Source organism: Sulfurirhabdus autotrophica (genome assembly GCF_004346685.1).
Classification (GTDB): domain Bacteria; phylum Pseudomonadota; class Gammaproteobacteria; order Burkholderiales; family SMCO01; genus Sulfurirhabdus; species Sulfurirhabdus autotrophica.
On record NZ_SMCO01000008.1, the window covers coordinates 1 to 56,282 of the forward strand.

The 56,282-nt window shown below is 47.9% G+C and carries 60 protein-coding genes, 1 tRNA gene and 1 pseudogene (1 of these 62 running past the window's edge); 32 read left to right on the forward strand and 30 right to left on the reverse strand.

The genetic code is table 11. The features are described from left to right. Window positions 1-116: 116 nt before the first annotated feature. Window positions 117-647 (reverse strand): REP-associated tyrosine transposase, encoded by a 531-nt coding sequence (locus EDC63_RS09330; RefSeq protein WP_124946519.1) that lies wholly within the window; start codon window positions 645-647, stop codon window positions 117-119. A gap of 373 nt (window positions 648-1,020) precedes the next feature. Here EDC63_RS09330 and EDC63_RS09335 point away from each other — a divergent pair, with 373 nt between their 5' ends. Next, window positions 1,021-1,587 (forward strand): TetR/AcrR family transcriptional regulator, encoded by a 567-nt coding sequence (locus tag EDC63_RS09335; protein WP_124946520.1) that lies wholly within the window; start codon window positions 1,021-1,023, stop codon window positions 1,585-1,587. Between the two features lie 70 nt (window positions 1,588-1,657). On the opposite strand, the gene EDC63_RS09340 is transcribed toward EDC63_RS09335, so the two are convergent. The 3 genes from EDC63_RS09340 to EDC63_RS09350 are packed head-to-tail and all read right to left on the reverse strand — an operon-like array spanning window position 1,658 to window position 4,355. After that, entirely contained in the window at window positions 1,658-2,551 is an 894-nt protein-coding gene (locus tag EDC63_RS09340) for an efflux RND transporter periplasmic adaptor subunit (protein WP_165922958.1), read from the reverse strand. Between the two features lie 16 nt (window positions 2,552-2,567). Beyond that, window positions 2,568-3,227 carry an ABC transporter ATP-binding protein gene (locus EDC63_RS09345; RefSeq protein WP_124946522.1) on the reverse strand — a complete coding sequence of 220 codons (660 nt, stop codon included), beginning with the start codon at window positions 3,225-3,227 and terminating at the stop codon, window positions 2,568-2,570. A 9-nt stretch (window positions 3,228-3,236) separates the two neighbouring features. Further along, complete coding sequence (locus tag EDC63_RS09350) at window positions 3,237-4,355, reverse strand: FtsX-like permease family protein (protein WP_165922959.1); 1,119 nt, start codon at window positions 4,353-4,355, stop codon at window positions 3,237-3,239. A 202-nt stretch (window positions 4,356-4,557) separates the two neighbouring features. On the opposite strand from EDC63_RS09350, the gene purB reads away from it, so the two are divergent. From purB to EDC63_RS09365, 3 genes are all read left to right on the forward strand, one after another. Beyond that, entirely contained in the window at window positions 4,558-5,928 is a 1,371-nt protein-coding gene (gene purB, locus EDC63_RS09355) for an adenylosuccinate lyase (protein ID WP_124946524.1), read from the forward strand. 105 nt (window positions 5,929-6,033) lie between these two features. Then, entirely contained in the window at window positions 6,034-6,891 is an 858-nt protein-coding gene (trxA, locus tag EDC63_RS09360) for a thioredoxin (RefSeq protein ID WP_124946525.1), read from the forward strand. Window positions 6,892-7,016: 125 nt separating this feature from the next. Continuing rightward, window positions 7,017-7,769 (forward strand): GAF domain-containing protein, encoded by a 753-nt coding sequence (locus EDC63_RS09365; protein WP_124946526.1) that lies wholly within the window; start codon window positions 7,017-7,019, stop codon window positions 7,767-7,769. A gap of 76 nt (window positions 7,770-7,845) precedes the next feature. Here the strand turns inward: EDC63_RS09365 and EDC63_RS09370 are convergent, their stop codons facing one another. From EDC63_RS09370 to queA, 7 genes are all read right to left on the reverse strand, one after another. Beyond that, on the reverse strand, window positions 7,846-8,778 hold the full coding sequence (locus tag EDC63_RS09370) for a DHH family phosphoesterase (RefSeq protein WP_124946527.1): 933 nt from the start codon (window positions 8,776-8,778) through the stop codon (window positions 7,846-7,848). 89 nt (window positions 8,779-8,867) lie between these two features. Further along, complete coding sequence (locus EDC63_RS09375) at window positions 8,868-9,509, reverse strand: DedA family protein (RefSeq protein ID WP_124946528.1); 642 nt, start codon at window positions 9,507-9,509, stop codon at window positions 8,868-8,870. Window positions 9,510-9,544: 35 nt separating this feature from the next. Beyond that, the gene (gene secF / locus EDC63_RS09380; RefSeq protein WP_124946529.1) at window positions 9,545-10,474 is read right to left on the reverse strand and encodes a protein translocase subunit SecF; all 930 of its coding nucleotides are present in this window, start codon (window positions 10,472-10,474) and stop codon (window positions 9,545-9,547) included. A gap of 27 nt (window positions 10,475-10,501) precedes the next feature. Next, the gene (gene secD, locus EDC63_RS09385) at window positions 10,502-12,328 is read right to left on the reverse strand and encodes a protein translocase subunit SecD (RefSeq protein WP_124946530.1); all 1,827 of its coding nucleotides are present in this window, start codon (window positions 12,326-12,328) and stop codon (window positions 10,502-10,504) included. Between the two features lie 67 nt (window positions 12,329-12,395). Then, a complete protein-coding gene (gene yajC, locus EDC63_RS09390) occupies window positions 12,396-12,716 on the reverse strand; it encodes a preprotein translocase subunit YajC (protein ID WP_124946531.1) in 321 nt (106 codons plus the stop codon). A 57-nt stretch (window positions 12,717-12,773) separates the two neighbouring features. Further along, window positions 12,774-13,877, reverse strand: a complete 1,104-nt coding sequence (gene tgt, locus EDC63_RS09395; protein WP_124946532.1) for a tRNA guanosine(34) transglycosylase Tgt — start codon at window positions 13,875-13,877, stop codon at window positions 12,774-12,776. Beyond that, complete coding sequence (gene queA, locus EDC63_RS09400) at window positions 13,867-14,913, reverse strand: tRNA preQ1(34) S-adenosylmethionine ribosyltransferase-isomerase QueA (RefSeq protein WP_124946533.1); 1,047 nt, start codon at window positions 14,911-14,913, stop codon at window positions 13,867-13,869. Before queA ends, tgt begins: the two co-directional genes overlap by 11 nt. 233 nt (window positions 14,914-15,146) lie before the next feature. Between queA and EDC63_RS09405 the strand changes: the two genes are divergently transcribed. The 3 genes from EDC63_RS09405 (at window position 15,147) to EDC63_RS09415 (ending at window position 16,958) form a co-directional block, all read left to right on the forward strand. Continuing rightward, window positions 15,147-15,233, forward strand: a tRNA-Leu gene (locus EDC63_RS09405). 383 nt (window positions 15,234-15,616) lie between these two features. Beyond that, window positions 15,617-15,919: a hypothetical protein gene (locus EDC63_RS09410; protein ID WP_124946534.1), complete on the forward strand. Its 303-nt coding sequence runs from the start codon at window positions 15,617-15,619 to the stop codon at window positions 15,917-15,919. Continuing rightward, the gene (locus tag EDC63_RS09415; protein ID WP_124946535.1) at window positions 15,912-16,958 is read left to right on the forward strand and encodes a hypothetical protein; all 1,047 of its coding nucleotides are present in this window, start codon (window positions 15,912-15,914) and stop codon (window positions 16,956-16,958) included. Before EDC63_RS09410 ends, EDC63_RS09415 begins: the two co-directional genes overlap by 8 nt. Before the next feature lie 113 nt (window positions 16,959-17,071). Here the strand turns inward: EDC63_RS09415 and EDC63_RS09420 are convergent, their stop codons facing one another. The 9 genes from EDC63_RS09420 to EDC63_RS09460 form a co-directional block, all read right to left on the reverse strand. After that, window positions 17,072-18,469, reverse strand: coding sequence for a HEPN domain-containing protein (locus EDC63_RS09420; protein ID WP_223272285.1), 1,398 nt, complete (start codon window positions 18,467-18,469; stop codon window positions 17,072-17,074). Window positions 18,470-18,640: 171 nt separating this feature from the next. After that, window positions 18,641-21,616, reverse strand: a complete 2,976-nt coding sequence (locus EDC63_RS09425) for a type I restriction endonuclease subunit R (protein WP_124946536.1) — start codon at window positions 21,614-21,616, stop codon at window positions 18,641-18,643. Then, window positions 21,609-22,850: a restriction endonuclease subunit S gene (locus EDC63_RS18665; RefSeq protein WP_189836509.1), complete on the reverse strand. Its 1,242-nt coding sequence runs from the start codon at window positions 22,848-22,850 to the stop codon at window positions 21,609-21,611. The genes EDC63_RS09425 and EDC63_RS18665 overlap by 8 nt, the downstream gene beginning before the upstream one ends. Before the next feature lies 1 nt (window position 22,851). Continuing rightward, on the reverse strand, window positions 22,852-23,961 hold the full coding sequence (locus tag EDC63_RS09435) for an ImmA/IrrE family metallo-endopeptidase (RefSeq protein ID WP_132920919.1): 1,110 nt from the start codon (window positions 23,959-23,961) through the stop codon (window positions 22,852-22,854). Further along, window positions 23,954-24,283, reverse strand: coding sequence for a type II toxin-antitoxin system RelE/ParE family toxin (locus tag EDC63_RS09440; RefSeq protein WP_124946537.1), 330 nt, complete (start codon window positions 24,281-24,283; stop codon window positions 23,954-23,956). Before EDC63_RS09440 ends, EDC63_RS09435 begins: the two co-directional genes overlap by 8 nt. Window positions 24,284-24,350: 67 nt before the next feature. Continuing rightward, the gene (locus EDC63_RS09445; protein ID WP_124946538.1) at window positions 24,351-25,865 is read right to left on the reverse strand and encodes a type I restriction-modification system subunit M; all 1,515 of its coding nucleotides are present in this window, start codon (window positions 25,863-25,865) and stop codon (window positions 24,351-24,353) included. Then, complete coding sequence (locus EDC63_RS09450; protein ID WP_124946539.1) at window positions 25,862-27,358, reverse strand: type I restriction-modification system subunit M; 1,497 nt, start codon at window positions 27,356-27,358, stop codon at window positions 25,862-25,864. The genes EDC63_RS09445 and EDC63_RS09450 overlap by 4 nt, the downstream gene beginning before the upstream one ends. After that, the gene (locus tag EDC63_RS09455) at window positions 27,355-27,852 is read right to left on the reverse strand and encodes a DUF3368 domain-containing protein (protein WP_124946540.1); all 498 of its coding nucleotides are present in this window, start codon (window positions 27,850-27,852) and stop codon (window positions 27,355-27,357) included. The genes EDC63_RS09450 and EDC63_RS09455 overlap by 4 nt, the downstream gene beginning before the upstream one ends. Further along, window positions 27,833-28,900 carry an XRE family transcriptional regulator gene (locus EDC63_RS09460; RefSeq protein WP_124946541.1) on the reverse strand — a complete coding sequence of 356 codons (1,068 nt, stop codon included), beginning with the start codon at window positions 28,898-28,900 and terminating at the stop codon, window positions 27,833-27,835. Before EDC63_RS09460 ends, EDC63_RS09455 begins: the two co-directional genes overlap by 20 nt. A 146-nt stretch (window positions 28,901-29,046) precedes the next feature. Here EDC63_RS09460 and EDC63_RS09465 point away from each other — a divergent pair, with 146 nt between their 5' ends. After that, window positions 29,047-29,442 (forward strand): hypothetical protein, encoded by a 396-nt coding sequence (locus EDC63_RS09465; protein WP_124946542.1) that lies wholly within the window; start codon window positions 29,047-29,049, stop codon window positions 29,440-29,442. Here EDC63_RS09465 and EDC63_RS09470 read toward each other — a convergent pair. Then, window positions 29,439-29,624: a helix-turn-helix domain-containing protein gene (locus tag EDC63_RS09470; protein ID WP_262982227.1), complete on the reverse strand. Its 186-nt coding sequence runs from the start codon at window positions 29,622-29,624 to the stop codon at window positions 29,439-29,441. The genes EDC63_RS09465 and EDC63_RS09470 overlap by 4 nt on opposite strands. A gap of 324 nt (window positions 29,625-29,948) precedes the next feature. Here EDC63_RS09470 and EDC63_RS09475 point away from each other — a divergent pair, with 324 nt between their 5' ends. The 5 genes from EDC63_RS09475 (at window position 29,949) to EDC63_RS09495 (ending at window position 34,036) form a co-directional block, all read left to right on the forward strand. Then, window positions 29,949-30,428, forward strand: a complete 480-nt coding sequence (locus EDC63_RS09475; RefSeq protein ID WP_124946544.1) for a hypothetical protein — start codon at window positions 29,949-29,951, stop codon at window positions 30,426-30,428. A gap of 30 nt (window positions 30,429-30,458) precedes the next feature. Further along, window positions 30,459-30,737, forward strand: a complete 279-nt coding sequence (locus EDC63_RS09480; protein WP_124946545.1) for a hypothetical protein — start codon at window positions 30,459-30,461, stop codon at window positions 30,735-30,737. Window positions 30,738-31,013: 276 nt separating this feature from the next. Next, the gene (locus tag EDC63_RS09485) at window positions 31,014-31,913 is read left to right on the forward strand and encodes a hypothetical protein (protein WP_124946546.1); all 900 of its coding nucleotides are present in this window, start codon (window positions 31,014-31,016) and stop codon (window positions 31,911-31,913) included. 1,116 nt (window positions 31,914-33,029) lie between these two features. Further along, window positions 33,030-33,266: a hypothetical protein gene (locus EDC63_RS09490; RefSeq protein ID WP_124946547.1), complete on the forward strand. Its 237-nt coding sequence runs from the start codon at window positions 33,030-33,032 to the stop codon at window positions 33,264-33,266. Further along, complete coding sequence (locus EDC63_RS09495) at window positions 33,251-34,036, forward strand: hypothetical protein (protein ID WP_124946548.1); 786 nt, start codon at window positions 33,251-33,253, stop codon at window positions 34,034-34,036. The genes EDC63_RS09490 and EDC63_RS09495 overlap by 16 nt, the downstream gene beginning before the upstream one ends. 677 nt (window positions 34,037-34,713) lie before the next feature. Here EDC63_RS09495 and EDC63_RS09500 read toward each other — a convergent pair. Beyond that, a complete protein-coding gene (locus EDC63_RS09500; protein WP_124946549.1) occupies window positions 34,714-35,478 on the reverse strand; it encodes a helix-turn-helix transcriptional regulator in 765 nt (254 codons plus the stop codon). Window positions 35,479-36,062: 584 nt separating this feature from the next. On the opposite strand from EDC63_RS09500, the gene EDC63_RS09505 reads away from it, so the two are divergent. From EDC63_RS09505 to EDC63_RS09525, 6 genes are all read left to right on the forward strand, one after another. Beyond that, window positions 36,063-36,920 (forward strand): peroxiredoxin family protein, encoded by an 858-nt coding sequence (locus tag EDC63_RS09505; RefSeq protein WP_165922960.1) that lies wholly within the window; start codon window positions 36,063-36,065, stop codon window positions 36,918-36,920. 100 nt (window positions 36,921-37,020) lie between these two features. Continuing rightward, complete coding sequence (locus EDC63_RS09510) at window positions 37,021-37,731, forward strand: hypothetical protein (protein ID WP_124946551.1); 711 nt, start codon at window positions 37,021-37,023, stop codon at window positions 37,729-37,731. Between the two features lie 216 nt (window positions 37,732-37,947). Next, window positions 37,948-39,258, forward strand: a complete 1,311-nt coding sequence (locus EDC63_RS18550) for a hypothetical protein (RefSeq protein ID WP_165922961.1) — start codon at window positions 37,948-37,950, stop codon at window positions 39,256-39,258. Beyond that, window positions 39,242-40,558: a beta-ketoacyl-[acyl-carrier-protein] synthase family protein gene (locus EDC63_RS09515; protein WP_165922962.1), complete on the forward strand. Its 1,317-nt coding sequence runs from the start codon at window positions 39,242-39,244 to the stop codon at window positions 40,556-40,558. The genes EDC63_RS18550 and EDC63_RS09515 overlap by 17 nt, the downstream gene beginning before the upstream one ends. Window positions 40,559-40,566: 8 nt before the next feature. Beyond that, window positions 40,567-40,992: a hypothetical protein gene (locus EDC63_RS09520; protein ID WP_124946553.1), complete on the forward strand. Its 426-nt coding sequence runs from the start codon at window positions 40,567-40,569 to the stop codon at window positions 40,990-40,992. A 67-nt stretch (window positions 40,993-41,059) separates the two neighbouring features. Then, on the forward strand, window positions 41,060-42,514 hold the full coding sequence (locus tag EDC63_RS09525) for a vanadium-dependent haloperoxidase (RefSeq protein WP_124946554.1): 1,455 nt from the start codon (window positions 41,060-41,062) through the stop codon (window positions 42,512-42,514). A gap of 205 nt (window positions 42,515-42,719) precedes the next feature. Here the strand turns inward: EDC63_RS09525 and EDC63_RS09530 are convergent, their stop codons facing one another. Further along, on the reverse strand, window positions 42,720-43,175 hold the full coding sequence (locus tag EDC63_RS09530; RefSeq protein ID WP_165922963.1) for a class I SAM-dependent methyltransferase: 456 nt from the start codon (window positions 43,173-43,175) through the stop codon (window positions 42,720-42,722). 17 nt (window positions 43,176-43,192) lie between these two features. Beyond that, a complete protein-coding gene (locus EDC63_RS09535; RefSeq protein ID WP_124946556.1) occupies window positions 43,193-43,588 on the reverse strand; it encodes a hypothetical protein in 396 nt (131 codons plus the stop codon). Between the two features lie 106 nt (window positions 43,589-43,694). Between EDC63_RS09535 and EDC63_RS09540 the strand changes: the two genes are divergently transcribed. After that, window positions 43,695-44,015, forward strand: coding sequence for a winged helix-turn-helix transcriptional regulator (locus EDC63_RS09540; protein WP_124946557.1), 321 nt, complete (start codon window positions 43,695-43,697; stop codon window positions 44,013-44,015). A 266-nt stretch (window positions 44,016-44,281) separates the two neighbouring features. Here EDC63_RS09540 and EDC63_RS09545 read toward each other — a convergent pair whose 3' ends face one another. After that, window positions 44,282-45,199: a LysR family transcriptional regulator gene (locus EDC63_RS09545; RefSeq protein ID WP_124946558.1), complete on the reverse strand. Its 918-nt coding sequence runs from the start codon at window positions 45,197-45,199 to the stop codon at window positions 44,282-44,284. 90 nt (window positions 45,200-45,289) lie between these two features. Between EDC63_RS09545 and EDC63_RS09550 the strand changes: the two genes are divergently transcribed. Both EDC63_RS09550 and EDC63_RS09555 read left to right on the forward strand, forming a co-directional pair. Beyond that, on the forward strand, window positions 45,290-46,264 hold the full coding sequence (locus EDC63_RS09550) for an NAD(P)H-binding protein (protein ID WP_124946559.1): 975 nt from the start codon (window positions 45,290-45,292) through the stop codon (window positions 46,262-46,264). 278 nt (window positions 46,265-46,542) lie between these two features. Further along, window positions 46,543-47,313: an alpha/beta fold hydrolase gene (locus tag EDC63_RS09555; protein ID WP_165922964.1), complete on the forward strand. Its 771-nt coding sequence runs from the start codon at window positions 46,543-46,545 to the stop codon at window positions 47,311-47,313. Between the two features lie 343 nt (window positions 47,314-47,656). On the opposite strand, the pseudogene EDC63_RS18795 reads toward EDC63_RS09555, so the two are convergent. Further along, window positions 47,657-47,874: pseudogene (locus EDC63_RS18795) on the reverse strand (hypothetical protein); the annotation flags it as partial. Window positions 47,875-47,965: 91 nt separating this feature from the next. Here EDC63_RS18795 and EDC63_RS09565 point away from each other — a divergent pair. The 10 genes from EDC63_RS09565 to EDC63_RS09610 all read left to right on the forward strand — a co-directional run bounded on the left by EDC63_RS09565 (window position 47,966) and on the right by EDC63_RS09610 (window position 54,519). Then, window positions 47,966-48,604, forward strand: a complete 639-nt coding sequence (locus EDC63_RS09565) for a class I SAM-dependent methyltransferase (RefSeq protein WP_124946562.1) — start codon at window positions 47,966-47,968, stop codon at window positions 48,602-48,604. 99 nt (window positions 48,605-48,703) lie between these two features. Beyond that, a complete protein-coding gene (locus EDC63_RS09570; RefSeq protein WP_124946563.1) occupies window positions 48,704-49,096 on the forward strand; it encodes a VOC family protein in 393 nt (130 codons plus the stop codon). A 26-nt stretch (window positions 49,097-49,122) separates the two neighbouring features. Next, window positions 49,123-49,542, forward strand: coding sequence for a DUF1801 domain-containing protein (locus tag EDC63_RS09575; protein WP_124946564.1), 420 nt, complete (start codon window positions 49,123-49,125; stop codon window positions 49,540-49,542). A gap of 93 nt (window positions 49,543-49,635) precedes the next feature. After that, a complete protein-coding gene (locus EDC63_RS09580) occupies window positions 49,636-50,250 on the forward strand; it encodes a hypothetical protein (protein ID WP_124946565.1) in 615 nt (204 codons plus the stop codon). 166 nt (window positions 50,251-50,416) lie between these two features. Further along, window positions 50,417-50,812, forward strand: coding sequence for a tautomerase family protein (locus EDC63_RS09585; protein ID WP_124946566.1), 396 nt, complete (start codon window positions 50,417-50,419; stop codon window positions 50,810-50,812). Between the two features lie 523 nt (window positions 50,813-51,335). Continuing rightward, window positions 51,336-51,737 carry a VOC family protein gene (locus EDC63_RS09590; protein ID WP_124946567.1) on the forward strand — a complete coding sequence of 134 codons (402 nt, stop codon included), beginning with the start codon at window positions 51,336-51,338 and terminating at the stop codon, window positions 51,735-51,737. An 85-nt stretch (window positions 51,738-51,822) separates the two neighbouring features. Beyond that, window positions 51,823-52,509, forward strand: coding sequence for a DUF2461 domain-containing protein (locus EDC63_RS09595; protein ID WP_124946568.1), 687 nt, complete (start codon window positions 51,823-51,825; stop codon window positions 52,507-52,509). A gap of 1 nt (window position 52,510) precedes the next feature. Beyond that, window positions 52,511-53,194: a helix-turn-helix transcriptional regulator gene (locus EDC63_RS09600; RefSeq protein WP_124946569.1), complete on the forward strand. Its 684-nt coding sequence runs from the start codon at window positions 52,511-52,513 to the stop codon at window positions 53,192-53,194. A 138-nt stretch (window positions 53,195-53,332) separates the two neighbouring features. Further along, window positions 53,333-53,758: a GFA family protein gene (locus EDC63_RS09605; RefSeq protein WP_124946570.1), complete on the forward strand. Its 426-nt coding sequence runs from the start codon at window positions 53,333-53,335 to the stop codon at window positions 53,756-53,758. 155 nt (window positions 53,759-53,913) lie between these two features. Further along, entirely contained in the window at window positions 53,914-54,519 is a 606-nt protein-coding gene (locus EDC63_RS09610; RefSeq protein WP_124946571.1) for a glutathione S-transferase family protein, read from the forward strand. A gap of 49 nt (window positions 54,520-54,568) precedes the next feature. Here EDC63_RS09610 and EDC63_RS09615 read toward each other — a convergent pair whose 3' ends face one another. The 4 genes from EDC63_RS09615 to EDC63_RS09630 form a co-directional block, all read right to left on the reverse strand. Continuing rightward, complete coding sequence (locus EDC63_RS09615; protein WP_223272286.1) at window positions 54,569-54,964, reverse strand: GFA family protein; 396 nt, start codon at window positions 54,962-54,964, stop codon at window positions 54,569-54,571. A gap of 28 nt (window positions 54,965-54,992) precedes the next feature. Then, window positions 54,993-55,427 carry a carboxymuconolactone decarboxylase family protein gene (locus EDC63_RS09620; RefSeq protein ID WP_124946573.1) on the reverse strand — a complete coding sequence of 145 codons (435 nt, stop codon included), beginning with the start codon at window positions 55,425-55,427 and terminating at the stop codon, window positions 54,993-54,995. Then, a complete protein-coding gene (locus EDC63_RS09625) occupies window positions 55,424-55,834 on the reverse strand; it encodes a MerR family transcriptional regulator (RefSeq protein WP_223248287.1) in 411 nt (136 codons plus the stop codon). Before EDC63_RS09625 ends, EDC63_RS09620 begins: the two co-directional genes overlap by 4 nt. Window positions 55,835-56,008: 174 nt before the next feature. Then, on the reverse strand, window positions 56,009-56,282 hold the 3' portion of the coding sequence (locus EDC63_RS09630) for an antibiotic biosynthesis monooxygenase family protein (protein WP_124946574.1). It continues 56 nt past the right edge of the window; only the last 274 of its 330 coding nucleotides appear in the window; its start codon lies off the right edge, out of view — the gene reads right to left on this strand; its stop codon occupies window positions 56,009-56,011.

Consider the following 56,282-nt stretch of genomic DNA (forward strand, 5'->3'; position numbering starts at 1 on the left):
AGGTGCCCCTCAAGACTTACTGCACTTTTTTTGATAGTTCGTGCTTTTACACAATACCGTCAAATTTGATACAAAGGAATAATACAAGGTTGGGCTGCCAAGCCCAACATTTCCATTTATTCGCCAAACCTTCCATCTTCTTCTGATTTCTCGTGAACACCCCAATCCGCATTCAGCCATCCCATAAGGATATAACGGTGAATACTTGAATACGGCCAGTCGCTTGCGCGTTCAACATACCCGTGCTTGACCGGGTTGTAATGGATGTAATCCACATGGGCTTGCAAATCCTGCTCATCCCGAATCTGATGTTCCCAATATCGTCGTTGCCATATTCCCCGCTCACGCTTTGCAACCCGGCTTGCCCGGATGCGCTCCTCCTTCGGTAATCCACGGGAAAAATTGGCTTTGATCAAAGACCATCGTTTTGGGAAGTCCGCGTCTTCTGGCGGAAAACGCCAGATAGCGTGAAGATAATCAGGCAAAACGACCATGGCTTCAATGATAAAAGGGTGGCGTTGCCTCACTTTTGCAACGATCTCCCTCAATCGGTCCACATGCTCAATCAGCAAAGCGCTTTTGCGCTCTGCCAAGGCAAGGGTGAAGAAATAGGTTCCACCTGCACTGTTTGCTCTGCGATAACGCATATTATGATCTTTTTTTGTTGGGCTTCATTACATTCTGCCCAACCAACGCAAGCTATATGAATCACGATGCCACTTTGAATTAGGTTCTTTAAATATTTTTATGTCAATGTAATGCAACAGATTCTATGTTGCATTTAATTTAACTGCAAGTTTAAGGGGTGAAAATACCCCAATGAATATTCCAACCGAAGAGCCACCATTAAATAGCTTAGATTCGTGTAAATGCCTGCGCTCCCACGAATCTAAGCTTAACTCTTTCCAAAAAGACGGGATTTTTCAAACACAGTTCAATCAAGCACTCAAGACACATTTTGCTATCACTATCACTAAACGAGTAAAATAGATTTTTCTACGCGATTTTCTCATCACTCCCATGAAAACCAAAGGCCAGGACAACCGGCAACATATCATTGATGCGGCTAACATGCTGTTCTACCGGCAGGGGTTTAATCAGACTTCGTTTTCTGAAATTGCGGATCAGGCGCACATCCCACGCGGGAATTTTTACTATTATTTCAAATCCAAAGATGACATTCTGGCTGCGGTGATTGAAGACAGAATCCAGCGTATGCGCGCCATGCTGGCAGAATGGGATACCCAATTTCCCAACCCCAAGGACAAGCTGCATCGCTTTTTAGACATGCTGCTCAATAGTGAAGCTGATCTGGTTCGCTATGGATGCCCTATCGGATCATTGGCTGTTGAGCTCAGCAAAACACAGCAAGATATGCAATCCAAGGCAAAAGACATGTTCGATGTTTTTGTAGACTGGCTCATTCCACAATTTGAAGCCTTGGGTCACAAAACCGAAGCTCGTATGATGGCCTTACGTTTGCTGGCTAAAGGTCAAGGGGTCAGCGTGATCAGCAATGCTTATTCAGATGCAAATTTTTTACGCGCTGAGATTGCCGAACTAAATAACTGGATTGAGCAACTTTAGCGCCAGCAATCAAATCCATTATTAGAAAAAACACCAACACCCGTATTTGAAATTGAAATCAAGACTGCCCTCAACGCGCTAAAGCCTTTCCCTGCATTTCCACTTCCACTCGCTGCCCCAACTTAAGCGGCGTAGGTTCCAATAGCGCAATTTTCACCAGCAACACGCGCGTATCTGAAGGTCTTCCCGGGTCCTGGGGTTTTAAACGTCTGTCTACTACTGCATCAGGTATTTCTTCCACCTTTCCTTGCCAGGATTGATTTACGTAACCTTCTGCGGTTATCTGAACTTTAGCGCCTGTCACTATTCGGCCCACATCAAACTCATCCACTTCTGCTTCCACGCGCATTTTACTGAGATCGGCTATCATCACCAAGTGCGTACCAGGTGCGACCATTTCCCCGGGGTTGGTGTAGCGGGTAATTATCACGCCATCAATCGGCGAGAGAATACGTGATTTATCAAGTGACACTTGAATGCGCCGCGCAGCGGCCTGTGCAGTGGCAAGTCGTGCCAAGGCGGCTTTATGATCATGCACCGCGCGATCCAGATTTTGCTTGGTCCCCATCTGTTTCTGGAACAGCAATTTGTACCGCTCAACTTCTATTTTTGCCAATTGTAATGTCGCTTCTGCTTCACGTATTTTTGCTCTGGATTCCGCCAACATCGCTCGCAGTTCATCTGTTTCCAATTCTGCAATCAGATCGCCTTTTTTCACGGACATTTTTTCATCGACTGGCAACTTTACCACTACTCCACTTTGCTCAGCACTCACTACGATTTCTGCGCCGGGATAAGTAACCACCCGCCCTTCAGCAATGATTCGCACAGATTGACTCGAGTTGATCTTGACCGCAGGTGCTGTTTTCCCGGGATTTTCCTGCGGCTTGCCACATGCCCCCAATCCAGCTGCCATCATCACAAAAAGCAACAGTAAGAATAATCGTTTGAATTGTTGAGACATCGCCATCAATTCCCTGTTAAGTCAGCTTGCCATCACGAATCGTCAGAACACGGTCGGAAATTTCCCGCACTTGTGGGTCGTGTGTCACAATCAATAGCGCACGATCTTTCTGCTTCGCCAGATCACGAAAGAGGGACAGTATCTGCCCGCCAGTTTGAGAGTCCAGATTTGCAGTAGGCTCATCAGCAAGAATAATGGCAGCATTGCCTGCCAGTGCACGCGCAATCGCGACCCGCTGCTTCTGACCGCCAGACAAATCCTCCGGCAAAAAATCTTTACGTTCAGCCAGCCCAACCGCATCCAGGGCACGCGCCGCTTCATCCTGTGCTGTATGGTTTTTAACGCCCTTGATATTTAATGCGTATTCCACATTTTCAACCGCGGTAAGAGAAGGAAACAAATTAAATTGCTGGAATACAAAGCCAATGTATTTTCTGCGTATTGCTGCCAACCGCCTAGGATCAACCAGCGCATCATCTATCATGACCCGTCCATCACTGGGTGTAAGAATGCACCCTAAAATTGAGAGCAGCGTGGTTTTTCCCGAACCAGACGGCCCTTCCAGCGTTACAACTTCACCCCGTTCCAATGCCAGCGAAATACCATTGAGCACTTGCACAGCTTGATTGCCTTCCCTGTACACCTTGATAATATTTTCGGCTTTCAGCACTGGCATGGCGTGTCCTTATGTTCTGAATACCAGTGCGGGATCTATCGATGCCACTTTTCTGAAAGAAAGCATGGCAGCCGCAAGGCACAGTATCAATGTGCCAAAAAAAACCCACACTACCAGTTCCGGATAAATAATCAGTTTTAAATCCAGCTTGCTGACTAAAGGCCGCAGGGCGTAAGACAGTAATGCGCCCAGCGTAAATCCCGTTACAGCGGCAATCGTGGCCTGCTTGGCCAGGATGAGATATATATCTGCATTCGTCCCGCCAATTGCCTTAACTGTGCCGAATTCCTTCACATGCTCCATGGTCATGGTATAAAGGGTTTGCGCAACCACCACGACCCCCACCAGACACCCCAGAAAAACAGTCAGGTACATATTCAGCCCGATCCCTGTGCTGTTTATCCAGTAATCCCGGGACTGGGTAGCCCAGCCATCTTTAGTATAGACATCGTTATAAGGTAAACGCCTGCGCATTTCAGCAATGACCTTGGTTTCATCTGCTCCAGGCGCAAGTTTTGCCACAATATAGGCAGTTCGCCCGCCAAAATATTGATACATCAAAAACTGGGCCAGCTGGAAATCCATAAAGGCTATCGGTGTTGTAGTAAAAGACCGCGCTTCTTGCGTCAAACCGATAATTTTTAAACGCTGATCCAGAATTTCCCGATAGTCACCCACCTTAAATTTTCCGAAACGCTTGGTGGCGGATTCGTCCAGAAAAAAATAATGTCCTCGCCGTAAATCGGCCACATCGCCATGAATGATGCGCCAGGGCAAATTCCAGCGTGCCAGATCATCCATTGCATAAACCATAATGCCTTCACGTGCTCCGCTGGGAAGCGAAATCTGCATGAAGCCTACAAGCAAATTATCTGCACGCTGTATGCCGGGTATTGAACGTACACGCTGCACCAGAGAATCCGAAAAGGGGCTGGCGAAATCAATATTGGGTGTATTTTTTGAAGAAACCCAGATATCGGCATTCATTTTCCGAATGGTGATCGTCGCATTATCCAGCAAGCCGACAAACAGCCCGGCTTGTACCAATACCAATGTAACGGCAAATGCAACACCCGATATCGTGGTCAAAAACCGCAATTTGTCATGCAACAGTATTTTTCGCGCCAAATCGACCATATATAGTGGATTTATCCTCTATAAAAAACACAACCATCACTATAACGTTAGTTAGCAATACTGCGTTAGTCAAAGCTAAATATAAAAACACCAGATAAAACATTGCACTGCGAAAATCGTAGCCTATTGATGCAATCTCAAGGTGAATACAACTGTGATAAAATGCTGAAAGTTTTTCTGGAGCCCATATTTCATGAATTTGTCTTCCCTCACAGCCATTTCCCCTCTTGACGGCCGTTACGCCGGCAAGGTAGCCGACCTTCGTCCGTATTTCAGTGAATTTGCCCTGATCAAACATCGCGTAAAAGTAGAAATTGAATGGCTCAAGGCTTTAAGCCGTGAATCTGCCATCGCTGAAGTACCTGCATTTTCTGCCGCCACCATCGCGCAACTGGATGCATTGGCGAACAACTTTTCAGAAGCAGATGCTCAGGCAGTCAAAGACATCGAGAAAGTCACCAATCATGACGTCAAGGCTGTGGAATACTGGATGAAACAGAGCCTGGCAGATAATGCAGAAGTGATGAAAGTGAGCGAATTTATTCATTTCGCCTGCACATCTGAAGATATCAACAATCTGTCTCATGGTTTGATGCTGACATCAGCCCGTGAAGCAGTGATGTTACCAGCATTGAACAATATCATTACGGCACTCGTAAAATTGTCACATGATCTGGCAGAATTGCCGATGCTGGCCCATACACACGGCCAACCTGCCTCTCCTACCACGCTTGGCAAGGAAATGGCCAACGTCGCTTACCGTTTGCAGCATGCTCAAGAGCGTATTGCATCCGTTGCCATTTTGGGGAAAGCCAATGGTGCAGTGGGCAATTACAACGCCCACTTATCAGCGTACCCCGAATTTGACTGGGAATCGTTTGCCAGGAAATTTGTAGAAAGCCTGGGCCTGCACTTTAATCCCTATACCATTCAGATTGAGCCCCATGACTACATGGCCGAACTGTTTGATGCTTTTGGCCGTGCCAACACAATTTTTATTGATCTTAACCGCGATATCTGGGGTTATATCTCCATGGGTTACTTCAAACAGAAAGTGAAAGCCGGTGAAGTGGGCTCTTCTACCATGCCACACAAGGTCAATCCGATTGATTTTGAAAACTCTGAAGGCAACATGGGACTAGCCAATGCCCTGTTACGCCACCTCAGCGAAAAATTGCCGGTTTCCCGTTGGCAGCGTGATCTGACCGATTCAACCGTATTGCGCAACATGGGCGTTGCACTGGGTTACACTTTGCTGGGTTATGACTCCTGCCTGAAAGGATTGAATAAACTGGAAGCCAATCCAGCTCGTTTGCAAGATGATCTGGACCATAACTGGGAAGTGCTGGCAGAACCAATCCAGACTGTCATGCGCCGCTATGCAGTTGCTAACCCTTACGAGCAACTCAAGGAACTGACCCGTGGTAAAGGGGGCATCAATAAAGAAACGCTGCACAGTTTCATTCAAAACCTTGCCATACCGGAAAATGAAAAACAGCGCTTATTGCACATGACACCGTGGAACTATATAGGCAATGCGGTTGAAATGGCCAAACGTCTATAGAAACACAGGTCGTGGGCCCCAACACCCACGGCCATCCAGTTTTGTTATCCAGTTCACAATACTGCTGCTATTAAGCCAGCACTTTAATTTTAAGAGGCTAGCAACATGTCAGATTACTCACTAGACGTTACTGCAGAAAATTTTCAGAACATCGTTATTGCCGGTTCCAATAAAGTTCCGGTGATTGTGGATTTTTGGGCGCCCTGGTGCGGACCATGCAAATCTCTCAAGCCGATATTAGAAAAACTGGCAGAGGAATATCAAGGCAAATTCATACTGGCCAAGGTCAATTCAGATGATCACCAACAACTTGCCACGCAATATGGCGTCAGAGGCATTCCCAATGTCAAAGCCTTTGTGAATGGTGAAATAGTGGATGAATTTTCAGGTGCATTACCCGAAGGAACGGTGCGCGAGTTTATCGACAAACTGCTCCCTTCTCCCTGTGATGAGTTACGCAAACAGGCCATGGAAGTGTATCGACAAGGGAATGCCGCAGAAGCACTAAAAATGCTGGCCTCTGTTGCAAATCTTGATCCGAAAAACGAACAAATCCACATAGATGCGGCTGAAATCATGCTGGATATTGATCAAGTGGATGAAGCCAAGAGATTACTTTCCAATTTGCCTCCAGCCTTCCGGGGAGAGGCACGCGTCATTGCAATGCTCGCGCGCCTTGATTTTGCAGACAAAAGCAAAGGACTACCTGACTCAATCGAACTGGAAAAGCGCATTACCGCCAATGAAAATGATCTGGATGCGCGCCTGCAACTGGCCAATCAGATGGTTGCAAAACAGCAATATGAAACCGCGCTGGATCAGTTACTGGAAATTATCCAGCGGGACCCTACATATGGTAATGAAGCAGGTCGAAAAACCATGTTATCTATATTTATCCTGCTGGGTGGACATGGAGAAATAGTCAGCAAGTACCGCCGTTTGATGGCAAGTGCACTTCACTGATATATTAACTATTCCGGTTGCATAACCTATAATCCTAACAACGACCATTTGAAATTCTTGAAGTGCGTAAGTTCTTCACTGAAAGGAATACAATCAATCGGTAAATCGACGTTATTAGGATAAGTATGGGCGACGCAGAAAATCTACTCACTGGCCTTCACGTACTCACAGATTTCCTGGAGTCCCAAGGCAACCTTGACGACAATCTGCAGCAACTCGCGGCCATGTCAGCAAAAATCCTCAATGCTGAAAACTGCTCCATCATGCTGTTGAGCGAAGGTGAGTTTGATGAACTGAGTTTGCGTGTATGCGCGAACCACGGTGCCCTGCCTGCCAAAGCCTATAAAGAAACCATGAAAAAGGGCGAAGGCATTTCAGGTCATGTCATTGCTACAGGAAAGTCACTGCTTATCGAGAACATCGACAACTCGGAATTTTCGAAATGGGCCAGACACACTCAAGACCCTAATAAAAGCGTGCTTTCTTCACCCATCCTGATTAACAGTAAAATCATTGGCGTGATTAACGTGAATGGGCAAAAACAAAAGCGCCCCTTTAACCTGGACGACCTGAATCTGCTGGATATTGTGGCGCTTTTCATTGGAAAATCCATCCAGGTGAATCAACTGCAAAGCGTTTTACGTTCTCGTTTTGCACAAATGGCACTGGTGGATAATGCAGGAAAGTCTGTTGAAAATGTGATGATTAACGCTGCGCAAGACCCTGATAAAATGGCGAAAATCGTCGCAAAATCGTTCTATCGGGAAATGGCGAAATCGGGATTTGGTTCAGCGCAGATAATCAATGCTGCTTCTGAAATCATTTCTGAGTTAACGAGAAATCTGGATAAACACAGCAAGCGTGCAGCCAAGAAGTAAACTACACAAGATTTAAACGTTCATCACAAAGGCACTATTCCTGTACCATCATGATGAATATTTAATCTGCTTAAATTTAACCATCCTCATTTATCTTGGTGATCAATTCCTGCAATATTGATTCAGCTTTGTCATTTTCCACCTGACACGTACCTGCATTTAAATGGCCACCACCGCCATACTGCAGCATCAGTTCACCCACATTGGTATTTGAACCACGATCAAGAATGGATTTACCTGTGGCAAAAACGGTATTCTGCTGCTTCAATCCCCATAAAACATGGATTGAGATATTGCATTCAGGGTAAAGCGCATAAATTACGAATCGATTACCGGCATAAATGGTTTCTTCATGGCGAAGATCGAGCACAACCAGATTGCCAAAAACCTTGGAGCAGCGCTTAATCTGTTCCTTGAATTTTGCATCATGCTCGAAATACATAGCCGAACGTTCCTTCACATCCGGTAATTGCATAATCTCGGTGATATTGTGATTTCTGCAATAATCGATCAAATCCATCATCAGATTGTAATTTGAAATACGGAATTCACGGAAACGCCCCAGACCAGTGCGGGCATCCATTAGATAATTCAGCAATACCCAGCCTTCAGGATTCAAAATCTCATCGCGTGAAAACTGAGCGGCATCGCCCTTGTCCACCGCAGCCATCATATCGTCCCATTCCGCCGGAAAAGCCTTTTTCCCGCCATAATAGTCATACACCACCCGCGCGGCAGACGGCGCTTCAGGATCTATCACATGATTACTGCGTTCACCGGTATTACGTATGGTTTCGGACAAATGGTGATCAAAGACGAGGTGTGCACCCGACACATAGGGTAAATTAGTGGTGATATCATTTGGCCCGATTTCAATCTTGCCATCCTGCATATCTTTTGGGTGAACAAATTTGATATCTTCAAGCATATTGAGGTGCTTCAACAATACTGCGCAGACCAGACCATCAAAATCGCTTCGCGTAATAAGACGAAATTTTTTTCCTTCCATAGTACTTTCTCTCCGTAACCAGAAAAATGACAATGACTATTTGGGCGACAGACCACATCGCGGAATTTTGTTTCAACTTCCTCTTAACGTTACGTTCTTAAGCGACGATGTTGCACATACTTGATTATCCCCGGCAGAATGGAGACAAAAATAATACCCAGCATTACCAGCGTCAGGTTTTGTTTGACGACAGGTATATTGCCAAAATAATAGCCAATGAGAACAAAAAAGCTGATCCAGAAAATACTGCCGATAAAACTGAATAGTGCGAAGTGCGCATAGTGCATGCGGCCAATACCCGCTACAAAAGGGGCAAAGGTTCGAATAATTGGCAAAAAACGGGCAAAAATGATGGTTTTACCACCGTGCTTTTCATAGAAAGCGTGGGTTTTTTCAAGATATTCACGATTTAAAAAGCGCGACTGCTGTTTCGAAAAAACTTTGGGCCCGATGAAACGGCCAATCCAGTAATTCGTGTTATCGCCCAGGAAAGCCGCTGCCACCAGCAGGGGAAACAGCGTCTGGATTTCCATCCCGCCTGCTGCTGCAAGCGTGCCCGCAACAAACAGCAAAGAGTCACCTGGCAAAAATGGTGTGATCACCAACCCGGTTTCGCAAAAGATAATCAGAAATAAAATCAGGTAAACCCAAGAACCGTAATTCTGGATGATCACACTGAGATGTTGATCCAGATGCAGAACGATATCAATAAATAAACTTATATATTCCACAAGTCTTACCCGATATTTGTACTCTAGCGCACCTGTTATGGCAGGTTATCAACCGGCACTTTCTCCGGCTTAAGAAAATCTTCACGTGAAACGCCTAACCACAACACGATTGGGCTTGCTACCAGCACGGAAGAATAAATACCAAAGATAATACCGATAGTTAAGGCCAGTGCAAAATAGTGCAAGGCCTCGCCTCCAAAAAACAACATGGCAAGAACCATCAACTGGGTCATGGAATGGGTAATAATCGTCCGGGACATGGTGCGTGTAATGGCATTATCGATAATTTCAGGAACACCCGCTTTACGCATGTTGCGGAAGTTTTCACGAATCCGGTCAAACACCACAACTGATTCATTAACAGAATAACCCAGAATAGCCAGAACACCAGCTAAAACGGTCAGTGAAAATTCCCACTGAAAAAACGCAAAACAGCCAAGAATAATCACCACGTCGTGCATGTTGGCGACAATCGCAGCGACCGAGAAGCGCCATTCAAAACGCACTGCCAAGTAAGCCATAATACCAATGACCACTACCAGCAATGCCAGAGCGCCATTTTCGTACAACTCTTTTCCTACCTGTGGCCCCACAAACTCTACCCGCTGCAGTTTTGCCCCATTCTCAGTTTTCTGCAGCATCTCGAATATTTGCTCGCTCAATTTAGCACTGGTCACACCTGCCTTGACGGGTAAGCGCACCATCACATCATGAGAAGTCCCAAAATTTTGCACCGCCGCGTCCGGAAAACCATTTTTTGCTAACGTGTCACGAATCTGAGGAATATCAGCCGGCTGAGGGTAGTTTATTTCCATCACTGTACCGCCAGTGAAATCCACACCAAGATTCAGCCCTTTTGTGGCCAATGCCCCTACAGCAAGAATAAAGGTAACCAGCGAAATGATGGTGGTAACCCGCGCATAGCGCATGAAAGGTATATCACTTTTAATTCTAAAAAATTCCATAATTGCTTCCTAACGAGCCAGCGTTATTTAGATGGAGACTTTAGTAAGTCTTGCCTGTCTGCCATAAACCAGGTTCACAATGCCACGCGATACCATCACGGCACTGAACATGGATGTCAAAATACCCAAACACAATACAACTGCAAAGCCTTTTACCGGACCGGAACCCAGCCAGAACAAAGCGACACCAGCAATCAAGGTAGTAATATTCGAATCCAGAATAGTACCGAATGCACGCTCATATCCTGAATATATGGCCGCCTGCGGAGACATGCCTGATCGCAACTCTTCACGAATACGTTCATTAATCAGCACGTTGGCATCAATCGCCATACCCACTGTCAAGGCAATACCTGCCATACCTGGCAATGTCAGGGTGGCTTGCAGTAAGGAAAGTATGGATAGCAAGAACAACACGTTCACTGCCAGGGCAAAAGTAGAAATCACGCCAAACAGGTTGTAATACATTATCATAAATATGGCAATGGCAACAAAACCATAGATATTGGAGTTGAATCCCTTGGTGATATTATCAGCACCCAGACTTGGTCCAACCGTCCGCTCTTCAACGATTTCCATCGGTGCTGCCAGTGCACCGGCGCGTAACAGCAGCGCCACGTCATTCGCTTCTACAGCATCTTGCATCCCGGTAATCTGCACACGACCACCACCGATTTCTTCACGGATGACAGGTGCTGTAATCACTTCTGCGTGCCCTTTTTCCACCAGCAGAATGGCCATGCGTTTGCCCACATTTTCACGGGTGATGTTTTTGAATATCCGTGCGCCTCTGCCATCCAGATTGACGTGTACAGCTGCCTGACTCGTTTGAGAGTCAAAGCCTGGTGAGGCGTCGTTAATGTATTCACCGGTAAGCACCACATTCTTTTTCACCAGAACCGGACGACCGTCACGTTCTGTATACAGTTCCGAACCAAATGGCACCTGGCCCGCTATAGCCGCTTGAAGTGTGGCTGGGTCGCTATGCTCCTCATCTACTAAACGTACTTCCAGTGTCGCAGTACGACCCAGTATATCTTTGGCTTTCGCTGTATCCTGCACGCCAGGCAGTTGAACCACGACGCGGTCTATACCTTGTTGCTGGATAATCGGTTCTGCTACACCCAGTTCATTTACCCGGTTACGCAAGGTGGTGATATTTTGCTGCAATGCCAATTCCTGAAGACGCTTTTGCGCTTCAACCTTGAGGGTACCAATCAATTTAAATTCACCCTCTACATCCTGCTCTTTCAGTAGCAGATCACCGTATGCATTACTGATTTCCTTCTCTGCCTTGGCACGGCTATCCGCATCACGAAACTTTACTTCAACAGATTGTCCGGTACGACTGATCCCAGCGTAATAGATTTTTTTATCGCGTAACGTGGTTCGAATATCTCCGGTATAACGTTCCACTGCCTTATCCAAAGCGGCTTTCATATCCACTTGCAGCAGAAAGTGCACACCGCCACGCAAATCGAGTCCCAGATACATGGGCAACGCACCAATGCTCGTCAGCCATTTCGGGGAACTCGGCAGGAGGTTCAGCGCAACCACATAACCTGTGCCCAACTTTGCCTGAACAATATCTTTGGCTTTCAACTGGGTGTCGGTATCTGCGAATCGCACCTTGACACTCGCCTGATCCATGAATACACCCTGATAGCTGATTTTGCCTGCCTTGAGTGATTCTTCTACCTGCTGCATTAATCCAGTATCTGCTTTGGCTGTAGTGCGTAAGGGCGAAACCTGAATCGCGGGTGATTCACCATATAAATTGGGCAAGGTAAAAATAAAACCAAGCACCAGGGTTACGGCAATAAGGATGTATTTCCAGAGAGGATAACGGTTCATGCACAAAACTCCGAGAGGCGTGAGATTTGAAACGCAGAGAGAGCAAACAAGTCAGGCTTCGCTTTCATCAGATACTTTTAATGGTGCCCTTGGGAAGCAGGGTTTGAATTGCCTGTTTTTGAACATGCACAACCACATTGTCGGCAATTTCCAGGCTGACGTAATTATCGGTCACTTTGACTACTTTACCCAATTCGCCACCTGTCGTTACCACTTCATCCCCTTTTTGCAAGGCAGCCAGCATATTGCGCACTTCTTTGGCCCGCTTCATCTGTGGACGAATCATCATGAAGTAAAACAAGGCGAAAATAACGATAAGCGGTACAAATCCCATCAAATCCGGACTGGCAGGTGCAGCACCAGCAGCAAAGGCTTCACTAATCAACACAGGTATTCCTCCAAACGTTTCTAATATTTCTAATTAAAGCGCATAAAAAAATGCATTCTAGCACGTTGCGGCACGTGCCTGCCTAAACTCCGCCACAAAATCTGTTAACTTTCCTGCTTCGATGGCTTGCCGCAGGCCTTGCATCAATTCCTGATAATAATGCAGGTTATGAATCGTATTTAAGCGCGCACCTAAAATTTCACCCAGGCGGTAAAGATGATGCAAGTAAGCGCGGGTAAAATTTTGGCACGTGTAACAAGTGCACTTTTCATCTAGCGGCGCGGTATCTAACCGATATTGGGCATTACGGATCTTTACCGTTCCATTCCGGGTAAACAGCCAGCCATTTCGCGCATTACGGGTGGGCATGACGCAATCAAACATATCCACCCCTTGCAACACGGCATCTACCAGATCTTCTGGCGTACCCACGCCCATCAGATAACGCGGCTTTTTCTCTGGTAGCTTTGGAGCGGTATGTGCCAGTATACGCATCATATCTTCCTTAGGTTCCCCTACAGAAAGCCCACCAATAGCATAACCATCAAATCCTATATCCATCAGACCTTGCAGAGAAACATCGCGTAACGATTCATGCATGCCTCCTTGTACAATCCCGAACAACGCATTGGTATTGCCTTCATGGGCACGTTTTGAACGGGCAGCCCAACGCAGGGAAAGCTGCATGGATTCATCTGCCTGCTGCAAATCTGCCGGATGCGGTGTGCATTCATCAAACACCATGACAATATCTGAATTCAGCACGCGCTGGATGCGCATGGATTCTTCTGGCGTCAGAAAACACGGGTCACCATTCACAGGAGAACGAAATTTGACACCTTCTTCGGTAATTTTGCGCAGATCGCCAAGGCTAAAGACCTGGAACCCGCCGGAATCTGTCAGAATGGGTTTATCCCAACCCATAAATCCATGCAACCCCCCATGCGCCTCAATCACCTCCATACCAGGCCGCAGCCATAAATGAAAAGTATTACCCAACACGATGTGTGCACCGATATCATTCAATTCAACTGGGCTCATGGCTTTGACTGTGCCATAAGTACCAACTGGCATAAAGGCGGGTGTTTCCACCTTTCCATGCGCTAAATGTAGTGTGCCGCGACGGGAAAGCCCGTCTTGCGCATGAATTTCAAATTTCATTTTGCCCTTCTGTTTGTCTTTCTATAAGCATTGCATCGCCATAACTAAAAAACCGGTATCGTTGCGCGATAGCATGACGATAAGCCTGACGGATATTCTCCAGCCCCCCAAACGCAGACACGAGCATCATCAAGGTTGATTTCGGCAAATGGAAATTGGTGAGCAAACGCTCTACCACCTTGAAACGATAACCTGGAATGATGAAAATATTGGTATCACCCTGGCCTGCACTTAATTCACCGCTCGCAGCTGCAGATTCCAATGCGCGCAGACTGGTAGTCCCCACAGCCATGACTCTGCCACCAGATTGTTTTGCCCGCCGAATGGCCGCTACTGTTTCTTCTGGCACATGATATAGCTCACTATGCATTTTATGTTCGGCAACACTTTCTGCACGAACCGGCTGAAACGTACCGGCCCCCACGTGCAATGTGACATACGCAAGTGTCACACCCATCTCTTTAATACGGACCAACATAGCTTCGTCGAAATGTAGCCCAGCCGTAGGCGCAGCAACAGCGCCCGGCGCTCGCGCATACACTGTCTGATAACGCTCTTCATCAGGAAATTCAGGTACTCGGGTGATATAAGGTGGAAGTGGCAGACTTCCATGTTCATCCAATATTTCCAATACAGTTTTTTCAACGTCAAACCGCAAATGATAAAACTCGTCCTGACGCCCAATCACAGTCACTTCCACATTGCCATCCAGCAGCAGTTTAGATCCCGGTTTAGGAGAATGACCGGCGCGCATGTGTGCCAGAACATGATGCTCATCCAGTATGCGTTCCACCAGAATTTCTATTCGTCCGCCACTTTCCTTTTTACCGTACAAACGCGCCTTAATCACACGGGTATCGTTCATGACCAGCACATCGCCCGGGCGCAAAATTTGAGTAAGTTCGCTAAAATGCATATCACGTAACTCACCGCCAGCACCATTCAACCAAAGCATACGGCTTTGCGCCCGCTTCTCTGCAGGAAACTGGGCAATCAATTCTTCTGGCAAATCAAAATCAAAATCACTGGTACGCACGAAATTACAGGCCCAAACTATGAATTAGCCTCGCATTATAACGCCTAGTCCAATACCGGTGTTTCATAAATTGACTCACCCATCCGCTTAAATACTGATTTATTCTATAGGCTGTATAAACACCATGGCATTCACCATTCTAGTTAATCACATGTGGTGAGCAGGGATATAATATTGAAAACCAGCGCTTGCATGCCCGTTGCGTTTAAGGGATAATGCCACGCTTGTAGCAAGCCGGGATGGCGGAATTGGTAGACGCACGGGACTCAAAATCCCGCGATCGCAAGGTCATGGGGGTTCGATTCCCCCTCCCGGCACCAATAGAATCAACAGTTTTGTGAAATTTAATGATGTCTGTTCATCACTGCATTTCACAAAATTTCCCTCCTGAATTTTCCCAAATTGTCCCACAAAAATTCATTTCAAAGAATTTTTTGTTTTCCCTTGAATTTGCTTAATTCGGATCTGTATTATGAACTTTCACCTTGAAGAAAAGTTCAAGAGAGTGCATAAACCATTGGTGTAAAAACGAAATGGAGATACTTTTGGTGCGCGCGAGACGCCCGATGCACTTTAATTTGCGCGCTGAATTGAAGGCATGAGATAACCTATCTTAGCAGGGCACGTTCGCTGGCCATAACAACCCCAGCGACTCCAATTCTCGACAATTCGGCATCTTGACGCCGAAAAAGACGAGGCCGTTATGATTACTACGAAAGAACTTTTATATTCTAAATATAAATGTATTTTATTAAAATTTGGTGATTGCTCAAAAGAAATTAACGTCACTGAACGTTACATATACAACTTACATTCAGAAAAAAAACTACCATTTCCTGTTGTAAAATATGGGAAGCTTTGTCGGGTGCACATTGAAGATTTCGCGAATTTTTTGGATGGCTTGAGACCCGTCATTGAAAAACGGCGCGGTCGCCCCAGAAAAATTGCACCCATTCAATATCAGAATAATCAACAGTTGCACAAGGGGGAGATTTCAGATGATTAATAGCGCCCTTGCATTCAATCCAAACAAACTTCTGCTTGACGAACCTCCCATCGCCGTTTCTCCATCACTTTGCAGGTTATTTGATCTATCTGTAGCCGTTTTTTTACAGCAACTAAACTACCGATGTTTTTCAAATTTTGACCATCCCGGAAAGTGGTGCGTGATTGAAGTACAAGGACAGCGATGGGTTTCTTGGACCCCGGAAGGACTGCTAGAAGACGTCCCTCTTGGAAAAAGTCTTGCAGCCCATAAGCGAGTCATTTCTGAGTTGAAAAAAAAGAAAATCATCCAGGTGGCGCAACTTAGGAAAAAATATTATGATCGCTCCAATTTTTATTCGATCAATTTAGAAATTTTTCAGCAGTTCATTGCTGAGAATCAGGAGAACTTGTCAGATAGCACGATACCATCAATTCCTGATTCTCGAGAAAGAGGTTACTCACAACCTGATCAGACGAACAACATGTCTTCGACAACTGGCGAATCAGGTTCTCTACCTATGATAGAAGAAAATAATAAAGAGAGAGATAGCTCTCTCCCACCCCTTAAGGAAAGTCTCGAATCGCTAATCGGACATGGCCCAAATGATAATAAAGAATGGGATAAACGTAGAGTTATATCGATAATTAATATGGTTGAAGAGGGACTATTGGGTTCAAATGATCTTAAGACTATTATTGATGATCCCAGCATTCGCTACCTGTCCGAAGTTGACAAACGTGCACGCCTTAAAGTAGAGGAAAATCAGAAACTTCAGAAGAAAGTCGCTTCGGAATCATCCCAAAGAATTGAGCATGAGAAAAAGAAAGCCGAAGCATCTGAGCAAGAAATTTTCAGAAAATCTTGCTCTTCTTGGCTTGAACAGGCTGATCAAACCCAGCTTGCCGAACTTAAAAACGTAGCACAAGGCGTCGGACTAGCCTCAGTTAACAACAAAATTAGGGAGAGCGTAATATCCTCTATTGCTGGCCGTATTCTTGGGACAGGCACAACTGAAGTGACGATTCGGCAAGCTTTACGCCAACTTGGTTATGTTTAGCTTTAGTAGTCTAGCTCCCGATCTGACAGTTCCCCCTAGTTACCGGATGTAACTGTCAGGCTAAATCAAACCTGCCACAGTTATAACAGCAGCCCTATGCTATTCCCCCCGATCTACAGATCGGAGGCCTTTGTATAATTAGCTGCCTTTGCAAGCCAATCAAGCCCCTCATCGCCAATTTTTTTCATGACCATTTCAAGTGTCTCTGCATCTGGATTTTTGTACGCAGCTAACATCATTGGATAAAGATGGGTGGAACATAAGATACAGCGGCGACTAAGCTCTTCAGCCAACAAAGCTATTTCTTGCGATTTTTTATCTCTTGGTGATAAATCTCCGTGCAGTAATGCCGAGCGTGCGTTATAGACTTGCAGTGCGTCTTCATATGCCTGCCCGCCATCTTCATAGCCAAATAAATTGCATACTATTTTTATGCGGCTCGCAAATTCAGTCTTGTGGCCTCTATCAAACTTTCCAAAAAATAGCCGCTCTATTGCAGAAACATACTTAACCACACTAGCCGTGGATTCCGTGTCAGTAGCGGCATCTCCAAACCAATTGATCGCATCGACGAACCGCTCATGTAAGTGAGTAATTTCACGCGGGTCCACAAGTGGCGCTAGCGCTGATCCCAATATTTGTAGCTCATGGCCACTTCCTTGAGTCAACCCTTCGTACCAGTTCTCAAACCCGACTGGCCCGATACTGCTTAATCCGGTTTGGACATGAATCATGTCCTGTGCATCGGCCCACATACCGGCTGTCCGTAAAGCATCCCCTCGCGACCATGCCAACCTCAGTCTCCTGGTACGTTCCGCCCCAAGTAGAATACGAATAACATTAAGTGCCGTCTCTATAGCTTTTGCTGCGAGCTTTTCTGAAACCTCATGGTCGCAATTGATAATCTGCACTTTGGCTATCCAAGGGTAACCACGATACGTCTTTATTGCGCGTGCATGAAGCCCCCTCACTAGATGTCTTGACTGTTCAACGGTGGCCGCCCGTTCGCGCGAAAAACCTTGTTCAATATGCTTATCTACGTGCTCTATATGAGCAGCAATCTCAGCTTCTACACTTCTTCGATGAACCTGCTTTTTGTTTTGAAAAAATTTCTTCCTTCTGACGAAAGTAACTGGACCAATACTGAATTCATCAGGTTTTCCATGGAGAAACAGTACGCAAGGGAGGTAGTGTTCTGTGGTTTGGAGTGCTTGCGAAGACATTCCGGCAGCATCAACCAAAATTTGTTCTGCCGTTATTTGGTCAATTTCTTGATGCTCTCTCAGCACTCGTTGCACAAAAGCATCAATAACTTCTTTCATTACGCGCCCTTCGCTGACCCGCTGTGCCAGCGTTGGTTCGAATTCAAAAACACGTCCTGCAAGTTTGCCAAACTTTTCCCACGCAAGTGAACCGCATTGAAGTTGCCCTTTTCCATCTGGGTGTGGGATAGTGCAAAAAGCGTCATGACGATTCTTCTGATAATGCGCAAATAGCTCCTTGTGCGGCATTTTTAAGAATCTAAGAATCTGCTTGCAGATAAACTCTAGATCGCGCCTCGACTGCGAAATTATCCTTTTCCGAGATGGATCAATATGTGCGGCAGTGCAGTGGGTCATGTTTGGCTGACTCATTAAAATGAGTTCAATGTGTAGCTCGCTATGATTGGCATATGTACTAAATTAGTAATATTGCCGGATATAGCTATACGCCTTCTCGAACAATTCCTCGTCCGCGTGTAACTTGTATTTGAATAGTGCTTTACGCAGCGCTTTCTTGATTTCCCGCTCGCCGGCCAAGGTATCCTGCCAGCCGGGAAAGCGAACCAAGCGAACAATCTCATCGATGTCCGTCACCACACGCTCGACCATGATCGGCGTCTCGGCGGTTTTCACCTCGTTAAAGAGCTCGGTCAGCGCGGCCTTACCACGGTCCTCGTCCTCCTCAGGCGGAATTTCCTTCTCGGCCTGCAACACCTCCTTGGCGATCTGAAGCAAGGCTTTCAGAAATTCAACACTGTTGACCTGCCCTGACTCAAACCTATCCCGCAGAGCATCCAGCCGTTCCGATAGCGCCTTGAATTTTGGATTGCCGAGATGCTTGCGCAGCCGGCGTGCTACCTTGATTTCTATTTCCTTGGCCTTGCTCGGATCGGGATTGGAGAGCACCGCCTCCAGCAGATCAGCATCCAGCACCAGGGTATCAAGATCGTCGCGCACGGCATCGACATGCACGTTCTGGTGGATCAGCTCGATGGTCTTGGCCCCGAGGGAATGCCAGATCAACTTGCCGTGGCCACTGGAAGGCTGCACCGACTGGTACACCTGCGACAGCCACTTGTAGTCCTTCTCGTACTGGCCGAGGATAGTGTCAGGCGAAATCGCCTCCCAAAGCTTACCGAGCACGCTGTATTCACCAGCGAAATTATCGCGCACCGTGTTGTTAGGCAGGCATTGCTGGGCGGAGATCAGGCCCTCGTAACCTTCAACCGTGCGATCCACGCCGGTAAAGAAAGCCAGGCATTTCTGCATCGCCTCAGGCAACCGGTCCATGAGTTCCTGGATGTTGCTGACGACGGAGAGTATGGATTTATCGTCAAACTCCAGTGCCTTGGCCACGTCGTCGAAGATGCCGAGGTAGTCCACGATCAGTCCATGGGTCTTCTGTTCGGAGTAGGTGCGGTTCACACGGCAGATGGCCTGCAACAGCGTGTGATCGCGCAGTGGCTTGTCGAGATACATGGCCTGCAAGATCGGTGCGTCGAAGCCAGTGAGCAGCTTGGAGGTAACGATCAGTAGTTTCAACGGGTCGTTGGGGTCGCGGAAGCGGTCGAGCAGCCGTTCGTCTTCATCCCGACTACGTGAGAATGCCTTATATTGGGGCTCGTTCGCATTCACCGTCATCACGATATCGGATGCCTCGGGCGGCAGCAGCTTGTCGAGTTCGGTCTTGTAGAGCAGGCATGATTCCCGATCGAAGGTGACGATTTGCCCCTTGAATCCATTCGGCTCCACCTTGCTCTGGAAGTGCCGGACGATGTCCTCACACACGTACCGGATTCGCTCCGGCGTCTTGACCAGCACAGCCATCTTGGCAGCGGTCTTGCCGAGGTTGTCCTTGTCCAAGTCGGAGAGGCCGCCAGTCATCTCCTTGAAAGCCGCATCAATGGCGGCCTTGTCGATATGCAAATCCACCAGGCGCGGCTCGAAGTGCAGCTTCAATGTCGCCCCATCGCGGATGGACTCCTCAAAGCCGTAGCGGCTCATGTAGCCCTTGGTATCCTCATCGGCACCAAAGGCGTAGAAGGTATTCTTGTCGAAACGATTGATCGGCGTACCGGTCAGGCCGAAGAGGAAGGCATTCGGCAGGGCATCGCGCATCTTGCGGCCAAGGTCGCCTTCCTGGGTGCGGTGCGCCTCGTCCACCAGGGCAATGATATTGCTGCGCTCGTTTAACGCGCCATCGGCCTCGCCGAACTTGAAGATCGTCGTGATGATGATTTTCCGCACGTCCTGCGCCAGCAATTGTTGCAGCTTGTCGCGAGTCTCGGCCTTTTCCAGATTGGGGATGTCGGCCCCCGTGAAGGTGCCGGTGATCTGGGTGTCGAGGTCGATGCGATCCACCACGATCAGCACGGTCGGGTTTTTCAGGTGGGGATGCAGGCGCAGCTTCTGCGCCGCGAACACCATCAGCAGCGATTTACCCGAACCCTGGAAGTGCCAGATCAAGCCTTTCTTGGGATAACCTGCCAGCACACGCTCGACGATCTTGTTCGCTGCTTCGTATTGCTGATAACGACAAATGATCTTGATGCGGCGCTGCTTCTTGTCCGTGGCGAACAGAGTGAAACTGGAGAGGATGTCCAGCACCACATGGGGCCGCAACATGCTTTCCGCTGCGAGCTTCAGACCATGCAAAGGGTGCCGCTGCGGGTCACCACCATCCGCATCCAGATTCCACGGACCCCAGTCCTTGACTGGCAGGCCGAGCGAACCGTAGTGATATTCCTTACCCTCGGTGGCCACCGAAAATACGTTGCAGACGAACAATTCCGGCACGAACTTCTCGTAGTCGTCATGTACCTGTACCGCGCCATCCACCCAGCTCACAGCCGAGCGTGTCGGCGTCTTGGCTTCGATCAGCACCAGCGGTAGGCCGTTGACCAGCAATACCAGATCGGCCCGGCGCTCGGCGCTGCCGGCGCGGTAGACGAACTGCTGGGTGACGACATACTGGTTCTGGTCGAGGTTGTCGTAGTCAATCAGACGTATTGGCACATGCTCGTTGTTCTGGCCGAAGGGCATGGAACGCTCACCGCGCAGCCAAGCAGTCATTTCCTCGTTGGCGCGAATCAGGCCGTCTGAGCGCACCGACAGGATGATGGCGCGCAGCTTGTACAGCACTTCATCAGCGTGGTCTGGGTGGGCGGCAATCTCAGGGTTGAGGCGGATCAGCGCCTCACGCACCCATTGCTCGACTAGCACATCCTGTGGCTGGCGCGGAATGTCGGCGCTGGCGAGACGGCGCCAACCGAGACCCTTGTGGCTGCGACCATAGGTGACCTGGGGTTCCTGAGCGAGATTGGCGGGAACGGACTTCGCCGGCCCGGAGAGCAGGTCATAGAGGTATGCTTCTACGGTATTTGACTCATTAAACATTCCCACCCCCAATGAATGCTTCGGCAGTCAATTTTCTTCGGAAAGCAATTAGCCCCCTATTCCGTTGCGCCGCAAGCGTTAGCGTATTGGAAATGCCTGCGCACTCTTCTACGATTGCAGCCTGCTCCGCTAGTGAAGGAATCGGCAAGCCTATCGAGTAAAAGTTATCAAGTGAAACTCGTGTACGAGTGCCTCCCTTCATAAATTTCGAGATTGCTCGTGCGGTACGACCATTGTTGAATACAAGAGTCATATATTCCGCGAGTGCCACATCTGGATCGATTGATGCCTTAATCACGTCCGGTGTAACCATTGCAGTTGGTGACCTAGGCGGATAAATACAGGTCATGCCCGGTGGCTCCCCCATTTTTGCTATCAGTAGATCACCAGGCTTTACTGTGTATGGCACGTGAAGACGCTCATAAACTGCTTGATCCATAAATGTGGTGCTTTCGCCCCAAGCGAATCCTGACTTTGTGATGTGGCGTAGCTGGATGATCGGAATACCCGAGTCTCGGAAATCCCTGGCTTTAAAAATCGTTCCGAATGGTCCGGCAGTCAGAGCATTTGGTTGAGATAGAACGATTCCAGGAAGACGAAGAAGCCTCCACTGTTTCGGAAATCTGAAAAATTCTGTCTGAACGCATTGATCATCAGGTAAATTGGATTGCCAATACAAGGCATCCAACCTTGCAGCCATTAGCTGGTTTGTCGGTTGAAGAAGACTCGACAGAGAGTCTGAACAGTCTCGGACGGCCACCAGCAGGTCTCTGAGCGGGAATTGCTCCACCATCGGTGGCAGGAAAAACTCAAATTCAGCTAGGCTTTTCCAGTTTGTACGCGGGCTCAGACTTCCTGCCGAGGTGCCTACCGCATGGTCGAAGAAGGCTTCGGTCTGGCAGATAAAGGGCAGCAACTCGGGCAGCAGGACGTTCGCATCCAGAGTTTCCAACACGTAGATATCGCCAGAGCACACGCCGGTAAAATCGGCTACCGCCACCTTGCGCTGGTAAGCGCGGCGTTTGCCGAACAAAACCTGTCCCGGTTTGAACACGCTGGTGAAGGTGACACCGTCCGCTACGCTACCCCAACTACGAATTCGCAGATCACCCGGCTCCAGATGCTCCAGCCCGACAAAACGCTCAACGCCTTCGGCCAGCGGATCTTGACAGCGTGCCTTGGAGAGGCGCACCACTTCTCCGAATTTGACCTTACGCCAATTAGCCTTAGACATGCTACTCGGCTGCTATGAAACGGAAACTCACACGCAAATCATTCATCCAAGATGGGTCAATCAGGCCATCGTGTTGGAGACGGCCGACCACGATACCAGGATGAATGCCAATTTTTTCGGCAAAATCACATACGGCTGCCTTAGTGCGTAGCCCCGTCAATTGAGGTGCAAAGCGATCAGGGATCAAAAAACTTCCAGCCCAGTCATTGGCTTCACGTTCTTCCACAGAATCCGCTCCCGATTTAGTCGGGTCATCCAGATAAACCGATTTTTTCTCTTTTGCATGCAGCAGCACGTGAGCTGCTTCATGAAACAGAGTAAACCAGAACTTGTCGTTGGTTTTGCCATACAGGGAGAGTTGAATAAGTGGGCGATGGAGGTTAAGCCAACGCGCAACACCACTGACATGCGCTTTTGGGATGCCCGGAACCAGTACGAAAGCCACTCCTGCCTGGCGGAACAAGGTGCGCAAATGGGGCTGGAATTCTGCTGGATCAAGGTTGGTCAGTTTACGTATCTCGGTGAGGGCCGCCTCAAAGCGAGCTCGGTCATATTTCGGACCATCTTGCTTTTCAGCTTCCTGCTCGCCCATACGCAACCAGGCAGAGATAGCGCCGACATCGCTTTGCTCCTCCCTGCTACGGCGAAATGCGGCCTGCATTTCGCCATAATGGCCCTGCCACTCTTCAGGTGAGGCAACACCAAAGAAGCGCAGGCACGATTCCACCAGGCCAGGTTTAGATTTCGCGTCTACCCGGCGTTTCTCGATGGCACCAGCACTCATCAATTCTTTGATTGGCAGCTGGTCGAGCCAGTCTATCCAACCGGCAAATTTCTCTGCTGCTTCGAGACGAGCACAACGCTCACGGTACTTCGCTTCACGTGCCAGCCAGAAGCCAACGGTGCTACCCACCACACGTTCCAATCGAATAGCGGCATCTTCTGTGAGCGGAACCTTGCCCTTGATGAGCTGGTTAACGTGCTTAGTGGTATAGCCTAATCGTTGCGCCAATTCGGCCTGGGTCCAGTCACGTTCTTCGATGATGTCGAGAACGGTGTCCCCTGGTGGAGAAACCCAGTCTGGTGCGAATGGGGCTGCCAAATCATTCATGGTAGTCTCCAATAAATTCGATGCAGATGATTGTGACCTGTGACCAGTCAATGGACAGATCATCGCGAACGGGGCAAGGATCTTGATCGGAAGCAAATACGAGCCGCCAACCTCCTGCCAAATCGAGAGCAATCTGGCCCGAACGATCCCCCTTGAGTAGATGGGGATTGCCCGCAGTTAAATCAGTTACCCGGCCTGCTGCATCTAAGTCATCAAGCCGTGTTCTTAATTTACGTGCGCAAGCGGCACCGAGTTTTTTCTCAGCAACAGCCTGCTTTTCACATAACTCTCGAATCTTTTTGTCCTTGAAGTGTATCTCCAAGAGAACCTCGCCATTCTATATAACTTTACCTAATAGGTAAATAATTTAATTTCACCTGCCTCAATTTCTATTGAGGCAGGTCGGTAACTAATCCATCCAGTGTTTCTACCAGGTTATCCATCTGTAGCCAAAAATCACGCCCTGATGTTTGCCATTGCTCCCATGCTGCTTCTAGTGTTTCTGGCTGTTGAGATTGACCATTAACGCTAATGACTGAAGCTTGGCGTTTGACGTAGAGCGGGATCGACAGGTTGTCTTTGTTAGCAGAGATTTGGTCGATGGTTGCTACTTTTGCAAACCCTGACTCATCTTGGAAAGCTTGATAGGCATTAAGAACACGCTGCTGGTGCTCCGGCTTGAGGAAGCTCTGCGCCCGTTCCCGCGTGACCTCACTCAACGCGTCGATGAACAGCACCTTGCCCTTGCGAGCAGCTAGTTTGCGGCGGTTGCAGACAACGATGCAGGATTCCATCGGCGAGTTATAGAACAAGTTCGGCCCGAGGCCAATCACCGCTTCGACCCAATCCAGCTCGACCATCTTGGCGCGCATGGATTGTTCCTCGTTACGGAACAGCACGCCATGGGGCCAGAGAACGGCGCAGCGGCCTTTGTCACTAAGACTGGCCAGGATATGCTGCTGGAAGGCGTAGTCGGCTCGGCCCTGAGGTGGGGTGCCAAGGAAGTTGCGGCCCCATTTATCCTTCTCCCACGCTGTGCGATCCCATTGTTTAATGGAATACGGCGGATTGGCCAGGATCACGTCGAACTTGCGCAGGCGGTCGCCCTCAATGTGCTTGGGGTCGGCCAGGGTGTCACCCCGGATGATCTGAAAATCCTCAACGCCATGCAAAAAAAGGTTCATCCGCGCAATGCCGGAGGTGATGAGGTTGCGTTCCTGCCCATAGAGCTTGAGTGTGCGGTACTCGCCACCGCTGCGCTTGACCTCGGCCAACGCCGAAATCAGCATTCCGCCCGTACCGCAGGTAGGATCGTAGATCGACTCGCCAGCCTGAGGCGCGAGCAGTTGCGTCATCAGGTGCACGACGGTGCGGTTGGTGTAGAACTCTGCGGCAGTATGGCCTGAGTCGTCGGCGAACTTCTTGATCAGGAATTCGTAGGCATTGCCGAGTTCGTCCTCGGGCACGTTGGCGACCGAGAGCGTCTGGGTCGAGAAGTGCTCAATCAGGTTCTTGAGGGTTTCGTCGGGCAGGCGCTCGCGGTTGGTCCACGGCGCATCGCCGAAGATGCCGGCGAGCAGGTCGGGATTCGCAGCCTCCAATTGACGCAGGGCAGTCTGAATGGCCATGCCGACATTTTTCGGTGACTGGCGTACATCCTTCCAGTGCGCACCATCGGGGATCTGGAAGCGGTGGTTCTCTGCAAACTCAGCGTAGGAGAGATCGCTACCAGAATCGGCCAAAGCGGCTTGGTATTCCTCTTCCCAGATATCCGAGATGCGCTTGAAAAACAGCAGCGGGAAGATGAACTGCTTGTAGTCGCCTGCGTCGATCAGGCCGCGCAGCAAGACAGCTGCGCCCCAGAGATAACTTTCCAATTCTTGCTGGGTGATCCGGGCGCTCATTGCAGCCAGCCTCCCTCGGTCATTACTTTGGCGAGGCGATCCTCGGCTTCGCGGCAGCGGGTGAGTGCATCCTTGAATGAGGCAATGGCTTCCGGCAGTGGCGGAATATCCTCCTGCAAGGGTGGTAGCACGTAGCGAGAAATGTTGAGCGTCCAGTCCTCGGCCTTGATATCGTCGAGGCTGACGATGCGCACGGCGTCCTGCACGTCCTCGAAGTTTTCGAACCAGCGTTGGATTTCCAGCGCATGCTCAGGCTCCAGGTAGTTCTGCGCCCGTCCACGCCGAAACAGGCGGGACGCATCGGCGATCATGACTTTCTTGCGCCGTTGGGCCGGCTTCTTCTTGCGTAGCACCAGTATGCAAGCGGCAAGGCCAGTGCCGTAGAACAGGTTCGGAGCTAAACCGATGACCGCCTCGACAAGATCCATCTCCAGCAATTTCTGACGAATCGCACCCTCGGCCCCTTTGCGGAATAACGCGCCCTGCGGCAACACCACGGCCATGCGTCCTTTGACCTCGGCCATCGACTTGACCATGTGCTGCACCCAGGCAAAATCACCCGAACTTGAAGGCGGCAGGCCGGCGAAGTTGCGGCCGAATGGGTCATTGATCCACTGTTCCTCGCCCCACTTTTCCAGTGAGAACGGCGGATTGGCGATGACGCAATCGAAGTTGGCGAGGCGGTCGCCATCGAAGAAGGCCGGGTTTCGGAGAGTGTCGCCACGCACGATCTGAAAGTCCTCAATGCCGTGTAGGAACAGATTCATACGGGCGATAGACGAAGTGGTGAGGTTTTTCTCCTGACCATAGAGCTTGCCCCACAAGCGCTTCACATCACCGTGCATATCCTTCACGTGCAGGACGGCAGCGAGTAGCATGCCGCCAGTGCCGCAAGCCGGGTCGTAGATAGTCTCGCCCTCCCGGGGATCGAGCATCTCGATCATCAGCCTAACCACGCTGCGCGGCGTATAGAACTCGCCTGCCTTCTTATTGGTGGCGTCGGCGAATTTCTTGATCAGGTATTCGTAGGCATCGCCAAGCAAGTCAGAGGTGACATTGTGGTTGCCCAGGGGCAATCTGGAAAAGTGCTCGATAAGATCTTTCAGGAGTGGATCAGACAGACGGTCCTTGTTGGTCCACTGAGCATCTCCGAATACGCCATAGAGGGTATCAGGATTTGCTTTCTCGATCTCGCGCATGGCCCGTTGCAGTGCGTTGCCCACATTGGTGGCTACGGCACGCACATCATTCCAGTGACAGTCATCCGGGATCTGAAAGCGATGTGATTCCGGGAATAACGCAAGTTCGGCATCTCCAGTGTCCGCAACAATCTCAGCGTATTCATCGTCCCAGACATCGCAGATGCGCTTGAAGAATAGCAGCGGGAAGATGTAAGTCTTGAAGTCAGCCGCGTCCACCGGGCCACGCAGGATATTGGCGGACTCCCAGAGATGGGATTCAATCTGGTTGAGCGTGATTTCATTTGCGCTCAAGGCTGCAACCCTTCTTCTATTGCATGCAGCCGCTGCTCGGCAAGGTGCCAAGGCAATCTACGGCCATGCACCTGCATCTGCAGATAGGCATTTCGAGCAACCTGAACTGATATCTTCCCTGTTTTCACCATTTCCTCAACCAGCCAAAGTGTTCCGTGAACCTGAATATTTTCCTGATCAGCCACCGCTCTCAAGGCACTGTCACCTGTTAATAATGGGCACTTCTCGTGTTCCGCCAACACCAGCGCGAATAGGTCCATACGGCCTGGACGCGGGTATTTTTGAGCAAGCTGTTCAACCCGAGTCACCATATTGTCATTCAATGACCTAGACTCCAAACCCATTCCCAATAGATACCCATGTTGCTCATCGAGTTCTTCGTAAAACAATACGTCAGGGACAGCAAACTGATAACTGAGACTGAACATTGGAGCAACGAGACCACCAATCTCAATATCGATCAGAATATTGGCATCACTGATGAACAGCAGCATTACTGCCCTCCAAAGCGCGCACGGTTTGGAAGGCGGTCAGAGACATCTTCATCAGCTCTGCTGCCTTTGACTCCCCGATGTAATCCTCTGCGAGTGCATGAAAAACCAGCTGCTCAAACACATGAGCCTTCTCCGCGGGGTATGGTATACATGGTTCAGTTACATGCCACCCTTTAATTCGGAACAATCGGGCCTGATCGCCACGGTAAGCATGCGTAACAATTCCAAGGTCGCTTGCCCGATAGAGAATACCGGCCATGCTTAGGCCAAATTCCTCCTTAAGGAGGGCCAGTTCTTTGGGCTCAATATAATTTCGGTGCTGGCCAAGTTCCTGAAGCACTGACTGCCGAGGAATCAAAAATGCTCCTGCAAATCGATTGCACGCCTTCTCTTCATCGATGTCAGCCGCTAGGCGACCAGCCAACATCAGGTGCCCCAACTCATGAGCCAAGGTAAAACGTTGCCGGTCACCAGGCCAATTACTTCCCACAACGACAATCGGCATCTGGTTAACTTTAGCGGCTAAACCATCAAATTTCCGGTCGGTATTTGTATCTACAATAAAGACACGAATGCCGTGCGTCTCAAGGACATCAATCAGGTCTGGTATGGGATCAAAGCCCAGCTTCCACGCCTGGCGAACGGTCTCAGCCACCCCCTCGATCTGCGAGACGTCTACAATAGCGTCAGGCAGACCTTCGACAGGCGCGAATGGAATTACAGGCGGGGTGGGAAACAGGCTCTCTAGCTCAATTCGCCGTTCGATCTGGTCGATCACCCCATGCGTAATAGCATTAAGCTGTTTCTTGGGTAGAGAACTGCGCTTTCGATACTCAATCCCATCCAGCGCAACAGTTTCTGGACGAAAAAAATATTCAGTCCGCACATTGAGCGCCCGAGAAAGCTTAATCAATATCTCCGAGGATGGCATTGCCACACCATCTTCGTATTTCTTGATAGAAGCATGAGAAAGACCAATTGCATCGCCTAATGCTCGTAGAGATAACCCGGCAGCTTTGCGCGCGCGGAATAATCGCTGGCTAAACATAGTTCCCTCCTAATTCAGCGAAGTTTACAAAAACAAAATTTATTATACATAATGTAAACCATTAATGGGAACAACTAATTCAATACGCGCTGTTTTATTAATCCATGTTCAGCCAATTAACACTGTTCACTTCAAAAGGAGGTTTTATGAACAGTTACAAAGAGAAGCTAAAATCACGGCGATCAATGAAAGCCATTGTGGCTAAAATTGAAATTCCAGGTGCCATTTTATGGGTGCGAAAATACAAAACAGGGAGTGTATCCCTTTGGTCTCAACCCAAAAAAGGAGAATATAAGCGAGAAGCAAAGCCTATCTTACAAAAGTGGGCGTCAGCGGTTGGTGCTGAACGAGATGACCTCACTTGGTGGGTGCATTCAGATAAGAGTAGCCTTGCACTTAAAAGGCTCTTTCAGCTTGAGGGTACCAAAATAATCGAGCTAAATTTGCTTAAACTTAGCCCTTTTATCATAATCACCCTCCCTTTCAACATCTGGGTTAAAAAACTATCCGGCATCCGTAACGGAATATTTTTTCGGATCTAAATGCCTTGCAACAATTCGATAACATCTAACTGGAGCGCCGTGGCAAGGCGCTCCATGTTGTCGATACTTATATTTCTTTCCCCCCTCTCCACTGATCCTACATAAGTCCGATGCAATTCCGCTAGTTCTGCAAGTTCTTCCTGCGATATATCTCTGGCTAGGCGTGCCTTGCGCAGGTTCATGGCAAATCGCTGCCGAGCTGAGATCGTTTTTTTCCCTTTTTTCATAGGGTATCAGCATGCCGATCTTGACGACTTTGAATCTACAGACTATAAGTAGCATTTAGTGGAGGAATAATCACTATTCCAACCTACCCCTCTTTCATGCAATCAAAGATATGAAAAAGGGAGCGCGCCGCGACTTGTGGCTTATTCTCTCATTGAGATCAAAGCGCTAGTCGTTACTTCCGGAGCAAATACTATTGCTCAGCGGAAGCGAACAATGGGTAGCATCACTCATCAAAAAATGAATTGATGATTAGCCGCCTATTCCGTGAAGGAAATAACATGAATTGGATTAAAAAACCAGAAAAAGCAATGACGTTCTTTGGCTTGATTTACCTTGCTGTAGTTTGTTACTTGTTATATTGGGCATTTGATTTCATTGACCACCCTAGACTCACCATTCCTGATCCCCAACAAGATTCCCAGTTTGGCTGGTTGCTAACTTATTTTGCTGCCGCTTTCCTGATGGCATATATCGCTGAGATTGGTGTCATCAAGGTAAAATCGAGGACAGTTTTAGTGACAGCTTTTTACGCAATCGGAAGTTTCTTCTTTGTTGTCGATATTATTTCGGGAAATATTGGAAAAATACTATTTTTCGCTTGGATCCTGTTTGCATCGATTTGGGCGAGGAGGTATTTCATTCCATTTCATGTGCGTGATGAACTTAAACGTCAAAATGCGCTGCAAGAAGAAATGCTTGAACAAATGCGTGAGTATCGTAACATTGATAATTGGGAAAGACGTGAGCGTCCAAGATAACGATTATTACGTTAACCATATGGAGTGTCCATGGCCTACCGAATAGATAACGTATCAGAGAATACGGGAATCTGGTGCTGGAAAGTAAAAGGCATTAATGGCAAGGGTGTCTACGGTACCCTGACTACAGGTCTGAACGGGCGTGGACTTTACCAGGTTAACATGGGTATCAGACACACGCTGATCATACCAGAACGTTTCCATGTACCACCAGATCTGCCAACCGGAGAGGCTAGTCTTTTGTTAGGGCTTGCACTGGATCAAATGGGATGGGGTCCTGAAGTGAATCAGGAAGGCGAAATTGCCTGACGCATCATAATTACAGACCATTCTTCAAAGTTAGCGGAATAAATAATTGTTGAGCAATTTATGTTCATAACAATTTAATTTGTTTGGCGTTGAAGACTACTTTAATTTAAATAGGAGATGATGATGTTACCGAATGGTGTGCTAATCGCGATGGGCATATTTATCATGTTTGGATTGTGTGTGCTGGCTTTTACAATTTATACCGCCAAAAAAACCAATCATAGAAAAAATAATAAAGAAATCAGTGATCATGTTGCTTCTTGAAGGAGAAATAAATTGAAAGTAGTGATAATTTTACTGGTGTTATTAATTGAGGGGTGTGTTTCTACTCAGCAATACAAATTCACAGAAAATACAATTAATAATGGGTGTGCAAATAATCATACATTGGCTTGGTGTGTGGTTGAATATGGTAATTTTACTGATGGATATGCCAATAATGGTAAAGAGATCAAAACCACTAAAACTTTAAATAATTCGCCTGGTTCTGCTGTTATGGATGGTGTTGCCAGCGCAGATGCACTGATTAGAGGCACGCCTGGATTGCCGGGCATTGTTACTGGTACAGCGGCCGTTATTTATGGTGCTGCTAATATCAAAAAAGATCTACAGGTTAAAACCACCCTGACTGATGCTGGATTTAATCATGTGTGCGCCATGATGCCGAAATCTATGGCCAAGAGTAATTCTGATGCTGCAGATCAATTTTTAAAGATATTTGAAAAAGGTATGGTGGATGCTTTGCCTCAGGATTATAGCGGTAAGCTGGCTGATCCGGATTCTAGTGCACAATTTGATATGGCAAAGAAATTTGCCAATATCACGCTGGACGGGAACGGTTGCGGAAGAGGATGTTACCTGTTCACTCCCAGGGCGAATAAAGTTCAAATTGGAGAATCTATTGTACCTGACTGGGTTACGGTTAAAAGTGCTGTCATTAAACCAGGTGATTCAGTGTGGACTATGTGCAGTCCTGTGTCGAAATTCTGGTTCCATAAATTCAGTACGAATACCGATGTCCCACAAAGCCATGGATATGAAAATTACCCTTTTTCTGAAAAGGAATTTTTTCAAAACCTTTCTGCAAAGCTGCCAGACTGGTTTTACCTGGTGATTGCAAAACACAAGTTTTTTAATGCAAAGGTGATGCAATCCGGTGAAACATACGAATTTTAGCGGGTAAGTTTTAAACATGCTGCTTGTTGATGCCATTTATAAATTGATCATCTATAGAGGAGTTTTATTCAGGTGGACTCCCCCTAGAACGCCATTTTCTCTATTTTACGACTGCAGCAGCTACAAATCGCTGTTGTATTATATTGCCCGACCTTTGGTTGGGCATCTTTTTTTAGCTCTATCCAAACTTACTGATGAGGATTTCAAAAAAAACACCTCTTGGACAAAAGCATCATCTGAAAATCTAGCTATATAACAATTTCATTGGAGATCCCGGATTTTACAGTGTGTTGCTATCAAAACTTCTAAAGGTTGATTTCGTCCATTAATGTGGTTTGGGTCTTTACTCACAATAAAATCTGGAAGCCCTTTAAATTGTAGAAAAAATAGCAAGCAACACTTCACACAATTAATGTGCAAAATAGTAGTTACTGCCAACCTAAGGTCATCCATATCAATTTTTTCGTTTCTGGTTATAGCTTATCGGGTACTCAGCCAAGTGTGGCGTCAAACTTTCTCACGCATATCAATTATTCAGATTTGGGTCGTCAATTATGTGGCAATTTGCCTAACAGATCATGAATCTGAATTCGTATTCAGAAGAAGACATCTGTTTTTGAATTCCGATTCAGATATCTAAATTTGAACACGCAAATCTGAATAATTAATTGCAATCAGTGCAGGATAAAATTGGCTAATACTTAATCTATAGCGAGCAAGGAGTGGTGACCAACCCAGCACACTACATTATTGATAACGATAGCAAAGAACATTAGTACAGAACGCATAGGTAACCAAAACCACCGCACTCAGGAGCCACCGCTTTTGCGGTGGGGCAAGGTATTCAACCGCAGCCCAATAAATGAGTTGCGCCCTAGCGCAGCTTATTTATTGCCGGGGGAGCCACCACCGTAGGCGAGCGACAGTGAGACAGCGCGCCCCAGCGCGCGTTAGGTGGTGGGGGCATCGCCCCGCCGCCCCGCCCGCCATGGGGCGGACGGGCAATCTGGTTCCAGATCGGTGCGTCCAGCAACGACCCCGTAGGGGCGATGCAACCCTGGAGCATTAGCGGAAGGGTAGCAGTAGTCGGCGAAGCTGATTGCCCGTCCGCACGCAGTGCGCCCCGAAGGGGACGGAGCCGAAGGCGGAGAGGCGTGGCGGCGCAAAAATATTTTGCATGAGGCAGGAGCAGCGTTCAGCGGCTCCAGTCGTGGCTTCCGAGCGTTCAGATCGGATGCGCAGCACCACGACGATGCCGAATTCTTCGATTTCACCTTGCAATTGCTATCCCCTGCTCAGGCAGAATATATGCAGAGCACATACCTGAGCATACCAACATGGATATACAACTAGACACCTCGCTTGATGATTTTCACACGCCTTCCAGGATACAAGGCCAGCGACTTGAGCTGGATGCCCTACATCTTCTCCACCGCTTTGGCTGGCTTCGCGCAAGGGAAGTCGGGATTCTATTGTACTCGTCATCGAATCAATCCAGAACGCTGGCAGAGCGGCTACTAAGACGCCTTGTAGAAAAACGCCAGATATTTTTTCGTCCATTACAAGGAGAGAATGACAGCAAACATGCACGGGCCTATCTACTTGGCCAAGCAGGCGCAGACCGCCTTTGGGAGGTGCGTGGGATTGATGCATGGACTTCAAAAGACATCACCATTTCTTCCACTTGGCTCCACGACCTGATTGCCCATCAAATTCTCGCAAAGTGGAAAAACAAGGGTTTCCAAATTGTCACTGGGCGCGAGCTGCATCGCAGAACTCGTTCCGGTATGAAAATTCCCGATGGTTTGGCCAAGCCGCCTGGACAGGATTGGATATGGCTAGAGGTTGAACGTAGCAGGAAATCTGGTCCAGCCATACACAAACAGGCAAAATATTTGGCTGGCGCTGCATTGGGTATGGAATGGCTTGGTTATCAATTAGGCCGTGCAGTTGTCGCCTATCCGGAAACACCAGGTGTCAACCACCGCTTGCGGAATATTTCTGCTCTCTCAAAACTGTCGGCCCCTTCACCTTTCAAAGTGATCTTTTTCCCACTCAAAATTCACCCACTAACGCTAGTTGTGCAGTTTGGACAAGCGGAAGAAATAACGATTGAGCCATGATAAATGACAGACTTTGAAAGCTTGCTGATGTGAACCGACTCTTAACATTGTGGATCGCCCTTGAGCTTATACAATGCTACGCACTATTTTAAGGGGGCGAATTACAAAGATTTTATGGAAAATTGCGACGATATCCGATTAGCGCACTATGATAAGTCCAGTTTATAGAGTTCAGCCTCGAGCTAAAGTAGTTCCCGAGGTCTCGATACAAATGTCACAAAGCGGCACTAAGCTGGGAGTAGGACAGCTGGTGCATTAGTCCGTTAAATCGGCCTAAGCGGCCGGTCGCCCCCGTCAGAATTCGATTGACTATGAATGACGGCTTTGCGGCAGGCTGTTAGCAAAACGCATTTCCCACAGTGTGCCAGGAACGGTCATTCATTGATCGCAAGCTAATGGCTCATTATGCTTATGAAGCAGACTTTCACAGAAAAATTATCAGGCTTTCGCGCCTTTTCTTGTAAGACCGGGGAATCTCAAAATTCAGAAAATAGTTTCTTTATGTTAATCAGCATATTATGAAAATAATTCGAGTCGCATATAATCGAGCTTGGTGTAAGAAATAATGTTCAGTTATCTAGCAAAAATAGTGCGTTGATATATTCAGAAACAAAAGCAACAGCCAATTGAAAATATTCAACCACCCTACCTACCATTTCGATTGCAGTACAGCCTCTTCAGATCAAGTTTAGGCACATCGCCCGTGCAATCGCTTGAGATCGATTTGTGACATTCAGCTTGGTGTAACAGTTGGTGATGTGGAACTTCACAGTACGCTCTGAAATAGACAGTATTGCACCGACTTCCCACGCTGTCTTACCCTCTTTCAACCATTGCAACACTTCCAGTTCGCGGACACTGAGTACTGGCGCAATTTCCTCATGCGCCTTCTGACATACCCGTCGCAAAAGTTCATGCAGGTGGGGTAGTGCAAAACGAAGTGCTTCAGAATGGGCACTCGAAAAAGGTTCGCGTCCCGTCTCAAGGCAAATATAGCTTACTTCGTTGCTTCGCGGCATGGGGCGTGATGCATATGCGAGCCCGCGCTTGAGGCCATAGTCAGCGGACAATTCCAGAAGCTTTTTCACCTGGACTGCGTTGACTGGTCGGGTGTGCGAAGATATAGCCTCTTCCCATGAAAAAGGATCGGATTCACTCAAACCGCGGGCGACTAGTGGATCGTATTGCGCAAAAGCCTGCCTGGAATAATTATCCAGAAATTCGGGTGAGTGTCCGAGTGAAAAGGTTCGCACCGTTTGCTTAAGCGAACTACCGGAAACTTTCAGAAGTCCTACGATACCAGCTTGAAACGGAATGATGTCGTCAAGTTGTGCGAGTGCAGGCACAACTTTGTCCTGATTGTCCGCGCACCGGCAAAACTCGATGAAATCCAGGAGCCTGTACAAATCTCCACGCGACAATTTCTGTTCCAGTTCACTCAAGAAGAATATCCTAAATTATTGCTGGCTGACAATTAACGAAGTTATAGAAAAAGCAATCATGGCATTATGTCGCAAAATGCCATTTGCATCAAGATGTAGAATTGTAGTTGATATTGAGATCACCATGCTAGATATCAGCCGTGACAGGGATATGCGGGTCGTTTCAGAACATAAATTAACAAACTGCAAGTCACGTGTAGTAAAAAATATCTATTGATTGGCGAGAAATCCTTGTTTCGTTTTGAAACGAGGAAGCAATTACTGTCTAAAAGATATCTGATTAGCCCTCAAACTCAGCCAATCTGGTCAAAGTTCTGATCTTGATGCGGGTTTCCGTTCGATAAGGTACATGTTGGGAAAAAACTCTATAGAGAGCCACTCGGCAAGAATCTTCGGAATCGAAACTGGCTGAGTTTGAGGGTTAATCAGAAAAAAATATGATAAAAGTTTTTTCTACAGCCTCAACGCAAGCTATAGCTAATCGAGCAGTCATCACAATGACCACCTGTCCGAAAGGACAGTTTACCGATATCCAATATATAACCAAAATGTACATGGTCACATTTTTTAAGTGGATTATAAACATGCTACAAAACCATCTCAAAGCTGTATTTGTAGGAATGTACATGACCGGGAATGTAGCCCTGTTCCTGATGGCAGTGTACAAGCTCATTTCAGAAGGCAATTCGCTGGCTTGGATCGGTGCTGCCGTAGCTAGCGGGGCAGTTTCATGCCTGATTGGCCTTTACTATGGGGGATGGTTGCCTCGTACAACGCGGCATATTCCTTTGCTGCTAGTGGCAACCACGCTCGGCACAGCACTTGCGGGCATCGGATTGATGAATGACGGGGAAGTTCAAACGGCTAACCTTCCATTCCTTGCTGCGCTTGTCTTGAGCCTAGTCGGCACACTCGCCTATTTGTACTGGTACTCGATTTTAGGACGACCTGCTACTAAAGCATTGCACGTAGGCGAGATGCTTCCAGTGCTTGATCTAGCCGATGAAACCGGCCAAGCGGTTCGCATTGATAGTCTGTTTGGAAACCCCTTACTGCTGGTTTTTTACCGTGGCAACTGGTGTCCGCTTTGTATGGCGCAAGTGCGGGAACTAGCCAACCAGTGTCAGGAATTTCAGCAGCGCGGGGTCACGGTGGCTTTGATCAGTCCTCAACCACAAAACAAAAGCGCCAAATTAGCCATGAACTTAGGCGTCTCATTCAAGTTTCTAGTTGATAAAGAAGGGAAAGCTGCTAGAAAACTTGGAATTAGCCACATCGCGGGACTTCCGCTTGGTCTTCAAGTTTTTGGCTACAACACTGACACTGTTTTCCCAACTGTTATCGTGACCGACACAAAAGGCAAGATTGTATTCGTTGACCAAACAGAAAATTACAGGGTGAGGCCAGGGCTCGAAGTTTTGTTAGGTGCTCTGCAAAATTGAAAAAAAGCATGGCTCGGATTATTTTCAATATGTTATTGCCATGAAGCCATAACATAAAACAGTGCAGCAACTTTTTAAAAAAAATCTATGGAGGTTAACGATGTCAAACAAAATGATTTCACGATACAGAAACAATTATTCAACCAAGAAGCAATGCTCAATTTTGGTGACAGCATTGGTTGTTACTATTGGATTCACAAGTTCCGTCTTGGCAGACGATGGACGCCGCAATAGTGAAAACAATAATCAACTGCAATTTTCCTTTCAGGTAAAAACATCTATTGAACGAATTTCCCCAGAAATACCAACTGGGTTTGGGATGCCGATGAAATATACCGGCACCGCTGAAATAATTAAAATCACGAAAGACCCTATGAAAAAACTTCGGATGCATGCCAAAGGTAAGGATACAGGTTACATTGAATTTCCGTCTCAAATTGTGCTACCTGATGGCAGTATAACGCGTGATCCGATTGCAATGCAGGTGGTTGGCACGCCCAATCTATTTGGTGGCAGAGTTTCCCCGATGAATTCTACAATCATTTCTTTCGGTGACATAGATGGGGATGGGGTTGAAGACACGGTAATAACTCATGGCAACGGATTTTCGCGCATGGTGACTTTACCTAATGAACTACCTGCTGTCATTCACTATTTTGGACTCTGCACGGTAGATGGTGGCACCGGCCTGTTTGCAAACGCCAAAGGTGATATTTTCCTAGAGGGTGACATGGTCGACCCTGATGGCCCTATGGGCCCTCAGTTGCCTTACTCAGTAGGAGTCGACAAAGCGTTCATAACTTTACCCTGAGTTTGAACAGTCTAATCGCTTACTCGAGATTCTCATTAGAGAGATACAATTCGGGTTGCCGCATGGCCAACTTATTGGCTCTGGGAAGGTCGCAACATCATAAACATATACAGTTTTTATATGTTTTTTACTAGCAAAAACGGGTTTGGTAGCTCTACAATTTTCGAGCCACCAAACCTTGTTTCTTCAATTGCTCCTGGCAATTAGGAACCTAACATGAAAAATTCAAGATTGTCTGCCAGCTTGCTTAAAGTGGCCGATTATCCATTAGTTGCAGCGCTGATTAATCGTAGAAGTCGTCGGTTTGCCGTAGGTATGGACATTACAAGGGGGCCGTTACAATTCAGCAGTCAATTACCACCTATGCCGCTCGCGAAGGAAGAAGAAGAACTATTGTTGTTTGCAGGTATCGGTGATACAGGAAACAACATAGGTGATATGGCCTTTGATGAGCATACGGACACGGCCCAAGGGACGGGGAACAGCGAAGGGCGCACTTTAATGAATTTCCGTGGCCGAACTATTCCGAGTGCCTGCGGAGCCCACACCTCGCAGATTTTCCTTACAAACGACGATGGCGTATTTTTTAATCCATGTCATCACGAATTGCCACAACATGATGTGCCTTCGAGTATCGTAAAAGTCTCCAATCAGCGCTTGGAAATCCCACGCCGTTTGCCATATATGCATGCTTTTAATCAGCCATATAGCAATGTAGCAGGCAGCACATATTTTATTCCTGTTACCAGTGTTGTGCCGATCTATCTGAATCTCCTCTTACTCCTTTTGAGTGAGGAATATGGTTTTTTTATTATCGATACAGAGAATGCTGATGCGCCTTGTGGACTAGCTGATTTTAGACAGTCACAAGGTGGACACTTGTATGAACAACCTAAAGATGGCCGGATCATGCGGTTGCGCGATCTAGATTCGATGGTTGCAGAAACCGCCGCTATCGAACAAGGCATCATTTGCCAAAACATGATGCTCATGACTCAAGCAATGGGACTTGGCGGTAGTATCCAAACGCTGGGCAGTGGACGTCATATGCTTGGCTGCAATCCGGAAGTATTCGAAGGTCTGGGTTTTCAATTTGAGGCGGCGACACGGTCTGGGGTTCCTTCGAACCCGATTGGTAGGCTACCGGTATGGAACAGCTTGCTACCCCCTTTTGTAAAAAGCATGTCCGAAGCAGTTCAGACTGTAGTCAAATCGAAATTTGGACCCGAAGGGTTTTATCGCCAAAAAGGATACACACCATGGAAGCCTGAGACGTTTGACGTACCTGTTTTAGCGCATTCGGAACGGACAATTGACGCGGCAATAGCTTTCTGTGAATACGTCCAAAAAATTTATGGCAGATTTCCGGCCCATGTAGATGCGTTTCGTTGCGCGTATACCTACCAGGCACATCACCTGGATATGGACTTCTATGACATGCATTTCAAACAAGGTGCTTATACCAAAACACAGGCAGAACATCAGGAGAAATGGCACGGTGGGGAACGGCATGTTAGCAAATATTGAAGTCATGGGAAAAATGGAGAAATCCTTGGAAGCCCCATACTATGATGCACAACAAAAAAAGGTGAGAGTTGTGGTGACCGGGCTCGGCATTGTATCTCCTCTGGGCAGTGACATTACACAATTCTGGTCTAGGTTATGCGCTGGCGAGTCTGGTGTGGCCCCAGCTACCAGCTTTGACACTTCGTCATTTGCTTCTTCGTTGGTAGCTGAAGTTTGCGACTTCGACCAAGTTAATACGCTGGGTGCAAAGTTGTCTCGACGTACCGATCGCGTAACCCAATTTGGTTTGCTAGCTGCATTGCGTGCTTGGTCAGATTCAGGCTTTGATGTTGCTCTTGGCACTACAGATGATATTGGTGTTTGTGCAGGCACATCAATTGGCGGACTAGGTACGGCATTCAGGACACACGACTTGGTGCGCGAAGGAAACCTAAGGCGAATCAGTCCATTCACCATGTCTGCGACCTTTGCCAATGCACTTTCTGGAGAGATATCCATTGCACTTGGTGTAACAGGCCCTAGCGAGAGCATTTCAAATGGCTGCTCTTCGACTGCTAGCGCTATGGTGCGCGCTGCCGAACTAATCCGTAATGGAGAATGCCGTGCCGTAGTAGTTGTCGGTGCAGAGGCACCCCTGCATCCGACAATTTTTGCCGCCATGGAAGCAGGTGGGATGTTGGCTCCCGACGATGGGGGGCGTATACGTGATCTACCGCGGCCTTTCGATGCGCGCCGCTGTGGAATTGTGATGGGTGAAGGCGCTGGATCTGTCATTCTGGAAGATTATAGTTACGCCGCGCAACGGGGGGCGAGAATCTACGGTGAGCTTGTCGGCTCGGGTGCCAGTTGCGATGCTTACTCAATGTTTAAGCCTAGAGAAGATGGCATGCTTGCTCGGTTAGCAATTGAAAAGGCCATCCAAACTGCTGGCTGGAATGCGCATCAGGTGGATTACATAAACGCATGTGGTTTGGGTACCACCGACTTAGATCGAGTAGAAACGCACGCAATCAAAATGGCACTCGGGCAAGATGCAGGACGAATACCGATAAGCTCTGTGAAAGGGGCGCTAGGTCATGCATTCGCGGCAAGCGGAATTTTTCAAATAATCACTTCGTTGCTTTCGATACGTGACGGAATAATCCCTCCAACACTTCATTTATCTGAATCAGATCCGGAGTGTGATCTTAGTTATGTACGAAAAATGCATCAGACACCCCATTTGCAGCGAATTTTAGTAAATAGCTTCGGGTTTGGCGGCAAGAATGTCGTATTGGCGCTAGCCCAGGTAGATAGGTAAGCGTTGTAATGTCACGCCTTTCTGTGCACTTTCATAAGTTTTTAGCGAATGCGCTGAATGGTGAACTTTTAAGTAAAAAGATTTCTATCAACAACAGACTCCTCTTGGTGGAATGGACGGCGCGCGCCCAACGCGAGCTTGATCGCCGAAAACGCCCTCTGTATGTCGAGATGGAACTGTACTTCTCTTGTATGGTAAAAAAATACATTCACTTTCATGAAAAACCTCGCAACAAGACACCAGTTTACGTCAATGAAAAATTCGCCGTATATTTCCGCCCAGTCACATCGTCAAATTGCAGTTTGGAGATTGCTGCGAATTTAGGACGTCAACCGGAAATTGAATTACACAACAAAGCTGTGACACGTTTGGTGCCAAAGCGCATTTTCATCGACTTCAAGAATACGCAATGGATTGGTGAATATTGGCTATAGAAAAAAACCACTGCTAAAGGACGGTTGGACGAACACATTAATTCAGATCATATAGGGAGTTCAAAGTATGGAATTGCTAAAATTGTTGTTAAAAGTAGTCCCCCTAAGCTTGGCAAGTTTAGTTGCGATGGGAGTGGAAGCTGAAGCCTCGCCTTCGGCGGTAATTGAATGGAATAATGTAATACTTGAAGCGATTCGCGTCACTCATCCTGGGCCTCCTATGGTAGCGCGCATGCTGGCCGTTTCTCATACCTGCATGTATGACGCATGGGCCGCTTATGATGCAGACGCAATCGGAACGCGTTTGGGCAGCGCTTTGCGTAGACCGGAAGGTGAGCGAACCGATGCCAACAAGACCAAAGCGATCAATTACGCTGCTTACCGTGCAGCAGTCGATCTTTTCCCCAGCGAGAAACCTGTGTTTGATGCAAAGATGGCCTCGCTTGGATACAACCCGATCAGCGGGACGAACGATATGGCAACCCCTGAAGGGATTGGCAACGTGGCTTGTAAGGCTGTACTCGATTTTCGTCACGCAGATGGTTCCAACCAACTGGGCGACTTAGCCCCAGGGGCCTACAGCGATTACACCGGCTATCAACCGGTAAATACCCCCGATTCGATCATTGACCCCAACCACTGGCAACCGCTCCGTGTAAGCAATGGCCACGGGGGTACCGTGAACCAAAAATTCATCGCGCCGCATTGGGGTAATGTAGTCCCCTTCGCCCTCAAATCGCTCCAACAATATAAAATTAAAGCACCCAGTCTGGCAGGCTCCATGGGATACTTGGAGCAAGCACGCGAGATTCTAAGCTATAGTGCCACGTTGACTGATGTTCAAAAGGTTATTGCAGAATATTGGGCAGATGGTCCGAACTCTGAATTACCTCCTGGACACTGGAGCCTTTTTGCTCAGTTTGTATCGGAACGTGATGGTTATAATGTGGACAAGGACGCTAAGTTGTTTTTTGCCATGAATAATGCGCTGTTCGATGCTAGCGTGTGGACATGGGGCATTAAACGCCAATACGATTACGTTCGCCCTGTAAGTGCCATTCATTACTTGTTCAATGGTCAAACAGTTAAAGCATGGGGCGGCGCCTATCAAGGTACGCGAGATGTCCTGGGAGGAAGCTGGAATCCATACCAAGCGAGCACAGTTGTAACACCGCCGTTTGCCGAATATGTTTCGGGCCACAGCACGTATAGTGCTTCTGCGGCGGAGGTGCTAAAACTCTTTACGGGCAGCGATGTGTTCGGATACGGCGTGACGATCGGGAAGGGCACTTCACGCGTCGAGCCTGGTAGTGTGCCGGCTGCAGATATTTTGCTTTCCTGGGCTACGTTTACCGACGCTTCGGATGAGGCTGGTATATCTCGACGCTATGGTGGTATTCACTTCCGCGATGGCGACATGGAAGGTCGCCGAGTTGGTCATCTCATTGGTAGTGAGGCATGGAAGAAGGCAAAAAAACTCTTCGCTCCGCATGCCGGTAGGGACAACGACGGTAGCACATAATAGTATGTATGGCTATTTTTGACCAACCCCCAAAACGTAAAATCTGGGGTAATTGTCCTTTTAGAGTGTGAAACAGCAGACCTGTTTTCCAACTTTTCTAAAAAAACAGCACAGTGGAAAACCACACAAACCTTATGCAATCGAGCTTGGGATAGAACAGATAGTAAAAGACTATGCTGTTTTCTGGCAATAATTGCGTGCTGATTTACAGACTGGCGACATCTTCGTCCATCATACCTGTTTGCGGCACCAGTACTGAGACCTTCCCATCCGGTTTACATACCCGCGTCATTTCGTGCATCGCTATCGCTGGTTCGGAGATGATATTAATCAAGGAAGCAGCGATAACGTAATCGAATTGGTTATCTTCGAAGGGCAAGTCCAACGCACTGGCCAGCTCAAAATGCGCCCTGTCCGTATGAGCTGCATTCGCCTTCTGCAACATCTTGGGTGACTTATCCACACCGATAACAACCGCACCACACTGAGCCAAGTATTGCGTAAGCTGCCCCGTTGCACACCCCACTTCCAATATCGAATCACACGTTTTGTATCCTAAACTATCGGCCCAGGTTCGTAAAACTCCCTGATACCAAGGTAACGCGTTTATCTTGTGAAACAGCGAGGCAGGGCTGAAACACAACAAGGCCAGGATGTTCATCCTATGGTAATAATCAATCAATGGGCTATTCCATTTGCGGGTTCCTTCATGGGGTGCCACATTGTTAACAGAAGGATAATCCATGTCGCGTTAAACATCGGGAACGCTGACAAGGAAAGCGGTATCACGCCAATTGATGTGTAGAAAATGCCCACACCCAGATCAATTACCTGAATCAGGATCATAAAATTTATCCATAGCACGTGTTGGGCGGGTGCACTTGATATGATAAACAACGCTATACCATAGGAAATAAAGCGCGCTGCCAACATACCAAGCGGATAGTAAATATCTGGTTGCGGCATAGAATGCCCCATGGCATGCAGAAAAAGTGCCGGAGCAAAGAGGTAAGCCAATCCCAAAAAGATTTGAATACTTCCTACGAGTTTCAAAAGATAGTTTAGTTTTTTCATGATATGTTCCTGTGTGATTAAGTGCTTGGCGAAATCTAACATTTAAACTATCCTTTCGGAAGTAGTTACCTTTTAGAAAGCTAGAGTCACAAAGGAAAGTAAGGCTATGGCATACGCAAATGAAACCCCCTGTTCTGAAGAATGTCCTGTTCGTAAAACTTCGAAAATAATCGAGGGGAAATGGACGACTTTGATCGTTCGCGACCTGTTAAGCGGCAAGAAGCGTTATTCGGAACTGCAAAGGAGTCTGGAAAAGATCAGTCCTAAACTGCTTGCAGCCCGTTTGCGCCTGCTAGAAAAAAACCAACTGGTCAAGCGAACCATATACCCGACCGTTCCTGTCACAACAGAATATGAACTTACACTCTTAGGCAGAAAATTGGAGAAAGTGATTATTTCAATGAGCGAGTTTGGGCAGTTGCTGTAGGCCCCATCCCTTAACGCATGGAAATTCGGCACGCACAGCCAGTTATATCAGTCAGTTCTCGGCCGAGGCTTTGATAAGAAACAGCGAGACCGAACTATGCAAATAAAATGAGACCTCGTAAAATGCGTTGCATTCGATTTTCTGGCACCAGGACACAATCAACTCTGGAAATAAAATTTCTTTTGAATTTTACTTTGCCTCCACCCCAAGCCTATTCATGACATGCTTCTTTCAGTAGGCATCCGCTACACATTGAAGAATTCGACCTAACCCACCACCATCGTTTGCAAACCTTCCGCCAGTGCGTCAAATACCAAGCGGATGCGAGCACTGTTACGTAGTTCCCGGTGCGCGGTTACCCAGACAGGCATATTGGGGACCAACTCTTCTGGCAGCACCAATTGCATCTCGGGCCATCGTGCCGCTACGCTGACAGGGGCAAATACAATTCCAAGACCCGCCAACGCTGCCTGCCACCCAATTATTTGGTTATCGCAACGAAATGCAAAGAACTCTCGTTCGACCGGCATGCCTGCAGCGCGAAATCCACGCAGGATCATATTGGATGAATCGAGACCAATCCAGTCATAGTCACCTGCACGAGCCAGATCGACTTCTCCGCCGACGCGTTTCAGATAATCGACGTGCGCAAATGCCCCTATTTTGGCATCACCCACGCGCTTTGCCACCAAACCGCCTTGCGTCGGACGGGTATGGCGTATGGCGATATCGGCCTGACGTTCCAACAAGTTTTCTACCCGATTGGACGCCACTAACTCTATCTGAATCGCTGGATGGGTTTGCCGCAACAGCTTGAGTATCTCAGGTAGTACATAGGCAGAGGTCATCTCGCTAGCGGTCAGACGCACCGTGCCGCCCAACTGCTGCGTCTGGCCTAATGCAGTGAGCGACACGGCCTGCGCCGCTGTCTGCATCTGTCGTGCTGGCCATACTAACGCTTCGCCCGCTGCGGTCAGGCGCAAGCCGCGTGCCACCCGCTCAAAAAGTGCTATACCAAGTGACGATTCCAACTCGGCAATCTGGCGGCTCAGCGTAGGCTGGCTGGTTGCAAGCAAGCGCGTTGCACCGGTTAATGAGCCTGCGTCCACTACTGCCAGAAATGCGCGCAGCAGGTTCCAGTCCGGTTGTTGTGCCTTTGGTACTGAAGAGTCTAATGTATTCATCAATGCATACCTTGCATTCAGATATACGGATTGTGCCATACATTTTCGACAGGCAGAATAGGATCATCCAATTATCAAGCAGGAATAACCATGAGCCATCACACTCCTTCAGTACTGATATTTGGTGCCAACGGACGCTTTGGAACTATGGCAACCCACGCATTTGCTAAAGCAGGCTGGCAGGTCCGCGCACAGGTCCGACGCACTCAGGTCAGCTGGCCAAAAGAGGTCGAGCCGGTACAAATTGACGCGATGCAGGTCGATGCACTGTGCCGAACAGCACAAGGGATGGACGTGATCGTCAATGCGCTCAACCCGCCTTATACGCAGTGGGAGCGATTTGCGCGTCCGCTGGCCGCCAATGCGCTAGCTGCCGCGAAAGCCAGCGGCGCGCTCCTGATGTTTCCCGGTAACGTGTACAACTTTGGAAAGTCATTACCCGCCGAGTTGCACCTGGACACGCCACAGATTGGCAACAACAGCAAGGCCCGCGTTCGTATCGACATTGAACAGCAACTGCGCGCTGCCGCTGCCAGCGGGGTAAACAGTGTGGTAGTGCGGGCTGGCGACTTCTTTGGTGGTGAGGGGCGCGGCTCGTGGTTTGATCTGGTGATCACCAAGTCGCTCGGCAAAGGCAAACTAGTTTATCCGGGGCCGATGGACGTGCCACATACTTGGGCCTATCTGCCGGACCTGGCGGAAACCTTTGTGCGCCTGGCGAACCTGCGCGCGCATCTGCATGGTGTAAATTGTTTACATTTTGCAGGACATGCACTCACTGGCGCTGAATTACATCTGGCGATGGAAAGCGCAAGCGGACGGACGCTGCGACTAACGAGTCTGCCGTGGGGGATAATCCGTCTAGCAGCGCCGTTTTCGCCGATGGTACGAGCGATGCTGGAAATGCGTTACCTTTGGCAACGTCCTCATATCATGGAAGATAGCGCTCTAAGGGCGCAACTAGGAGACGTGCCCAATACGCCATTTACGCAAGCGCTCACCGAAGCTCTTACCGCATTGAACCTGCCCACAGCCCACCCGGTACCAATATTACATGGAGCCTAACATGTTAACGGCCACAGAGCATATTTTTTGTGCCATACCACATGGCAAGTTGTAGATCTTTAAATACCATGGGGTCTTAGCAGAGAAAATGATCCGGCCTACGGTAATAGATTTCGAGCATATTTGATCCATTTCAGCCATAAATTTGCATGTTACTACTCTTACTTTGGTGTCGAAGCCAATAAGATGCAACAAGCTTGAAATGACAGCATGTACCATGGTTTCATCTAAATTGCAGTTCAGTATGGCATGCAATTCAACATATGAGGACGGCTTACATGGAAGAAAGGACAATAGATACATGCGTAGGCCGTATTTCGCTGACCATAGATCATCGGGGCACAGGAGTGCCCATTATTTTTCTGCACGGGGTGTTTCTGGATAAGTCATTGTGGTTTGAGGTTTCCAATGATTTGCCAGAAATAACACGCATATTCATTGATATGCCTGCCCACGGAGTCAGCGGTGATGTGGGACATGACTGGGTGCTGGAAGATTGTGTCGAAATGCTCATGCAGATCATTAACGAATTAAAACTCGACACCTGTTTTCTCATTGGGCAATCATGGGGAAGCATGACCGCCTTGCGAGCCGCAACCAAATATCCCGAGCGTTTTGAAGCACTGGGCTTATTCAATATGCCTTTTAAGAAAACAACGGGGTTACGCAGGTTGGGATTTATTTTTCAAAAGGTAATGTTGTATTTCCCCAGATTTTATGCAAAGCAAGCTGCTAAATCGCTCTACTCTAGAGAAATTTTGCATAAGCGACCTGAGCTATTAATTCAGATGCAAGATAGGCTTTCAAAACGCTCCCTACAGGAGTTGTCACGCGTTATTAACGCTGTAATTCTAATGCCTGAAGACGCGACCCATTGGATCAATGAGTTGCAGATACCTGCATTGGCAGTAATAGGGCAAGAGGATTATGTCGGCAAACCGCCAAAACTGGAAACCTGGACAGTTCCAGGCGGACATATTAGTCCTCATGAATCAATCGAAAAAGTCAAAGCCGCTATTCTGAAGGTACTTGACATGAAAAAACGGTAAATACGACGAAAAATGCCATCCAGCCGTCGTTTCGCGTTCCCAAAACTGCAGCTTATAGATCCGGCCAACAAATATTATCAAGCCGCATATTTCACGCGTGGATCCTGGAAGTATTTTTTGACACGTTCAGGGGGCTGTTTCAATTTTTGCATGTGCTCTGTTGCAGCTGTTTTCAGTTTAGCCTTGTTGCGAGCCGGCACTTTTGAGCAGATCGCTTGCTTCAGGTGCTTCAGGCTGCGTTAAGCCGTATTTACTGGTTCAATTAAGAACTGTAGCTGAGTAGGTAGAACAACTCAATTTTGTCTTTACATTCCTTCAGCCAGACTTTAACCAGTTTGTTGCGGTGCGTACCAGAGCAGGCTTCATGCTGATCAGGTACGATGTCAGATTGGCTATCACCGGCAATAACTGATCTCTTGTTGCTTTGGGTTTGACCAGTGAAGCTTTGCCACTTTCATCCACACCGTGGACGACTAAAATATTCTTGGCAAGATCAATACCTGCGGCCATAATGTTAATGACATTCCCCTCATGGTGATTGATGAAAACAGCGCATTCCATCTTGGCATTTTTAATGCCATTTGCAACTCCTTCGTCGCTTTCTCGGGACGGGGAAGTCCTTTTCATTTGTTAGGCCGCTTAAGGATGCACCATGGACACCTGCCAAGTTTCCGTCAACACGTTCGATAGGCTCGCGGAAACGTACGCCCAGAAGTACCTAGCCCTGAATACGTATGATACCTACTACCGAGAGTTCTGCTCACACGTTCCTCGGCACGGCGCGACCGTGCTGGACGTTGCTTGCGGACCGGGCAATGTCTCTGCATTCCTCATGCGTGAAAGGCCAGATCTTCAGGTGCTCGGAATAGACCTTTCACCAAACATGGTACAGTTAGCCCAAAATCATGTGTCGACCGCCAGCTTTTTGGTTCAAGACTGTAGGCAGTTGGTTGAACTAGGCCGAGTGTTTGACGGCATTGCGTATGCCTTTGGATTGAACTATCTGAACCAGGAAGATGCGGAGCAGTTCTTTAGGTCGCTCAGTAAAATCCTAGCGCCCAACGGGGTGCTTTACCTCAGTGCAATGTTGGGGCCCAGGGAGCGGCCTGGACTCCAGACCTCAAGCAGCGGTGACCAAATCTATGTGCACTACCGATCAAGGCAGGAGATTGAACACTTGGTTCAGAGTGCACGTCTAGAGATCGTATTTTCAGAAGAAATCGGTAGTCCTGCCAATGCATCAAAGCCCATTATCGATATGGTTTTGGTTGCACGGCGCATTGGTACTTAAGATGAAGCGGCCAAACAATTCATTCTACCGGACGCTGTGCGATAAAACCGCGCAATGTCGGTGAATTCAAACGGTTCAGTGTCAGAAATAGGAGTGCTTATGAAATTCGGCTATACCATCGTCTTTGTCTCATCTGTTACGGAAGCCCTCGCATTCTACAAAGAAGCGTTCGGTTTTGGAACCCGTTTTGTTGACGACACGGGACAATATGGAGAACTGGAAACCGGTACAACAACCCTTGCCTTCGCCTCTCATGCCATGGGTGAAATGAACTTTGGTGAGCAGTTTCAAAATGCTGCCCCAAACGCAGCATCATTTGGTGTTGCGCTAGCATTCGTTGTTGAAGACGTTGCATCAGCTTATGCTAGAGCAACTGCCGCCGGAGCCACTCCAATCACCGAGCCGGTTAAAAAACCTTGGGGACAAATTGTCGCCTATGTTCGCGCCAAAGATGGGGAGCTTATTGAGCTTTGCTCTCCGATGGGTGGTTAACAAATCATTCTGGCTGGCAGTCAAACATGGACAAATTTGAAAACCCTGAAGTTGCAGAAGTGTTCAATAACTATCCGAAGCACATACATCAAAAAATGATGTTCCTTCGCCAGTTAGTGCTGGATACAGCCTCAGAAAGTGAGGACGTTAGCGCAATGGAAGAAACGCTAAAATGGGGTGAGCCAAGTTATCTCACGAAGAGTGGAAGCACAATCCGAATGGATTGGAAGAATTCAACGCCAAATCAATACGCACTATATTTTCATTGCAAAACAAAGCTGGTTGATACATTCAAAGAGCTTTATAACGATAAGCTGAAGTTTGAAGGGAACAGAGCCATTGTGTTTCATCAAAACGATGAAATACCCATTGATGAAGTGAAGCATTGTATTTTTTTGTCACTCACTTATCACGGCAGAAAACATCTTCCAATGTTGGGCGTATGAATAAAACACATTGCATTGCGTTCTAGGGTGACACTACTGTCAAGGCACAGCACCTCTTAACTTTACGTAGCCACCTTAATTAAAGGAGAAAAAATGAGCATATCAATTTTGGCTAGTCGCGCTGAATCCCTAAATGCAAAAGTCGGTGCCGTCACTTTGGCTGTGGCTGCCTTCATGACGCTGCTGCTGTCTCACATCGACACTTCTCTCGCGCCCCTGCGTATTTTGACGCTCACTGTTGCGGCGTTTGCTGCTTGGGCGTTTTGCGATGAAATGGGCCTGAGAAAACCGCTGAATCGAGCAGGCTTTATCTTCTTCACCATTGCGGCGATAACCAAAGTACAAATCTCGCTTGGTATCGCAACAGAGTTTGCAGGACGTTACTATCTCCTGTACGCGGCATTCTTGTTGCTTGCAGTGCTTTTTTGGTCAATCGCCCTCCTTCACCGCCAGCGAGAGCTGAAAGTGATCGGCGCTGTTGGCGTTATTGCGACTTTGGCACCTATTGCAGCAATCATCGTAGGCCACATCGTAGTCGGCCTTGGGGCTGCTCTCGGGGTTGGGTCCTTGCTTGCTGCAACAGAAGGCGGCCCACTAACCAACCTCAGTTTTGTCACAATGGTTGAACGCATTTTCGGTCTCTGGGGTTACGTGGCTGCCTGGCTCCTATGGAGAGGACACATCGTTAACAAACCCTATGTGCAGTAGCATCGAATGGTAAGCCGAAGTTACTCAGCATCTATTCCGCCATGCACCACTAAACTTACTGGTTGGGCAGAGGACACTCACGGCTTTTAGCCAGCATGCCCTCCGAACTGCGCACTCAAGTGCTGCTTACCAGGGTGTTAGCGCACATTCCCACAAAAGAGCAGAAATGCCAAGCGTCTTAATCGAAGTACGGCGACAATACACTCAAGAGCAGGAGATTGCTCTGGTGGAGGCTATTCACATGGCCTTACGTGAAGCTTTTCAGATCTTGCCCGGTGACAAAAATGTTCGCCTCATTGTGCACCAACCTCACCGCTTCGCGTGCCCACCTGCTCGTGAGAAGCCAGATTTCTATACGCACATCAGTATTGATGCATTTGCTGGTCGCTCTCTTGATGCGAAACGAAATCTGTACAAGGCTGTCGTGAGCAATCTTGAACCCTTCGGCATACCTAAAGACCACGTAAAAATTCTCCGCAGAGAAATTGCAAAAGAAAATTGGGGTATTCGTGGAGGGCAAGCAGAGTGTGATGTTGAGCGAGGTTTCAAGGTTGAGGTGTAGTTTGTGTTCTAATCTCACCATTTAAGCGGGGCGACCAAAGCACATCTCTTAATACCAAGATAAAACTATCGAAAAACTCATGAAGCAATTCTATGGATGAATGGCTGCATTAGGGGTACTTTAACCCTGTGGAGATCAAGATAATTGATTGTATGACGTTTTGAGAGGTCGATATTTTTGTCGGCGCCTGTCGTTCGAGTATTTCAATACAATACCTGCAGTAGCAGTCATCCAATATAAGCTTGTGAGGTCTAAATGTAGCCCCCCTCGAAAATAAAAAACATTTCGAGATAGCGTCTTTCTGAGAAAGGAAGCGCTACATAAAGAAATCGAAATTCGATTCTTCACTTCACATAAGGCCGAACATGAGGCGCTCGCCGCATCCTGCCTGAACTTCCGCTACCATTGTTCAACAGAGCCATCTCAAGAAAAATTAGTTAATCCTACTGACACCACGCTGTCAGTAGCCCATTGTTAAGCTTGGATTCGTATTCAAACCACTACGTAATAAATGGAGAACATCATGAGTGAATCAGCAATGAAACAAGTCGGTGCATTTAGCTGGAATGAATTAATGACAACGGACGTAAAAGGTGCCAAGGTATTTTATGGCGAGCTATTCAATTGGGGTATGCAGGATGTCAAGCCAGGCGATATGGACTACACCCTGGTTAAGTTGGGCGATCAGGATATCGCCGGCATCATGGCCATCCCGGATAAAGCGGCGGGCATGCCGCCACTCTGGGGCGCTTATGTTACGGTTGCCGATGTTGATGCGCTGCTGCCACGCGTTATGCAGCTCGGAGGCAAGGTTATCGTATCCCCTCACGACATCCCTGATGTAGGGCGATTTGCCGTGATTCAAGATCCGCAAGGTGCTATGCTATCGATCATCAGTTATCCAATGGGTCATTCAGCGGCTTAACAATTTGCAGGGTCGGCCATACCCGACCCGCTTTCGATAATGGGCGCGGCATTCCTCGCCCCTACATGCACCAGTAGGCATTTAAATGGCGAACCGTTACTTCACACGCGATACGTTTAATTTTCTCTCGGCATTGGCGGCCAATAATCGGCGCGAATGGTTTGACGAACACAAGCCCGACTATGAAGCGACGGTTCGCACGCCCTCCTTGAATTTCATTAGGGACATTGCCACCGATCTCGCCCTGATTTCTCCGCACTTCCTAGCCCTACCCCGGAAGGTTGGCGGCGCTTTAATGCGTGTTAACCGTGATATTCGATTCGGCAATGACAAACGCCCGTATAAAACCAATATTGGTATCCAGTTTCGGCATGAGGTGGGGAAGGATGTGCATGCCCCAGGCTTTTACCTGCACATAGAACCAAACGATTGTTTTGTTGCCATTGGCCTGTGGCGTCCAGATGCGAGCGCTTTGAGCAAGATTCGCGATGCCATTGTCAACCAAGGTGAGGCTTGGCTGGCCGCGCGAGACGACAAAAATTTCAATCAGAAGTTTTCGCTGGCTGGCGCTACGCTCACGAATGCACCACGCGGTTATGCCAAAGACCATCCCTTACTGTCAGATCTCAAACGCAAGGACTTCATCGCCATCGCCCCGTTGCGAGATGCAGAAGCTATCTCAAAAGACTTTTACCCTAAAGTGGTCGAGCATTATGCCCAGGCAGCACCCTTCATGCGCTATCTATGCAAGGCGCTGGAGCTACGCTTTTAGCATGCGGCGTGCCGACCGTCTGTTTCAGATCATCCAGCAACTGCACCACGACAGGGTCATCACCGCGCGCGATTTAGCGGCTGCACTCGAAGTTTCTGAACGCACCATTTATCGCGACATTCAAGACTTATCACTCTCTGGCGTACCGATCACGGGTGAAGCCGGTGTTGGATATCGGCTGATGCGCGGTTTCCACATGCCTCCGCTGATGTTCAATGAAGAAGAATTGACCGCACTGTTACTGGGCGCACGCATGGTGCAAGTATGGACCGACAAAAGTCTGGCCCGCGCCGCGCACCAGGCCATACAAAAAATCGAAAAGGTCATCCCCGAGCACCTCAAACCAGAGCTTGTGCGCGAAGAGATGCTCGTTCCAGATTTCAGTATTAGCCTTGAAGTGGCGGAGCACCTCGCCTTGTTGCGCCGGGCCATCAAGCAACTGGATACAGTCAATTTCGACTATATACGCCAAGATGGCCAACATGCTAATCGCAACGTTCATCCCTTGGGCTTATTTTACTGGGGTAAGGTCTGGACGCTGGTTGCATGGTGTGAACTGAGAGATGAATTTCGGCACTTCAGACTGGATAGAATACAACGCATGGAAGTGCTAAACCGGCGTTTCCAACCCCTCCCCGGTCGAACTTTGCAGGATTTTTTAAAGACACAATGCAATAACGAATGAGTGTTTCAGCGCCAGAACATCAAAAAACATTCAATATGCTATTTGAATTGAGTTTTTTACAACCTACGCGCAAAATGTCTATTTGTACGCTGACATTCCGGTCGTCCAATATTACGTTAAAGCATCAAGGATCTTACTATGCGTGGTAAATGTCTCTGCGGAAAAATTGAATTTGAAATTGTCGGCGCGGTTCCGAATCTTTACCAATGCCATTGCTCTTTATGTCGAAAGCAAGGTGGCACCTCTTCGAATACTGCGGCTATCGTTGCTAAAGAGCAATTCCGATGGCTAGCTGGTCAAGAACACATATCCTCTTGGGTGAAAGACACGGGTTTTCGTTCCGACTTCTGTTCCAACTGCGGTTCTCCTGTACCCAATCCTCTGAGAAGCACGCCATACTTCTGGGTGCCTGCTGGTCTACTTGAAGGGGATGTGCAATTAAAAATAGGTGCTCACCTATTCGTGGGCTCCAAGGCCTCGTGGGATGTGATCTTATCACCAGAAACACAGTATGAAACCATGCCAGAATTATCCGTGCTTTTGTGCCCTGACACCCATGCTTAAAGCGTATTTGAGAAGGGCTAGCCATATCGTGTCATTTTAGGCATGTATTTATCGTATATATTTGGGGCCTCTTTCCATAGTAGTGTGGCAGCCAGTATCGCAATTTTCATACGCTCCACAGCCACGATAGCAGGCAACTTTAACAAGGAATACTGATGAAATTATTTGACTATCCTCTATCAGGAAACGGCTACAAAGTCCGGCTGTTACTTGCACACCTCAACAAAGAGTACGAATACATTTCATTGGATATTCTTAAAGGGGAAACACGAACACCAACATTTCTGGATAAGAATCCAAACGGCAGAATTCCACTGTTACAACTTGACGACGGTTCATACCTACCCGAATCGAACGCGATATTATACTATTTGGCGCAAGACTCGCGATACTGGCCATCATCCGCAATAGAACAAGCACAAGTTCTTCAATGGCTTTTCTTTGAGCAATACAGTCACGAGCCCAATATTGCCACCGCAAGATTCTGGGTTTCCATCAAGAAAATCGAAAACACACCATTCAATGCCGAAATGCTTTCCCAAAAGCAAATACAAGGTCGTGCCGCACTTGAAGTAATGGAGCGTCACCTTCAGAATCGATCCTTCTTTGTAGGAGACCAGTACTCCATCGCGGACATTGGACTTTACGCTTACACGCATGTTGCAAGCGAAGGGGGATTTGATTTGTCACCGTATAGGGCAATAGGTAAATGGCTTGACCGTGTGCAGGCGCAGTCTGGTCACGTCACAATGAAGGACTGAAAGTGCACATGATCATACGGATGAAGGAGTTGCTGTCGGTTTAGCACGTTCACGGTCGTTCTTTATGCTGTGGAAGCCCATCAACAATTTCATACCACTCAGCTTTCGAGCCAACAAAGACATGATCAGAAGGTTTTGTTTCTACTTGAGTATCAAGCGTACCGATGCGCAAGCGTACCGTTTCAGGCATATTTTCACGCGTACCTATAATTGGTGATCCGCAGGTGCCGCAAAACACCCGATGAACACCTGCATCAGAGCGATAACTACTTAGAGATTCTTGTCCCTTAACGATGTGAAAATTTGCAGCAGGGATAGCTGAAACTGCGGCAAACGCAGACCCATTCGCTTTCCGGCAGCGAGCGCAGTGACAAAATACAATTGGCCCAAGTGATCCAGTAATTTCATATTCCACTGCTCCGCAAAGACAGCTACCTTTTTGCATATATTGCTCCATAGCGCTCATCTTCAAATTATGGGGCGTTACTGAACTGCTCAATTGTTTCACGCTCCGCAAAAACTTCCTTGGCTGCAAACAGTCCGTTTAGGGCTGCCGGAAAGCCGGCATAGACAGACATTTGCATGATGATTTCGATAACTTCATCCCGAGTGCAACCGACGTTGAGTGCACCGTGAATATGTACTTTTAACTGAGGCGTTGCATTGCCGAGGGCAGTCAAGGCAGCGACGACACCAATTTCCCGTGATTTGATATCCAACTGTGGCCGTGAATAAATGTCGCCGAAAGGAAACTCGATCAATAATCTTGCAAAATCGGGGGCTATGTCTGCAAGTGCAGCGATGACATTTTCACCGGCCTTACCATCGATTTCGCGCAGTTTTTCCAAGCCACGTACATAGCGAATGGAATCCTTTGAGTTTTCTACTTCGACTGTTGAGTGGTTCATTTAGGCGTTTCTCCTGCTGGTGACTTCGTCTTGGCGATCATGTTTTGATAGATAAGAACCTTGTGATCAAGGACGTTGGCACACTCTGAAAGCTCATCCATTTTGGCGACCAAACGCTCACGATGGAGCTTGAGCATCGTAAGCCGTGGTTGCAATGTCGAGTCGCCCTGCGCTCGAAGATCGGCGTACTGCTTGATCTCTGCGAGTGGCATGCCAGTGCGCTTTAGCCTGAGTACAAATTCAAGCCAAAGGACATCGTTGCTGTGATAGCGGCGATGCCCGTTTGCTGCACGTCTACTTGGTCTAATCACGCCTACCGTTTCGTAAAAACGAATTGTATGCGTGGTAAGGCCACTTAGTTGAGCAAGCTCGCCAATGGTGATGACATTGCAGGTCATGTTTGTCATATTAATTCTTAGAGTGCACTTGAAGTCAAGGGACGTTAAAAGGATGCTTCCAATCAATGTACTCGCTATTGTCGAGATATTGTTCCATGTGGGTTTTCACTAAGATCTTGGCGTCTGTTAACAAGCGATTATCTTAAGGGGTGCGTCTAGTGCGCCCCAGTTGCGAAATGGGGGTTAGCTTTGATTAAATGCTGTTGTAGGATGGGAGATAGCACCATCTCCGTAAGCGCGTAGAACTTGTGAAATTATGACTTGATACCCATTGAGCCAATTGGATTGAGCGGCCTTAGCTTTAAGGTGTGTTGGATTTTGCATTAGTTCATGGAGTCCTTCCATTGTCTCCCAATAGTATACGTTTGAAACCCGGCCAGTTTCGGGGTTTTCCCATGCTTCCTCGCCGATATAGCCAACAGTTTGTTTTACTATTTTGACTATTGCCTGGTCAAGT

What these genes read in the sequence shown, in the direction of transcription:
- EDC63_RS09620 (WP_124946573.1), bottom strand. Translation starts at nt 55,427, where the DNA reads ATGAACCACTCAACAGTCGAAGTAGAAAACTCAAAGGATTCCATTCGC.
- EDC63_RS09555 (WP_165922964.1), top strand. Translation starts at nt 46,543, where the DNA reads ATGGAAGAAAGGACAATAGATACATGCGTAGGCCGTATTTCGCTGACC.
- EDC63_RS09530 (WP_165922963.1), bottom strand. Translation starts at nt 43,175, where the DNA reads ATGAACATCCTGGCCTTGTTGTGTTTCAGCCCTGCCTCGCTGTTTCAC.
- purB (WP_124946524.1), top strand. Translation starts at nt 4,558, where the DNA reads ATGAATTTGTCTTCCCTCACAGCCATTTCCCCTCTTGACGGCCGTTAC.
- EDC63_RS09545 (WP_124946558.1), bottom strand. Translation starts at nt 45,199, where the DNA reads ATGAATACATTAGACTCTTCAGTACCAAAGGCACAACAACCGGACTGG.
- EDC63_RS09420 (WP_223272285.1), bottom strand. Translation starts at nt 18,469, where the DNA reads ATGCCGCACAAGGAGCTATTTGCGCATTATCAGAAGAATCGTCATGAC.
- EDC63_RS09475 (WP_124946544.1), top strand. Translation starts at nt 29,949, where the DNA reads ATGAATTGGATTAAAAAACCAGAAAAAGCAATGACGTTCTTTGGCTTG.
- EDC63_RS09435 (WP_132920919.1), bottom strand. Translation starts at nt 23,961, where the DNA reads ATGAATGATTTGGCAGCCCCATTCGCACCAGACTGGGTTTCTCCACCA.
- EDC63_RS09600 (WP_124946569.1), top strand. Translation starts at nt 52,511, where the DNA reads ATGCGGCGTGCCGACCGTCTGTTTCAGATCATCCAGCAACTGCACCAC.
- EDC63_RS09565 (WP_124946562.1), top strand. Translation starts at nt 47,966, where the DNA reads ATGGACACCTGCCAAGTTTCCGTCAACACGTTCGATAGGCTCGCGGAA.
- EDC63_RS09580 (WP_124946565.1), top strand. Translation starts at nt 49,636, where the DNA reads ATGAGCATATCAATTTTGGCTAGTCGCGCTGAATCCCTAAATGCAAAA.
- EDC63_RS09540 (WP_124946557.1), top strand. Translation starts at nt 43,695, where the DNA reads ATGGCATACGCAAATGAAACCCCCTGTTCTGAAGAATGTCCTGTTCGT.
- EDC63_RS09520 (WP_124946553.1), top strand. Translation starts at nt 40,567, where the DNA reads ATGTCACGCCTTTCTGTGCACTTTCATAAGTTTTTAGCGAATGCGCTG.
- EDC63_RS09550 (WP_124946559.1), top strand. Translation starts at nt 45,290, where the DNA reads ATGAGCCATCACACTCCTTCAGTACTGATATTTGGTGCCAACGGACGC.
- EDC63_RS09415 (WP_124946535.1), top strand. Translation starts at nt 15,912, where the DNA reads ATGATTAATAGCGCCCTTGCATTCAATCCAAACAAACTTCTGCTTGAC.
- EDC63_RS09605 (WP_124946570.1), top strand. Translation starts at nt 53,333, where the DNA reads ATGCGTGGTAAATGTCTCTGCGGAAAAATTGAATTTGAAATTGTCGGC.
- EDC63_RS09535 (WP_124946556.1), bottom strand. Translation starts at nt 43,588, where the DNA reads ATGAAAAAACTAAACTATCTTTTGAAACTCGTAGGAAGTATTCAAATC.
- EDC63_RS09495 (WP_124946548.1), top strand. Translation starts at nt 33,251, where the DNA reads ATGGATATACAACTAGACACCTCGCTTGATGATTTTCACACGCCTTCC.
- EDC63_RS09610 (WP_124946571.1), top strand. Translation starts at nt 53,914, where the DNA reads ATGAAATTATTTGACTATCCTCTATCAGGAAACGGCTACAAAGTCCGG.
- EDC63_RS09625 (WP_223248287.1), bottom strand. Translation starts at nt 55,834, where the DNA reads ATGACAAACATGACCTGCAATGTCATCACCATTGGCGAGCTTGCTCAA.
- EDC63_RS18665 (WP_189836509.1), bottom strand. Translation starts at nt 22,850, where the DNA reads ATGTCTAAGGCTAATTGGCGTAAGGTCAAATTCGGAGAAGTGGTGCGC.
- EDC63_RS09570 (WP_124946563.1), top strand. Translation starts at nt 48,704, where the DNA reads ATGAAATTCGGCTATACCATCGTCTTTGTCTCATCTGTTACGGAAGCC.
- EDC63_RS09480 (WP_124946545.1), top strand. Translation starts at nt 30,459, where the DNA reads ATGGCCTACCGAATAGATAACGTATCAGAGAATACGGGAATCTGGTGC.
- trxA (WP_124946525.1), top strand. Translation starts at nt 6,034, where the DNA reads ATGTCAGATTACTCACTAGACGTTACTGCAGAAAATTTTCAGAACATC.
- EDC63_RS09510 (WP_124946551.1), top strand. Translation starts at nt 37,021, where the DNA reads ATGTCAAACAAAATGATTTCACGATACAGAAACAATTATTCAACCAAG.
- EDC63_RS09345 (WP_124946522.1), bottom strand. Translation starts at nt 3,227, where the DNA reads ATGCCAGTGCTGAAAGCCGAAAATATTATCAAGGTGTACAGGGAAGGC.
- secF (WP_124946529.1), bottom strand. Translation starts at nt 10,474, where the DNA reads ATGGAATTTTTTAGAATTAAAAGTGATATACCTTTCATGCGCTATGCG.
- EDC63_RS09615 (WP_223272286.1), bottom strand. Translation starts at nt 54,964, where the DNA reads ATGCAAAAAGGTAGCTGTCTTTGCGGAGCAGTGGAATATGAAATTACT.
- EDC63_RS09365 (WP_124946526.1), top strand. Translation starts at nt 7,017, where the DNA reads ATGGGCGACGCAGAAAATCTACTCACTGGCCTTCACGTACTCACAGAT.
- EDC63_RS09370 (WP_124946527.1), bottom strand. Translation starts at nt 8,778, where the DNA reads ATGGAAGGAAAAAAATTTCGTCTTATTACGCGAAGCGATTTTGATGGT.
- EDC63_RS09410 (WP_124946534.1), top strand. Translation starts at nt 15,617, where the DNA reads ATGATTACTACGAAAGAACTTTTATATTCTAAATATAAATGTATTTTA.
- EDC63_RS09465 (WP_124946542.1), top strand. Translation starts at nt 29,047, where the DNA reads ATGAACAGTTACAAAGAGAAGCTAAAATCACGGCGATCAATGAAAGCC.
- EDC63_RS09460 (WP_124946541.1), bottom strand. Translation starts at nt 28,900, where the DNA reads ATGTTTAGCCAGCGATTATTCCGCGCGCGCAAAGCTGCCGGGTTATCT.
- EDC63_RS09575 (WP_124946564.1), top strand. Translation starts at nt 49,123, where the DNA reads ATGGACAAATTTGAAAACCCTGAAGTTGCAGAAGTGTTCAATAACTAT.
- EDC63_RS09470 (WP_262982227.1), bottom strand. Translation starts at nt 29,624, where the DNA reads ATGAACCTGCGCAAGGCACGCCTAGCCAGAGATATATCGCAGGAAGAA.
- EDC63_RS09590 (WP_124946567.1), top strand. Translation starts at nt 51,336, where the DNA reads ATGAGTGAATCAGCAATGAAACAAGTCGGTGCATTTAGCTGGAATGAA.
- secD (WP_124946530.1), bottom strand. Translation starts at nt 12,328, where the DNA reads ATGAACCGTTATCCTCTCTGGAAATACATCCTTATTGCCGTAACCCTG.
- EDC63_RS09335 (WP_124946520.1), top strand. Translation starts at nt 1,021, where the DNA reads ATGAAAACCAAAGGCCAGGACAACCGGCAACATATCATTGATGCGGCT.
- EDC63_RS09515 (WP_165922962.1), top strand. Translation starts at nt 39,242, where the DNA reads ATGTTAGCAAATATTGAAGTCATGGGAAAAATGGAGAAATCCTTGGAA.
- EDC63_RS09595 (WP_124946568.1), top strand. Translation starts at nt 51,823, where the DNA reads ATGGCGAACCGTTACTTCACACGCGATACGTTTAATTTTCTCTCGGCA.
- EDC63_RS09330 (WP_124946519.1), bottom strand. Translation starts at nt 647, where the DNA reads ATGCGTTATCGCAGAGCAAACAGTGCAGGTGGAACCTATTTCTTCACC.
- EDC63_RS09455 (WP_124946540.1), bottom strand. Translation starts at nt 27,852, where the DNA reads ATGCTGCTGTTCATCAGTGATGCCAATATTCTGATCGATATTGAGATT.
- EDC63_RS09585 (WP_124946566.1), top strand. Translation starts at nt 50,417, where the DNA reads ATGCCAAGCGTCTTAATCGAAGTACGGCGACAATACACTCAAGAGCAG.
- EDC63_RS09425 (WP_124946536.1), bottom strand. Translation starts at nt 21,616, where the DNA reads ATGTTTAATGAGTCAAATACCGTAGAAGCATACCTCTATGACCTGCTC.
- EDC63_RS09505 (WP_165922960.1), top strand. Translation starts at nt 36,063, where the DNA reads ATGCTACAAAACCATCTCAAAGCTGTATTTGTAGGAATGTACATGACC.
- EDC63_RS09525 (WP_124946554.1), top strand. Translation starts at nt 41,060, where the DNA reads ATGGAATTGCTAAAATTGTTGTTAAAAGTAGTCCCCCTAAGCTTGGCA.
- EDC63_RS18550 (WP_165922961.1), top strand. Translation starts at nt 37,948, where the DNA reads ATGAAAAATTCAAGATTGTCTGCCAGCTTGCTTAAAGTGGCCGATTAT.
- EDC63_RS09340 (WP_165922958.1), bottom strand. Translation starts at nt 2,551, where the DNA reads ATGTCTCAACAATTCAAACGATTATTCTTACTGTTGCTTTTTGTGATG.
- EDC63_RS09445 (WP_124946538.1), bottom strand. Translation starts at nt 25,865, where the DNA reads ATGAGCGCCCGGATCACCCAGCAAGAATTGGAAAGTTATCTCTGGGGC.
- tgt (WP_124946532.1), bottom strand. Translation starts at nt 13,877, where the DNA reads ATGAAATTTGAAATTCATGCGCAAGACGGGCTTTCCCGTCGCGGCACA.